Source organism: Solimonas aquatica (genome assembly GCF_900111015.1).
Taxonomy (GTDB): domain Bacteria; phylum Pseudomonadota; class Gammaproteobacteria; order Nevskiales; family Nevskiaceae; genus Solimonas; species Solimonas aquatica.
The window spans coordinates 113,735-168,600 of the sequence record NZ_FOFS01000010.1 but is presented as its reverse complement, the minus strand read 5'-3'; the positions used below and the strand labels follow the sequence as shown (position 1 = coordinate 168,600).

Below are 54,866 nucleotides of genomic sequence, written 5' to 3'. Positions count from 1 at the left end.
CAGTGGTGATGATGATGGCCGTGGCTCTGGCCCAGGCGCGGCGTGAGATCGGCCAGCCAGGCGCGGCTGCCCCGGCGCAGCATGGATCCCGCCAGCAGCGCGGTGATCAGCAGCGCCGCAGTGATCTGCCAGGCGCCCGGGGACTGCTCGCTCAGCTGCAGCGCCGCCGGCCATAGCAGCGGCAGACCGAAGCCCAGAATCAGCAGCAGCGCCAGCAGATGCGGCGCACCGCGGTCGGGCAGTTCCAGACCCGCCAGCTGCAGGCTGCGCTGCCAGAGCGGCGCCGCGCCGCGCTGCCGCAGCGCCAGCAACACCGCCAGCAGCAGATCCAGCAGCAGAATCCACGGCGCCGCGATCAGGCCCAGCTGCAGGCTCAGGTGAAAGCCGGCGGCGGCCGGCAGGGGTTCGGATTCCAGCAGCGCCAGCGCCACCAGTCCCAGCAGCGCGCAGAGATTGCCCAGGCCTTCGTAACGCGGCGGATAATGGCGGTGCTCGCCCGGATCGATATGCGGACGGCCGAACACCACATGCAGAATCGAGCCGGCCACCAGGGCCTGGAACCAGGCCCAGCCGCTGCTGCCCAGATGCGCGCCGAGTTCAGGGCCGAACAGGAAGCCGGCGATGGTGCCGCCGGCCATGCCCACGATCGCGGCCAGCGGCGGCACTGCGCCGAAGACCGGATACAGCAGCCACCACACGGCGAGGCCCACCGGCACGCTGTGCACCGCCACGGCCAGCGGCAGTGCCAGCATCGCGTGCGCGTCGCCGCCCTGCGAGAGCACCACGCCATCGCCCAGGCTGTGAATCATCAGGCCGAGAATCGCCAGCAGCAGGGCCAGCAGATGCGCTTTCTCACGGGCCCGCGTCAGGCCATGCTCCAGGGCGCTGGGACCCAGCAGGCCGAGCAGAATGAACAGCGCGCTCCAGGCGCCGCCGGCACTGAAGGTGCCCGGCACCGCTTCCAGCAGCACCAGCCCGGCGATGCTCACCAGCATGAAGCCGTCGAGAAACGCCAGCAGCGCCACGCGCGAGCGCGCGTACTGATACAGCAGCGGCCCGCAGGCCAGCGCGGCAAGTGTCAGCGTGAGCAGGATCAGGGGCATCACGGCATTATTGCATGCAGCTGGGACGAAACGAGTGACTCGGCCTGCTGCCGCGCGGCCTGCGGACGGCGACAAGAAACGGATCCATGATGAAGACGAGACGATGGCGTGTGCCGGCGGTGCTGGGCCTGTTGCTGGCGCTGCTGCTGGCGCTGGCCTGGTGGCGCAACTGGCTGCCGGATACCTACGACTATCAGGCTGCCTTCGAGACCCCGCCGCAGGGCGAGGCGCAGGGGGCGATCGATCTTGCCGCCATCGTCGGCAAGAGCCAGCAGGCGCTGCGTCAGCAGCTGGGCGAGCCCGTCGCCTGCGAGCGCGCCGAGTTCAGCACGCGCTGCCGTTATGCGCAGCACGGCCTGCAGATCACCTTCATCGACGACAAGGCCGACTGGCTGACGATCTCGCTGCGTGAGCGCGAGCTGCCGCTGCGTGCGGCGACGCTGGCGGTGCTGGGTCTGCCGGTACGCGAGCCGGATGAGGTCACCGAACACGAGAGCATCTGGCGCAATCACGCCGGTTATCGCGAGCTGCGACTGGTGGGCAATGCGGAGGGCGTCAGCTATGCGCGCATCAAACATGCGACGCCCTGAGGCCAGGCTGATGCCGTGCGGCGCGCTGCTGCTGGCGGCTGCACTCGGCGGCGTGGCACAGGCCGGGGAGCTGAAGCTCCTGCGCATCACGCCTTCCGGCGAGGACGTGCCGGTCGGCAATCAGCTGCTGCTGAGCTTCGACCGCGCCATGGTGCCGCTGGGCCGCATGGAGCGGCAGGCCAGCGAGATTCCGGTGCGCATCACGCCCGAGCTGCCCTGTCAGTGGCGCTGGCTGGATGTGCAGACCCTGGCCTGCAATCTCGCCGATGGCGCGCAGCTTGGTCTCGCCACGCGCTATCAGCTGCGGATCGACGCCGGCTTCACGGCCCTGGACGGCAGCCGGCTGGAACGCGGCATCGAGCATCGCTTCAGCACCGAGACGCCCACGCTGCAATGGGCCGAGGTCGCGCAGTGGACCAGCCCCGTGCGGCCGCAGCTGCGCGTGCGCTTCAGTCAGCCGGTGGCACGCGCGTCGGTGGAACAGGCCTTGAGTCTGGATGGCGCGGCGCTGCAGGCCAGCGGCGCGTATGAGGACGAGGACACGCCCTTCTACACGCCGCAGGGCGAGGCGCGTGAGCTCTGGCTGCTCACGCCGCGTCAGGCGCTGCGTGCCGATCAGGCTTATGCGCTGCGCCTGCGGCCCGGGCTGCGCTCGGCCTTCGGTGATGAGCCGGGCCGCGAGTCTCGCGAGGTGAGCAAGCTGCAGACCTACGCCGCGCCGCGCCTGCTGGGCCTGCAATGCTTCGATGGCAAGGCGCAGCGGCAGATCAAGGCCGGCGAACACTGCACGCCGCTGGAAGGCGCGGCCCTGCTGTTCAATGTGCCGATGCGCGAGGACGCCGCCGCCTTGCAGCTCAGTCCGCAGTCGCCGGCGCTTGCGCCCGCCGCGCAGGACGAAGGCGAGCTCACGCCGGCGACCCCCGTGAACGGTGAACACGAGGCGGGCCAGGTGTACGCGCTGCGTCTGCCGTATCGCCTGGCGGCCGAGACCGACTATCAGCTCAGGATCGCGGCCAGCCTGCAGGATCGTTTCGGTCGCACGCTGGGTAGCGAGCAGCACCTGCAGTTTCGCACCGGCGCGCGCCAGCCGCGCCTGGTGCTGGATCACTCGCCTGCGGTGCTGGAGTCCGGCGTGGACTCGCAGCTGCCGGTGTATGTGACCAATCTCGATCAGCTCGATACGCAGTTCCGTGCCCAGGATGCGCAGGGTCTGCACGAGCAGGGCCAGCAGCGCACGCTCGTGCCGCCGGTGCGCAATCTGTCCTTCGCCCTGCCGCTGGATGTGCGCAGCATGCTGGGCGCGCGCAGCGGCGCGCTGCAAGGCCAGCTGCGCAGCACGCCGGCCACGGACGACAAGCCCAAGGCTTTCTTCGCCGAGGTCACGCCCTGGCAGGTGCAGGCCAAGCTCGGCAACCACAATCTGCTGGTCTGGATCACCGGCATGGCCGATGGCAAGCCGGTGTCGGGCGCCGAGGTCGAGGTGCTGGACGGTTTCGCCGCCGCGCCGCGCGCGCAGGCGCGCAGTGATGCGCAAGGCCTGGCCCTGCTGCCGGGCAGTGCGGCGCTGGATGCCAGGCTGGAGCGGCAATACGTCTCGGTGAGTGATGACAAGCGCGAGCCTCTGTATCTGCGCGTGCGGCGCGGAACGGATCTCGCGCTGCTGCCGCTGAGCTATGAATTCCAGGTGGACACCTGGCGCGCCTCGCGCGAGCAGATTTCCGAATGGCGTCGCCAGCGCCACGGCCATCTGCGCGCCTGGGGCAGCACCGCGCAAGGCGTGTACCGCGCCGGTGATCGCCTGCAGTACAAGCTCTACGTGCGCGAGGACTCCGGGCGCACGCTGGAGCCGGCGCCGGCGGGTGCTTACACCCTGCGCCTGATCGATCCGGCCGGCAATCCGGTGGAGGAACGCGCACATCTCAAGCTCTCCGATTTCGGTGCACTGGATGGCAGCTATACGCTGCCGCGCAGCGCGGCGGTGGGCTGGTATCGCTTCGAGCTGCAGCCGGAGTTCGTGCAGGACCTGAGGCTGGAGCCGATGCGCGTGCTGGTGTCCGACTTCGTGCCGGCGCCGTTTCGCGTGCAGGCCGAGCTGCAGGCGCGCGAGGCGCAGCCGGCGCAGCGCATCCGCGCCGAGCTGCGCGCGCAGCTGCATGGCGGCGGACCGTTCGCCAATGCGCCGGCGCGCGTGGTGGCGCGGCTGGAGGCCGGCGCACTGGAGCCGCAGGACCCGCTGGCGCGCCGCTACCAGTTCGACAGCTGGCAGAGCGGCGGCCGCGCGCAGAGCGCGGTGCTGGATCAGCAGCTGCATCTGGATGCGCAGGGCCAGTGGCGTGGCGAGGTGGAGGTCAAGGAGGCGCCGGTGCTGGTCGGCAGCCTGCAGCTGGAAGGCAGCGTGCAGGATGATCAGGGCCGCATGATCGTGGCCAGTGCGCAGATTCCCTATCACGGTCGCGATCGCTACATCGGCATCGCGCAGCAGGGCTGGCTGCAGGCCGGCAAGCCCGGCGAGGTGCAGACCCTGGTGGTGGACGCCGCCGGCAAGCCGCTGTCGCGCGTGCCGTACTACGTGAAGATCGAGCGCAAGATCACCAAGGGTGCGCGCGTGAAGAGCGCCGGCAATGCCTATATCACGCGCAGCTTCAGCCAGTGGCAGCGCGTGGCCAGCTGCCAGGGCCGCAGCTCGGCGCAGGGCAATGTCTGCCGCTTCACGCCCGATGGCGGCGGCGAGCTGCGCGCCATCGCCCTGGTGCGCGACAGCCAGAACCGTCTGCACGAATCCAGCACCTGGATGTATGCGCAGGGCGCCAACGAGATTCTCTGGGAGGACAGCCCGGACTTCAGCCTGGATGTGCGCCCCGATGCCGCGCAGTACCAGGTCGGCGATACCGCGAAGCTGTTCGTGAAGAATCCCTATCCCGGCGCGCAGGCCCTGATCACCGTGGAGCGCTACGGCGTGCTGGAGCAGCGCGTGCAGGTTCTGCGCGGCGCCACGCCGGTGATCGAGCTGCCGATCAAGCCCGAGTATCTGCCCGGCGCGTATGTCTCGGTCACCGTCATGTCACCGCGCGTGCAGGCGCCGATCAAGGACGGCGTGGATCTGGGCAAGCCGGCGTTCCGCATGGGCTATACCACGCTCAAGGTGCAGGATCCGTATCGCGAGCTGCTGGTGCAGGTGACGCCGGATGCCAGCACGCTCAAGCCGCGCCAGAGCCTGCAGGTGGCCCTGCGCGCCACGGCGCGTCATGCCAGCGACGAGCCGGTGGAGTTCGCGGTGGCGGTGCTGGATGAAGCGGTGTTCGACCTGATTCGCGGTGGCGGCGATTACTTCGATCCGCTCAAGGGCTTCACCCAGCTCGATCCTCTGGATCTGGCCAATTACTCGCTGCTGACGCGTCTGGTGGGACGACAGAAGTTCGAGAAGAAGGGCGCCAGTGCCGGCGGTGATGGCGGCGCGGATCTGTCGCTGCGTTCGGTGGAGAAGTTCGTCGCCTACTGGAATCCGAGCCTGAAGGCCGATGCCCGGGGCAGCGCCCGCTTCAGCTTCATCACGCCGGACAATCTGTCCGGCTGGCGGGTGCTGGCGATGGCGGTCACGCCCTCGGATCGCATGGGGCTGGGTCAGGCGCAGATCGCGGTGAGCAAGCCCACCGAGCTGCGCGCGGCGCTGCCGGCGCAGCTGCAGCGCGGCGACCGTCTCGATGCCAGCTTCACGCTGATGAACCGCGAGCCGGGCACGCGCACGCTGAAGGTGAAGCTGCAGGCCAGCGGCGCGGCCAGCGCGCAGCGCGAGCAGAGTGTGAGCCTGAAGCCCTTCGAACGGCGCACGCTGACGCTGCCGCTGAGCATCGAGCGCAGCGGCAGTGTGCAGCTCACGGCGCGCGCGGGCGATGCGCAGGATGAAGACGCGCTGCGTGTGCAGATTCCGGTGCGCGAGCGCGCTGCCAATATCGTGGCGGCGGATTTTGCGAGCCTGACTGCGGGCGAGTCGTACTCGCTGGCGATCAAGCCCCCGCCGCAGGCCACGCAGCTGGCGCTGCAGCTGGATGTCGCCGGCAGCCTGCTCGGCAATCTCGGCGGCGCCTTCGAGCACATGGCGGCTTATCCCTATGACTGCTGGGAGCAGCGGCTGAGCAAGGCGCTGATGGCGGCCTATTACCTGAAGCTGCGCGCGCAGCTGCCGGCCACGCTGGCCTGGCCGCAGGCCGAGGCCTTGCCTGCGCAGCTGTTCGAAGACGCGGCGAGCTTCCAGGCGCCGGGCGGCGGCATGGGGTTCTATGTCGCCGAGGATCGTTACCAGAGCCCTTATCTTTCGGCCTACACGGCGCTGGTGTTCGCCTGGCTGCAGCAACTGGGCTACCCGCCGCCAGCGGCAGTCTGGGACAAGCTCGACGCCTATCTCAAAGTCCAGCTGCGCCAGGACATCGCCGCGCCGGGTTATGAGCACGCCGAGACGCGCGCGCAGCTGCGTGCCGTGGTGCTGGCGGCGCTGGCGCAGCACGGCCAGCTGGATGCCGCCGAACTGCGTCGCTATCTGCCGCTGCTGCCGCGCATGGGCTTGTTCGGTGAAACCATGCTGGCCGATGCCGCGGCACATACGAAGGGCGCCGAAGCGGTGAGCGAGGCCGCCTGGCAGCGACTGCTCGCGCGCGGCCAGCAGTCGGCGGCCAATCTGCTGCTGCGCGCGGACGAGCAGGACGACAACCCCTGGCTGCTGGGTTCGCCGCTGCGCGCCAATTGCGCGGCGCTCTCGGCGCTGGCGGCGCGCCATGCGCCCGGCGAGGACGAACTGGCGGCGAAGCTGGCACGGGCCATCACGCAGGCACGCGGTACGCGCCTGTGGTGGCGCAACACCCAGGAAGACTTGTACTGCACGCGCGCGATCGTGGATTACGCGCGGGTCTACGAGTCGGCGCCGCTGGCGCTGAGCGTGCGCGCGCAGCTGGGCGCGCAGACGCTGGGCACGGCGCAGCTCAGCGGCGGGCAGCCGCAGGCACGCTGGCAGCAGGCCATCGGCGAGCAGGCGCAGACGCTCAAGCTCGACACCCAGGGCAGCGGCCGCGCGTATGCGAGCAGCGCGCTGCGCTACGCCGCGCCGCCGCCCACGCAGCCGCTGCAGGCGGGGCTCGCGGTGCGTCGCCAGTACTACGTCTGGCGCGCGCAGCAGTGGCAGGCCTTGCAGGGCCCGCAGCTCGAGGTCAAGCAAGGTGAGCAGTTGAAGATCGAAATCAGCCTGGATGTGCCGGCCTTCATGACGCAGCTGCTCGTGGATGATCCGGTGCCGGCGGGACTGGAGCCGATCAATCCGGATCTGGCCACCGCCTCGGGCTTCGATGCCGAGGCCCTGGCGCAGGCCAGCCCGGCCTATCCCTATCCCTTCTACCACCGGCAGCTGCGCTTCGATGCCGTGCGTTTCTTCGCCGAGCAGGCCGATGCCGGTCATTACCGGCTCGCGTATCTGGCGCGTGCGGTGGCCAGCGGCGAGTTTGCGGTGAATGAGATTCACGCCGAGCGCCTGTACGAGCCGGATGTGCGCGCCGAAGGTGTGGCGCAGCGGCTCACGGTGCAGGCGCAGTAGAGCCGGGCATGAAGGCGCGTCTGCTGCGAGGAGTGAAGTGGGGCGCGCTGGCGGCCTTGTCGCTGCTGATGCTCGCCACCTTGCTCTCGCAGCGGGCGCTGCCCGAGCGCCTGCAGCCCAGCCTGCAGGGCGCGCCGCCGCAGATTCTCGACCGCGAGGGGCAGCCGCTGCACAGCGTCTACGACGGCGGCCTGAATCTCTACGAGCAGCGCGCGCTGGAGGCCATGCCGCTGGCGCTGCGCCAGGCCTTTGTCGAGGCCGAGGATCGGCGCTTCTGGCGGCACAGCGGCGTGGACTGGCGCGCACGCGCGATGGCCTTGCGGGTCAATCTGCGCGCCGGCCGCGCGCTGCGCGGCGCCAGCACCATCAGCGAACAGGTGGTGCGCATCCTGAACCCGCGTCCGCGCACGCTGTGGTCGCGCTGGGTGGAAGGCTTCGAGGCCTGGCGTCTGGAAGCGCGCTTCAACAAGAGCGAGATCCTGGAGTTCTATCTGAACCAGGTGCCGTACGGCGGCAACCGGCGCGGCGTGGTGCAGGCCGCCGATTACTACTTCGCACGCAGTCTGGACACGCTCAGCCAGGACGAGATGCTGGCGCTGGCAGTGCTGGTACGTGCGCCCAGCCGGCTGGCGCGCGAGCCGCAGGCGCTGCTCAAGCGCGTGCAGCAACTGGCGCAGCGTCTGCAGCTGCCACCGCCGCAGGATCTGCTGGCCCTGCAGCGCCGCAGTGCGCCGCTCGAAGCCGCTTACTTCCTGGCGCAGCTGGAGCGCGAGCTGGCCACGCAGGTGCCGCAGCGCGCGAGTCTGCGCAGCAGTCTGGACAGCGGCCTGCAGGCGGATACCGAACGTTATCTGGCTGAGCGCCTGCAGGAACTGTCGCGCGAGGGCGCGCAGCAGGCGGCGGCGCTGGTGGTGGACCTGGACGGCAATCGCGTGCGTGCCTACGCCGCCGCCGATGCCCGCGCGCCGCAGGCCATCGGCATCGATCCCCTGCAGGTGCCGCGCCAGCCCGGCTCCACGCTCAAGCCGCTGCTCTATGCCCTGAGCCTGGAGCAGGGCTGGCGGGCCGACACCGTGATCGAGGACGCCACGCTGCGCGAGCGCGTCAACGAAGGCCTGCATGAATACCGCAACTACAGCCGGCAGCATTACGGCGCGGTGACCCTGGCCGAGGCCCTGGGCAATTCGCTCAACATTCCGGCGGTGAAGGCGCTGCAGTTCGTGGGGCAGGAGCGCTTTCTCTCGCGCCTGCAGGATCTGGGTGTGCGCTCGCTGCGCCAGAGCGCCGCGTTCTACGGCGACGGTCTGGCCCTGGGCAATGGCGAGCTGAGCCTGTTCGAGCTGGTGCAGGCCTACACGGCGCTGGCGCGCGAAGGACTCTGGCAGCCCTTGAGCCTGCGCGAGGACGGCGAGGCACCGCTGCCGCGCCGGCTGATCCGGCCCGAGGCGGCGCGCGCCATCAGCGGCATCCTGGCCGACGCCGATTCGCGGCGCCTGGAGTTCGGGGATGGCTCGCTGCTGAGCTTCGCGCAGCGCACGGCGGTGAAGACCGGCACCTCCAGTGATTACCGCGATGCCTGGACCATCGCCTACAACGGCCGTTATCTGCTCGGCATCTGGGTGGGCAATCTCTCCGGCCGTGCCACGCAAGGCGTGACTGGTGCGCGCGGCCCGGCGCTGCTGGCGCGCAGCCTGCTGGCACGGCTGCCAGAGGCCGGCGCCCTGCGCGCCGCGCCGCCGCCCTCGGCGCTGGCCCGCGCCGCGCCGGCCGCAGAGCCCCAGGCCGAAGACCCGGTACTGCTGCAACCCTTCGAGGGCCTGCTGATGGCGCGTGATCCGCGCATTCCCGAAACCCTGCAGGCTTTCCGTTTCGAGCTGGGCTGGCGCCAGCCGCTGCGCTCGGTGCGCTGGGAGCTGGACGGTGAATTTCTGGCCCAGACTGCCGATAAGTTCCTGGACTGGCCGCTGAGCGCCGGCGTGCACCGCCTGCGCGCGGTGGCCACCGCCGCCAGCGGCGCCAGCGCCGCCACCCCGGAGGTATCTTTCCGGGTCCGCTAGCAAGGCTAAACCGCTGAGCGCCAAGAAAATCTCATGACTGGGGCGGCCGCGCGGCTTGATTCTTGCGGATTCGCCCGCAGCTTCTGGAATCAATCGGCATAATGGCCGTAAACGCACCGCCCGGAGATCACGTGGAAGACCTGACCGAACGTACCGCACCCGTCCTGCCCTTGCGCGACGTGGTGGTGTTCCCGCACATGGCGATTCCGCTCTTCGTCGGCCGCGAGAAATCCATCAAGGCGCTCACTGCCGCGATGCAGGACGACAAGCGCATCCTGCTGGTGGCGCAGCGCACCGCCGACACCGATCAGCCGCGCGCCGAAGACCTCTACAGCGTCGGCACCCTGGCCAGCATCCTGCAGATGCTCAAGCTGCCCGACGGCACCGTGAAGGTGCTGGTGGAAGGCGTGCGCCGCGCGCGCATCACGCGCTTCGACTTCGACGGCGCGTTTCTCTCCGCCGAGTGCCAGCAGCTGCCGGACGACAAGCTCTCGGTGACGGATGACAAGGAAGTGGACGCGGCCACGCGTTCCATCCTCACGCAGTTCGAGTCGTACGCCAAGCTCAACAAGAAGATTCCCGCCGAACTGCTGCCCTCGCTGGCGAGCATGGACGCGCCGGGTCGCCTGGCCGACACCATCGCCGCGCATCTGAATCTCAAGCTCGAAGACAAGCAGGAAGTGCTGGAGATCGACGATCCCAAGGCGCGCCTGGAACACGTCATGCGCCAGCTGGAGAGCGAGATCGACGTGCTGCAGATCGAAAAGAAGATCCGCACGCGCGTGAAGCAGCAGATGGAAAAGAACCAGCGCGAGTACTACCTGAATGAGCAGATGAAGGCCATTCAGAAGGAGCTGGGCGAAAACGAGGACGGCCCTTCCGAACAGGAAGAGCTGGCCAGCAAGATCGAAAAGTCCGGCATGCACAAGGAAGCCAAGGCCAAGGCCGTGGCGGAACTCAACAAGCTGAAGATGATGCCGCCGATGTCGGCGGAAGCCACGGTGGTGCGCAACTACCTGGACGTGCTCACCCAGGTGCCCTGGAAGAAGCGCACCAAGAGCGTCATCGATCTGGACCTGGCGCAGACCAAGCTCGACGAAGACCACTATGGCCTGGAGAAGGTCAAGGAACGCATCGTCGAGTATCTGGCTGTGCAGGCGCGCATCAAGAAGCTCAAGGGCCCGATCCTGTGCCTGGTCGGCCCTCCGGGCGTGGGCAAGACCTCGCTGGGCCGCTCCATTGCCGATGCCGTGAACCGCAAGTTCGTGCGCATGAGCCTGGGCGGCGTGCGTGACGAGGCCGAGATTCGCGGCCATCGCCGCACCTACATCGGCTCCATGCCCGGCAAGATCATCCAGAACATGAGCAAGGTCGGCGTGAAGAACCCGATGTTCCTGCTCGACGAGATCGACAAGATGGCCATGGATTTCCGTGGCGATCCTTCGGCCGCGCTGCTGGAAGTGCTGGACCCCGAGCAGAACAGCACCTTCCAGGATCACTACCTGGAAGTGGAGTACGACCTGTCGGACGTGATGTTCATCGCCACCGCCAACACGCTCAACATTCCGGGCCCGCTGCTGGACCGCATGGAAGTGATCCGTCTGCCGGGTTACACCGAAGACGAGAAGCTGGCCATCGCCAAGCAGTATCTGCTGCCCAAGCAGATGAAGAATAACGGCGTCAAGGACGGCGAGCTGAGCGTCAGTGACGAGGCCCTGCGCGAAACCATCCGCCTGTACACCCGCGAAGCCGGCGTGCGCAGCCTGGAGCGTCTGATCAGCAAGATCTGCCGCAAGGTGGTCAAGCAGCTGCTCACCGGCAAGGACGTGAAGCGCGTGGAAGTCACGCCGCAGAACCTGGACAAGTACCTGGGCGTGCCGCAGTTCCGCTACGGCCGCGCCGAGGAGCGCAATCAGGTGGGTCAGGTCACCGGCCTGGCCTGGACCGAGGTGGGCGGCGAGCTGCTGACCATCGAAGCCGCGCTGGCGCCCGGCAAGGGCAAGATGACGCAGACCGGCTCGCTGGGCAACGTCATGCAGGAGTCCATCCAGGCCGCGCTGACGGTGGTGCGTGCGCGCAGCAAGAAGCTGGGCATCGATCCCAAGTTCTACGAGAACAGCGACATCCACGTGCACGTGCCGGAAGGCGCGACGCCCAAGGACGGTCCGTCTGCGGGTATTGCCATGTGCACGGCGCTGGTCTCCGCGCTCACGGAAATTCCGGTGCGTGCCGATGTGGCGATGACGGGCGAAATCACTCTGCGCGGTGAAGTGCTGCCGATCGGAGGGCTCAAGGAAAAGATGCTCGCGGCCCAGCGCGGCGGCATCAAGACCGTGATCATCCCGCAGGAAAACGTCAAAGACCTCGCCGACATTCCCGAGACGGTGAAGTCCACGCTCAACATCGAGCCGGTACGCTGGGTGGACGATGTGCTGCGCATCGCCCTGGAACGCCAGCCCGAACCGCGCCCGGAACCGGAGCCGGCCGCGGTGGCCGCCGAAGACAGCGCCAAGGAAGCGGCGCGGGCGCATTGAGCGGCACAGCGCGCTTGAGCGAGTGAAGCGAAACGGGCAGCGAGAGCTGCCCGTTTCGTTTGTGCACGACTGCCAGCATCTGCCTTGATGATGGATGCCTGAGCAGCAAAAAGCAGGATGGCTTGGTGCGCAGTGTGTAAGCCTCCCTGCTTTGTCGCCCCGCTTATGTGCTGCGCGGGCGCCAAGCCATCATTACAGCAGCTTCAGCGGCATTCCCGGATCACCCTTGGCCATGGCGCGCTGATAGGCCGGACGTGCGGCGATGCGCTGCAGATAAGCGCGCGTGGCCGGCATCTGGCTCAGGTCCAGCGGCGAGAAATTCCGCATGGTGCTGAGCGGGAACATCATCATCACATCGGCGCCGGTGAGTTGCGGGCCTGCGAAGTAGTCGCTGCGCGCCAGGCGTTCTTCGATCAGTATCCGGGCCTGCGCCAGACGCTGCATGACAAAGCCCATGCGCGGATGATCGGGCGCAGCGGAGAGGCCCAGGCCCAGCATCTGCAGCATCAGCACCGGCATGAAGCTGCCGTTGGCGTAGTGGAACCAGTAGAGATAGTCGGCGTAGTTCGGGGCATCCGGTGCCACCGACATTCGGCCGCCGCCGTACTTGCGGCCGATGTATTCGATGATGGCTGCGGATTCCGGCAGCACCAGCTCGCCATCACTGATCACCGGCGCCGTGCCCTGCGGATGCAGGGCCTTGTACTCGGCCGGCGCGCGCCGCGTCTGCGGATCGCGCTCGTAGCGCTTGAGCGTGTACGGGATTTCCAGTTCCTCGCAGAGCCAGACGATGCGTTCCGACTGCGAGACACCGAGATGGTGGACGGTGAGCATGGGCAGAGTGCTCCTGATGATGGCCTGAGGCCGGCATTGTAGGAAGCCCGCGCGACACCAAGCCGAGTCTGCTGGCGATCTGCGTTCCCAGGCTGGAATGAATGCCACCGCCGATGTCTGCGCGGGCCTGTGGTTTAAATCCAGGCGGGCAGGCGCGGCAGGCGTTTGGTGATTTAGCTCTATTCTTCGCGGCGTACGTGGTTTCGGTAGGGCGGATGGATCACTTACAGTCCTGCAGACAAAAGAAGAAAGGGGAGCAGATAAATGAGCAATTTAATCCGGCTTTTTTGGGGAAAATATATCTGCCCCCTTTTTGGCTTGTGGCCTACTCGCAGTACGTCCAGTTCCCCGGCTCGTCCCACACCGCCGTGCTGTGAAACCCGGCCAGCGGCTGACCGTCGTTCTTGCGGATCGCGCTGCCGATCTGGATCTGCGCCTTGCCGCGCTCAAAGCCCAGCAGACGTCCGTGATAGCGCAGTGCCGCGTCGGCGGAATCGCGGCAGACGCTTTGGCCGGGGGCGTCGCCAGGCTTCAAGGTCTGCGCGGCTGTGGCAGGCGGCGCGTTCTGCGCAGTGCTCAGGCCGGGGGCGAGGCTCAGGCACAGCAAGAGGCTGATGCGGCGTAATCCATCCATGGCGTACTCCTGATCGTTGCGAATACGTGCCTGCAAAAACCTAGCCGCGAAAGACATCCTTCCAGCGGCGCAGGGCGGCGAACACGGCCACTTCATCGTCCAGGGCCTCGCCCGCCTGCGCGGTTGCGGCGGCGCGTACTGCCGGCACGGCGCTGCGCAGGAAGGGGTTGAACTGGCATTCGGCATCGATGCGACTGGGCAGGCTGGGCTGACCCGCCTCGCGCAGGCGCGCGACTTCGGCATTGCGGGCCTGCAGCGCGGCATTGTCGGGCTCCACGGCCAGGGCGAAGCGCAGATTGGATTGGGTGTACTCGTGCGTGCAGTACACGGCGGTGTCGCCGGGCAGGGCGCCCAGCCGCGACAGCGAGGCGTGCATCTGCTGCGGCGTGCCTTCAAACAAGCGTCCGCAGCCGGCGGAGAACAGGGTGTCACCGCAGAACAGGCGCCGGCCCTGCGCGCTGTAGTAGGCGATGTGGCCCAGGGTGTGGCCGGGCAGCGCCAGCACTTCGTAGCGCTCGCCCAGCACGTCGAGGCCGGCGCCATCCTCCAGCGTCTGGGTCAGCAGCTTGATCCGGGCGGCTTCGGCGGCGGGGCCGTAGACCGGCACCTCCCAGCGCTCACGCAGCAGCGACAAGCCGCCGATGTGATCGGGGTGATGATGGGTGATCAGAATGGCGCGCAGGCGCAGCTGCCGGGCATCGAGAAAGGCCTGCACCACGGCGCCGTCGCCGGGGTCGACCACCACCGCGTCCTGTCCGCGCGTGAGCGTCCACAGATAGTTGTCGCTGAAGGCGGGCAGGGCGTGGACCTGGATCGTGGCGGTGCTCATGGGGGTCTTGGACTCGGGCCGATTCGCAGTAAGATGGATCATCGGTTTTACAGAGTAGTGCCATGCTCCTCCCCCGTCATCCCCGTGGCAGCAAGCTCACCGAGCGCGAGCTGCTGGCGCAATGGACCGCCTCGCCGCGCGGCCAGGCGCTGCTGAATCTCGAAAGCAAGGAATTGCAGCGTCTGCTGCCGGATGTGTTCGGCCGTCATGTGCTGCAGATCGGCAGCTGGCTGGGCGGCACGCAGCTGCTCAGTCATGCCGAAACCCTGCATCGCGCGGTGCTGGGCACGGTGCAGGGCGAGGGCGTGGGCGCGGTGATCGAGCCCGGGCGGCTGCCGCTGCCGGAGAAGAGCGTGGATGCGGTGATCCTGCCGCACACCCTGGAATTCAACGACTCGCCGCATCAGGTGCTGCGCGAGGCGGCGCGCGTGCTCAATGATCGCGGCCGGCTGTTCCTGTTCGGCTTCAGCCCCTGGAGCCTGTGGGCGCTGCGCCGGCGGCTGGGTGGCGCGCGCAATTTCGCCACCGGTGCCCGGCTCTATGGCGCCGGCCGCGTCAGCGACTGGTTGCAGCTGCTGGATTTCGAGATCGCCGATCTGCGCCGCTTCGGTCTGGGCTTTCCCTATCTGTCGCCGCGTTCGGCCGGGCATCCCTGGAGTCTGGCCAATCTGCTGCTGCCCTTCACCGAAAGCTATCTGCTGGTGGCGCGCAAGCGCGTGTTGCCGGTGAACCTGCTGGGCCGCACGCAGCGCGCGCAGATCCGCAGCCTGGTGGGCGTGGCGGTGCCGGCGGCACAGCGGCAGGGTCTGGACGGCGGTTCGGAGTCCGGATCTTGAGCGAGTTTTCCGCCGCGGGTCTGGACGCGGCCAAGCAGGTGATCATCCATACCGACGGCGCCTGCAAGGGCAATCCCGGCCCCGGCGGCTGGGGCGCGCTGCTGCAATACGGCGGACATTTCCGGCGCCTCAAGGGCGGCGAGCGGCAGACCACCAACAACCGCATGGAGCTGACTGCCGCCATCGAGGCGCTCAAGGCGCTGCGCGAGCCCTGTCAGGTCACCCTGCATACCGATTCGGTGTACGTGATGCAGGGCCTCACGCAGTGGCTGCCGGGCTGGAAGGCGCGCGGCTGGCGCACGGCGGACAAGAAGCCGGTGAAGAATCAGGATCTCTGGCAGCTGCTGGATGCCGAGGCCGGCCGGCACCGCATCGACTGGCGCTGGGTCAAGGGCCATAACGGCGATCCCGGCAACGAGGAAGCGGATCGTCTGGCCAACGAGGGCGTGCTGCTGGCCACGCGCGACTAGCGGCCTGGCCGTGATGCCCGTGCCAGCGTGCACCCGCTGCGCCGCTGCACGCAGCGCAAAGGCTCTGGATTCCCGCCTGCGCGGGAATGACCAGCAGGGGTGGGCCTGTGCAGGAATGAGCCGCAGATGAGAGGCGGCTGGCGGAGCCCGGAGCCGGCCAGAGACTGATGGCATCGCCCGGTCGGCGCTGCGGCGGACTTTACGCGGCGCGCGCCTTGGGCTGCGGCGGCCAGATGCGCGCGGCCTTGATCGCGTTGGCGCGCGCTTCGGTGATTTCCACGGTATAGCCGGCGATGTCCACGCGCGTGCCGGTCTGCGGCAGGGTCTCCAGCTGCTCCAGCACCAGACCGTTGATGGTCTTGGGGCCCTTGATCGGCAGCTTCCAGTTGAGATTGCGGTTCAGGCTGCGCACGGTCACCGAGCCGGTGACGCGATAACTGCCGTCGGCATCGGCGTAGACGTTCTTGATGCGCGTGGCGGGGTCGGAGGTGAACTCGCCCACCACTTCTTCCAGGATGTCTTCCAGGGTCACCAGGCCCTGGATGTCGCCGTACTCGTCCACCACGAAACCCACGCGCCGCTTCTGGTTCTGGAAATTGAGCAGCTGCTGGTTCAGCGGCGTGCCCTCGGGCACGTAGTAAGGCTCCACGGCCAGGGCCAGCAGGCTGTCGATGTCCAGCTTGTCCTCGGCGGCCAGGCGCACCGCGCGGCGCAGGTGCACCACGCCCTTGAGGTTGTCGATGGAGCCTTCGTAGATCGGCAGGCGGGTGTGCTGGCTGTCGATGATGGTGGCGATGATGTTGTCGCGCGGGTCGGCGAGATCGATGCCGATGATCTCGTTGCGCGGCACCATGATGTCTTCGACCGTGGTTTTCTCCAGGTCCAGAATCGCCATCAGCATCTTCTGGTGGCGCTGCGGAATCATCGCCCCGGCCTCGGCCACCACGGTGCGCAGTTCCTCGGAACTCAGGCTGTGCTGGGCGGCGTCCTCCGGCGACACGCCGACGATGCGCAGCAGGCCGTTGCTGATCAGGTTCACCAGCCAGACGAAGGGGAACAGCGGCCAGCGCAGGATCCAGTAGACATAGGCCGAGGGCAGACCGACACGCTCGGGATGCAGGGCCGCCAGGGTCTTGGGCGTGACCTCGCTGACGATCAGCATCACGATGGTCATCAGGCCGGTGCTGACCAGCACTGCGGTGTCGTGCGAGAACATGCGCGCGGTGATGATGGCAACGATGGCCGCCGCCAGATTGTTGGCGAAGGTGTTGCCCAGCAGGATGGTGCCGATCAGGCGGTCCGGACGCTTGAGCAGTTCCCAGGCGTAACGGGCGCCGCGCTCGCCCTTGCGGGCGCGGGTCTGCAGGCGGTAACGGTTGAGCGTCATCAAGCCGGTTTCGGAACCGGAGAAAAACGCCGAGACGATCAGCAGCACAGCGAGTGCTGAAAACAGGATGACTAGCGGTATGTCGTCCAAGAGCGCGGTCGTTACGGCCGGGGAGGAGAAACCCCTAGTTATCGGAGCAAGGCGCCCACTGTCAACGGCGCCACTTTAAATGTAAGTGCTAACCCCAGTGCTTGCCTAGGATTTCCTCCAAAATCATTTTGCTGCCGAAGTAGGCCAGGAAGAGCACGGCGTAACCGGCCAGCGCCCAGCGGATGGCGGTGCGGCCGCGCCAGCCGTGCCGCGCGCGGCCCCAGAGCAGGATGCCGAAGATCAGCCAGGCGGTGATCGAGAGGATGGTCTTGTGCGCCAGATGCTGGGCCATCCAGTCGCGCACGAACCACAGGCCGCTGAGCAGGGTGGCCGAGAGCAGCGCAAAGCCGATGCCGATCAGGCGGAACAGCACATCCTCCATGGTCTGCAGGGGCGGCAGGGCGCGGGCAAAGCGGGGGAAGTGCAGACGGTGCAGCCAGCGGTCCTGGATGGCCAGCAGCACGGCATTGACCGCCGCCAGGGTCAGCAGGCCCGCCGACATCAGCGACAGCACCACATGCAGGCGCGTCTTCCAGTCCAGGGGATCGCTCATCACCGGTGGCGTCGGGTCCAGGGCGGCGATCAGTGCGCCGAGCGCCGCCGCCGGATAGATGCCGATGCCCAGGGCCTGCAGCTTGTCGCGCCAGCACAGCGCCCAGAGCAGCAGCGCGGACTGCCACATGAACAGCGACAGTGCCTCGCTCAGACCCAGGGTGATGCTGCCGTGGTGGAGAATCATCATGCCCAGCACCACGCCGTGGGCGATCAGCGCCGGCAGCGGCAGCCAGCGCGAAGGGCTGGGTGTATCCGGATAACGCCAGATGAAGACGGCAGTCAGGAGATACAGCAGAGCGGCGACGAGCAGTGCGGTCATCCAAAGAGGATAACACTCACGGTGCGGCCCTCGTGCTGCGTGTTAGCATCCGCGGCGCCTGAGGAGATGCGGGACAAGCATGCGGATCAAAGTGCTCGGATGCAGTGGTGGCGTCGGTCCCGGTTTGCGGACCACCGGCCTGCTGCTCGACGAGGAAATCCTGATCGACGCCGGCACCGGCGTGGGGGATCTGACCCTGGCGCAGCAGACGCGGATCCGCGAGGTGTTTCTCACCCACTGTCATCTGGATCATGTCTGCGGTCTGGCCTTTCTGGCCGACAATCTCTTCGACCACATCGAGCAGCCGATCCTGGTGCACGCCACCCGCGAGACCCTGCAGGTGCTGCGCGAGCATCTGTTCAACTGGCATCTGTGGCCGGACTTCTCGCAGCTGCCCGATGCGCAGCGACCGCTGCTGCGCTGGCAGGAGCTGGCGGCCGAGGAAGTGATCGAGCTGGGCGAGGAGCGCCGCATCACCGCGTTTCGCGTGCGGCACACGGTGCCGGCGGTGGGCTATGCCATCCAGACCGCGCGCAGCTGCCTGGCCTTCACCGGCGACACCTACGCCGACGACGGCCTGTGGACCTTCCTGAACCGCCTGCCGCGCCTGGATTCGCTGATCATCGAAGTGTCCTTCCCGGACCAGGAAGCCGCCCTGGGCTACGCCTCCAAGCACCTCACGCCCGAACTCCTGGGCCGCGAGCTGCGCAAGCTGGAGCACCGCCCGCGCCTGTATCTCACCCACGCCAAGCCGGGCAGCGAGAGCCAGATCGAACGGCAGTGCAGGCAGGCCCTGAAAGGCTGGCAGTTCGAGTTGCTCAAGCGGGGCGACACCCTGAGCCTGGCCTGAGGCCAGCCGGCGCCCGCATATCGCTACAATGCACGCCTTTGCCGCTGCGCCCTGAACCCGACCATGTTTGAAAATCTCACTTCGCGCCTGTCGCGCGTGCTCGACTCGATCCGCGGCCAGGGCCGCCTGACCGAAGAGCAGATCAACGCCGCCAGCCGCGAGCTGCGCATGGCGCTGCTGGAAGCCGACGTCGCGCTGCCGGTCATCAAGGACTTCATCGACAAGGTCAAGGCGCGCGCCCTGGGCGTGGAGATCACGCAGTCGCTGACCCCGGGCCAGGAATTCCTGCGCGTGGTGCAGCAGGAGCTGACCGCCACCCTCGGCGGCACGGCCGAGCCCCTGAACCTGCGCACGCAGCCGCCGGCCATCATTCTCATGGCCGGCCTGCAGGGCTCCGGCAAGACCACCAGCACCGGCAAGCTGGCGTTGTGGCTCAAGGAGCGCGAGAAGAAGAAAGTGCTGGTGGTGTCCTGCGACGTCTACCGTCCGGCCGCCATCGAGCAGCTGCGCATCGTCGCCGGCAATGTCGGCGTGGACTGGTTCCCCTCGCAGGTGGGCCAGGACCCGGTGGCCATCGCCCAGGACGCGCTGGCGCAGGCGCGCAAGCAGTACGCCGATGTGCTGATCGTGGACACCGCCGGCCGCACCACGGTCGACGAGGACATGATGAAGGAGATCGCCGCCCTGAATGCGGCGCTCACGCCCATCGAGACCCTGTTCGTGGTGGACAGCATGACCGGCCAGGACGCGGCCAAGACCGCGCGCGCCTTTGCCGATGTGCTGCCGCTGACCGGCGTGATTCTGACCAAGGTCGATGGCGACGCCCGTGGCGGCGCGGCGCTGTCGGTGCGTCAGGTCACCGGCCGGCCCATCAAGTTCCTGGGCGTGGGCGAAAAGTCCGACCGCCTGGAAGTGTTCCACCCCGAGCGCATCGCCAACCGCATCCTCGGCCAGGGTGACGTGCTGAGCCTGATCGAGGAGACCGCGCGCAAGGTCGATCAGGAAAAGGCCCAGAAGCTCGCCGACAAGCTCAAGAAGAACAAGCGCTTCGATCTGGAGGATTTCCGCGAGCAGATGCTGCAGGTGCAGAACATGGGCAGCATGCAGTCGCTGATCGAAAAACTGCCCGGCGCGCAGCAGATCCAGGCGCAGCTGAAGAACGTCGATACCGAAAAGCAGATGCGCCGCACGGTGGCGATCATCAACTCCATGACCCGCCAGGAGCGGCACTTCCCGGATCTGATCAAGGCCGCGCGCAAGCGCCGCATCGCCGCCGGCGCCGGCGTGGAAGTGCAGCAGGTCAATCAGCTGCTGCGCCAGTTCGAGATGACGCGCGACATGATGAAGAAGGTCGCCAGCGGCGGCATGGCCAAGCTGATGCGCGGCCTGGCCGGTAAGCTGCCGCCGGGCATGATGCCGCGCCGCTGAGGCGATGCCGGCTTGGACGGCGAGCGAACATAAACAGGCGGCCAGGGACGGCTGCTGTGGCACTTGGGGCGGGGGCCCCGAGGCCACGATCAAGGGGGAGAAGCACAGGCAGCAGGAGGCCGCCATGCTCAGGGATGACCTTACAAGACGACCGCCGGGCATGCGCCCGCGACCGTCAGCACGGTGCGCGGGCGACGGCCTGCACGGCGCTGGCTAGGGTGCGCGCATGAGATACGCAAGACTTCTGCATGGGTTGCTGCTCGCGCTGACGCTGTTCGGCGCGCGTCCGGCATTCGCGATCATGGCCGGACAGCAGGCCCCGGAAGCCGCCGGCATCGTGCTGCAAGGTGCGGACGGCATCAAGCTCAGCCGCCTGCGCGGCAAGGTGGTGGTGCTGGACTTCTGGGCCTCCTGGTGCGGCCCCTGTCTGGAAACCATGCCGCAGCTGGATGCCCTGCAGGCGCGACTCAAGGCCCAGGGTTACGGCGAGCGCTTCACGGTGCTGTCGGTGAGCATCGATGAAGACGCGGACCGCGCCCGCCGCTTCCTGCAGAAGACCCCGGTGAGCTATCCCGTACTGGTGGACGTGATCGGCTTTGCCACGCGCAACTTCCAGCTCTGGCGTCTGCCCGCGACCTTCATCGTCACGCCCACGGGCCATGTCGATCAGATCTACTACGGTGCCGGCGCGGGTTTTGTCGCGGATATCGAAGGTCGCGTGCTGAACCTGCTCAAGCCACGGCGCTGAGCGTGGCCGCCTGCCGGCGGACGGCGGGATCGTTTGTCGCAAACCTGCCAAATGCGCCGCGCTGTCAGCTTGGCGACCAGCGTACTTTTTCACGCGAAATGCGCAGCGCCTTGAAAGCGCAGGAAAAACCGCTCTGGCATTGATTCTGCTCTAGCACTGGCAAGACCAGCGCATCGGAGCGCGCAATGTCGGCCACGCTCAAGCAGAAGATCGCCGCGGTATTCGAAGAGCCCGGTTGCGAGAAGAACCAGGCGAAGTCGGAGAAGGACCGCAAGAAGGGGTGCAGCAAGCAGCTCACGCCCGGTGCGGCCGCCGGCGGCTGCGCTTTCGACGGCGCCAAGATCGCGCTGCAGCCCATCGTCGACGTCGTGCATCTGGTGCACGGCCCCATCGCCTGTGAAGGCAACTCCTGGGACAACCGCCACAGCGCGTCCTCGGGGCCGATGATCTACCGCACCGGCTTCACCACCGACATCAACGAACTCGATGTGGTGTACGGCGGCGAGAAGCGCCTGTTCAAGGCGATCCGCGAAGCCATCGAGAAATACGATCCGCCGGCGGTGTTCGTCTACCAGACCTGCGTCACCGCGATGATCGGCGACGACATCGAGGCGGTGTGCAAGCGCGCCACGGAGCGTTTCGGCAAACCCGTGATACCGGTCAACGCGCCGGGCTTCGCAGGACCGAAGAACCTGGGCAACAAGCTCGGCGCCGAGGCGCTGCTGGATTACGTGATCGGCACGCAGGAGCCGGAAACCACCACGCCCTGCGACATCAACATCATCGGCGAGTACAACCTCTCCGGCGAACTCTGGCAGGTCAAGCCGCTGCTCGATGCCCTGGGCATCCGCATTCTCTCCTGCATCTCCGGCGACGGTCGCTATCGCGACGTGGCCAGCAGCCATCGCGCGCGCGTGAACATGATGGTCTGCTCCAAGAGCATGATCAATGTCGCCACGCGCATGCAGGAGCGCTACGGCATTCCGTATTTCGAAGGCTCCTTCTACGGCATCAGCGATATGTCCGACACCCTGCGCCAGATGGCGCGGCTGCTGGTGCAGCAGGGCGCGGGCGAGGACTTGCTGATCCGCACCGAGAAGCTGATCCGCGTCGAGGAAGCGCGCGCCTGGCAGCGCATCCAGGCCTATCGCCAGCGCCTGTCCGGCAAGCGCGTGCTGCTGATCACCGGCGGCGTGAAGAGCTGGTCGGTGGTGTCCGCGCTGCAGGAGGCCGGCATGATCGTCGCCGGCACCAGCGTCAAGAAATCCACCAGGGAGGACAAGGCGCGCATCAAGGAGATCATGGGCGACGACGCGCACATGATCGACGACATGACCCCGCGCGAGATGTACAAGATGCTGCGCGAGGCGCGCGCCGACATCATGCTCTCCGGCGGTCGCTCGCAGTTCGTGGCGCTCAAGGCGCGCATGCCCTGGCTGGACATCAATCAGGAACGCCACTACGCCTATGCCGGTTACGAAGGCATGGTGAGTCTGGTCAACGAGATCGACAAGGCCGTGTACAACCCGGTGTGGCTGCAGGTGAGAACACCGGCGCCCTGGGGTGAGGATTCGCGCTTTGCGCGCGCAGCGCGCAGCGAATCCGAACGCCCGGCCAGGGATGGCCGGGCCGTGGTTCAATCAAGCGATGCAGTCTCGCCACGGATGGCGGAAGAAGTTTTAGGCAGCGAATCCGAACGCCCGGCCAGGGATGGCCGGGCCGGGGTTCAATCAAGCGATGCGGTCTCGCCAAGGATGGCGGAAGAGGTCTCAGTCCCAAAGTCCGAACGCGCGCAGACGCAGGCCATGACCCTGCTTGCCGGCGCCCAACTCTGAGTCCGCCCATGGCCCGCGTCATCGAATCCCGCAAGGCCTGCGCGGTCAATCCGCTGAAGATGAGCCAGCCCCTGGGCGCGGCCTATGCCTTCATGGGCCTGGCGCAGTGCATGCCGCTGATGCATGGCTCGCAGGGCTGCACCTCGTTCGGACTGGTGCTGCTGGTGCGGCACTTCAAGGAAGCCATCCCCCTGCAGACCTCGGCGATGAACGAGGTCACCACCATTCTCGGCGGGCTGGAGAATCTGGAATCGGCCCTGCTCAACATCCGCAAGCGTGCCGCGCCGAAGCTGATTGCGATCTGCTCCACGGGCCTCACCGAAACCAAGGGCGATGATGTGGACGGCTATCTGCGCCTGATCCGTCAGCGTCATCCGGAGCTGGCCGATACCGAGCTGGTCTACGTGTCCACGCCGGATTACATCGGTGCCTTCGAGGACGGCTGGAGCAAGGCGGTGAGTGCGCTGGTGCGCAGCCTGGCGCGCGAGCAGGTGGCCAAGGTGGACGGGCGCGTCAATCTGCTGCCTGGTTCGCATCTGACGCCGGCCGATATCGACGAGCTGCGCGAGATCATCGAGAGCTTCGGTCTGGAAGTGGTGGTGGCGCCGGACATGTCCGGCTCGCTGGACGGGCACATCCCCGAGGAATGGCTGGGCACCACCATCGGCGGCACCGCGCTGGAAGACCTGCAGAATCTCGGCAGTGCCATGGCCAGCATCGCGGTGGGCGAGCAGATGCGCTCGGCGGCGATGGAGCTGGAGATGCGCTGCGGCGTGCCCTTTGAAGTGTTCGATCGCCTCACCGGCCTGCTGCCCAATGACCGCTTCCTGCAGCATCTCTCGCAGCTCTCCGGTCGCCCGGTGCCGGCCAAGTACCGGCGCAGCCGCAGCCAGCTGCTCGACGCCATGCTCGACGGCCATTTCCATTTCGGGCAGGTGAAGCTGGCCATCGGTGCCGAGCCGGATCTGCTCTGGGCCGTGGGCTCGCTGCTGCAGGAAATGGGCGCGCAGCTCGCGGTCTGCGTCACCACCACGCAGTCCATGCTGCTGCAGCAGCTGCCCTGCGAGGAAGTGCTGATCGGCGATCTGGAAGACATGGAAAGACTCGCCGCCGAGCGCGGCTGCGAGCTGCTGCTCACGCACTCGCACGGCCGGCAGATGGCCGAACGCCTGGGCCTGCCCTTGTATCGCATCGGCATGCCGCTGTTCGACCGCATCGGCAATGCGCACCGGCTCAGTGTCGGCTATCGCGGCACGCGCAATCTGATTTTCGACATCGCCAACCTGCTCGCCGATCAGACGCATCAGGCCACGCCCGAGAGCTGGCCGCTGCCGGAAGCATCACGGCGCGCGGCCAGCGTCAGCCCCGAATCCCACGCAGAGGTTTCATCATGAAAGTTGCGTTTTCCACGCAGGACCAGGAACTGGTCAATGCCCACTTCGGCTGGGCCAAGCACATCGCCGTCTACGAGGTGAGCGCCGAAGGCTCGCGCTTCGTCGAATCCTTCGACTTCGCCGGCGAACTCAACGAGGACGGCAACGAGGACAAGCTCACGCCCAAGCTCGCCGCCATCGGCGACTGCGCGATCATGTATTGCGCGGCCATTGGCGGTTCGGCGGCGGCGCGCGTGGTGGCGCAGAAGATTCATCCGATCAAGGTGCCGCAGCCCGAGTCCATCGCCGAGATTCTGCTCAAGCTGCAGGACGTGCTGAAAGGCACGCCGCCGCCCTGGCTGCGCAAGGCCCTGCTCAAGGGTCAGGAACAGAAGGCCAGCTTCGAGGAAGACGAGGTGGCCCATGTCTGAAGACAGCGCCGTCATCGAAGCCCCCAGCGAGGCCGGGCTGCTGGAACGCCCTTTCCTGCGCGAGCTGGTCAAGCAGCTGCGCGCACAGGACACGCATGGCGCCTGGGACGGCAAGAGCGATCTGAATCTGCTGGCGCCCTACATCCTCACGCCCGAGCAGCGCCGCGCGCTGCCGATGATGGGCGATCCCGATCCCGACACGCTCTGGCGTCTGGAGCTGTTCTACAACGCCATCGGCCTGTCCATCGAACGCATCACCAAGATCATAGCCAGCCCCATGCTCAAGATGCATCACGAGGGCTTCGGCCGCATGGTGCTGATCGCCGGGCGGCTGGTGGTGGTCAACAAGCACTTGCGCGATGTGCACCGCTTCGGCTTCGGCAGCCTGGCCAAGCTCTGCGAAGCCGGCGAGAAGCTGGTGAGCGAGGCGGTGAACATGATCGAACGCTTCCCCGAGGCCGCGCGCTACTGAGCAAGGGACCCGCCATGCAATCCGCAGAAGAACTCAAAGCCAAGGTCAAGAAACTCAATGCCCAGGCCACGCAGGCCAAGATGGATCTGCACGATCTGTCGGAGGAACTGCCCGTGAACTGGGAACGCATCCCCGAAGTGGCGGCGCGTGCGCACGAAGCCTACCGCGAGCTGCTCGCGGCGCGTGCCGCACTGAGCGCCGCCGGCGCATAGGAAAACGCATATGGGCACTTTCACCATCACCCTGCCGTCCGGCGAGAGCTGGACCCCCAACTACGTTCAGAGCCTCAACAAGGACGCCTGCATCGGCTGCGGCCGCTGCTACAAGGTCTGTCCGCGCGGCGTGCTGGAACTGGTGGGCATGGACGATGAGGGCAATACCATCGCCATCGATCCGGATGGCGACGAGGACGAAGAGTACGAAAAGAAGATCATGACCATCGCCCATCAGGAGCTGTGCATCGGCTGCACCGCCTGTGCACGCATCTGCCCGAAGAAGTGCTACACGCACGCGGCGCTGGAAGTCTGAGTATCGGCGAGCCGTCCGCTCATGCAGCCGCCCATTTATCTGGACAATGCCGCCGGCACGCGCCTGGATCCGCGCGTGCTGGATGCCATGCTGCCGTATCTGGGCGAGTGCTACGGCAACGCTGCTTCACACACGCATGTCTACGGCTGGCGTGCGGAAGAGGCGGTGGCCAGGTCGCGCGCGCAGGTCGCGCAACTGCTGAACTGCGCCGGCGAGGAGTTGATCTGGACCTCCGGCGCCACCGAAAGCAATAACCTCGCGCTGCGCGGCCTGATCGCGGGTCTTGCCGCGCGTGGCCGGCGGGTGCTCAGCCCGCGCACCGAGCATGCCTCGGTGCTGGCGCCGCTGCGCGACCTGGCCGCGCGCGGCCAGATCGAACTCGGCCTGCTGGACGTGCAGCGCGACGGCAGCCTCGATCTGCAGGCTTTTGCCGAGGCGCTCAGGCCCGGTACCGTGCTGGCCTCGGTGATGTGGGTCAACAATGAAACCGGCGTGGTGCAGGACATCGCCGCCATCAGCGCGATCTGCCGCGCGCGCGGCGTGCTGCTGCATGTCGATGCCACGCAGGCCGTGGGCAAGCTGGCCATCGATCTGTCGGCGCTGGACATCGCCGCGCTGTCCTTCTCCGCGCACAAGCTGCATGGCCCGCAAGGTATCGGCGCGCTGTATCTGCGCCGCGAAGTGCGCGCGCATCTGCAGCCGCAGCAACTCGGCGGCAGCCAGGAGCAGGGTCTGCGCGCCGGTACGCTGCCGGTGCATCAGATCGTCGGTTGTGCCGAGGCCTGCCGTCTTGCGCAGCTGGCACTGCCGCAGGAGCGCGAGCGTCTGCGCCGGTTGCGTGATCGTCTCTGGCAGGGCTTGTCGCAGCTGCCCGGCGTGTTCCTCAACGGCCATGCCAGCGCACACGCGCCGCAGATTCTCAATGTCGGCTTCGAGCAATTGCCGCCCCTGGCGCTGCTGGAAAAGCTCTCGCCGGCGCTGGCGATCTCCGGCGGCGCCGCCTGCTCCTCGGCGCAGGCCCAGGCTTCGCCGGTGCTGCTGGCCCTGGGGCGCAGCCGTGAGCAGGCGCTGTCCTCGCTGCGTTTCTCGCTGGGTCGCTACAGCAGTGAGCAGGACGTGGACGTTGCCATCGAGCTGGTGGCGCAGGCGCTGCGGCAGCTGCGCAGCGCGACGGCCGCGGCGCCGGCGGCCGGCGAAGAAAAGGACTGTCCCATGAAGCGCATGCGCAGGCGCGCACAGCAGCGCGCCGCGCAAACACTAGGAGTCGGAGCATGAGTGAAGTGGCACAAGAGGCCTCGCTGATTTTCTGCGAGGCGGCGGCGAACAAGGTGGCGGAACTGATCCGCGAGAGCGAGAGCCCCGGCATGATGCTGCGTGTCTACGTGACGGGCGGCGGCTGCTCGGGCTTTCAGTACGGCTTTGCCTTCGAGGAAAGCATCAAGCCGGACGATGTGCAGGTGGAGCGCGGCGGCGTGGTGCTGCTGGTCGATCCCATGAGCCTGCAATATCTCGGCGGTGCCGAGATCGACTTCGAGGACGGGCTGGAAGGCGCGCGCTTCATCATCCGCAATCCCAACGCGACCAGCACCTGCGGCTGCGGCAGCTCTTTCTCCGTGGCCGGCAGCGAGCCGGTGGCAAAGGAACAGGGGAACTGCAATGGCCGTTCTTGTCACTGAGGCCGCGGCGCGGCAGATCCGGCGGACCATCGAGAAGCGCGGCAAGGGTGTGGGCTTGCGTCTGGCGGTGAAGGCTTCGGGCTGCTCCGGCCTTTCTTACGTGATGGCGGTGGCCGACGAGATCGGCGCCGAGGATCAGTGTTTCGACAGCGCGGGCGTGAAGCTGGTGGTCGATGCGCGCAGTCTGCCGCTGCTCGACGGCATCGAAATCGACTTCGTGCGCGAGGGCCTGAACGAGGGCTTCAAGTTCCTCAATCCCAATGCCAAGGGCACCTGCGGCTGCGGCAGCAGCTTTGCGGTCTGAGCGCCGGCTTCGATGGCGCATCTGGTGTTCTACGAAAAGCCCGGCTGCGGCGGCAATGCGCGGCAGAAGGCTTTGCTGAGTGCGGCCGGGCACACGCTGGAAGTACGGGATCTGCTCAGCTGGCCCTGGACGTCGGAATCGCTGCTGGCGTTTCTGCAGCCGCTGCCGGTGGCGCAGTGGTTCAATCGCGCGGCGCCGCGCATCAAGAGCGGCGAGCTGGATCCCGAGGCTGTGGATCGCGACACGGCGTTGCAGCTCCTGCTGGCCGAACCGCTGCTGATCCGCAGGCCTCTGCTGGAGTACGCCGGCGAGCGCCGCGTCGGCTTCGACGGCGCGGACATCGATGCCTGGATCGGACTTGGCGCGGATGCCCCGAAGAAGTCGCTGGAGGGCTGTGCGGCGATGCATGAGCCGGGCAGCTGCAAGGCCCACGCTGACCGGTGATGCTTTGACCTCGACTGTGATTGTCCTGTCGCAGACGCCAAGCCGTAGCCCACATGGCTTTGTTGCTTCTTGCTGCGTGTGGTGCTCGATCTGGCCTTGGTTTCGTGCGCCCTTCGGCGCCCGAGGTACTTCTCTTTGCTCGTGCAAAGAGAAGTACCCAAGAGAAAGCACGCCCTACGCCTCGCATCCGGCGCCGCTATCGCGGCGCCGGAACCCTGCGCTGCTCGCGTGCTCGGGGCCGTTGCAGACGCGCCATCCATGGCGCGGCTGCAACTGAATCGAACTTCCTGTTCGATTCTCCCACTGCGCTCGCTGCGCTGCTCGGTGCGAGGCAAAGGGGGCAAGTCAAAAGCAACAGCGCAGCGACGCTCATCGCTCGAAGCTGCTGTGGCTTTTGACTTTGGGGTCCCCGTCTCTGGCGCTGAGCTGTGCGGCGAGCGCAGGGGAGAGCCGCCCACGAAGGGCGGCTCAGTTGCGGCCACGCCAGGGATGGCGTGTCCGCAACGGCCCCGAGCACGTTGCACAGCGAAGGCACCCGCGCAGCGGGCGCCAGAGCCGGGGTGTGCTTTCTCTTGCTTACTTCTCTTTGCACAAGCAAAGAGAAGTGAGTCGTCCGCCGAAGGGCGGACGAACGAGGCAATAGATCAAGAGATAAACCGGGCTGCAGAAAAGCCCTGGCGGGTTACGGCGCTATCGCGCCTAAGCCGCCCTGTGGTTTAAGTTGGGCAGCTCGCACGCTTCTTGATCTTGCACTGCGCCGCCGCTTGAAGCAGCACGCGGCACAGCGCTAGGCTGCCAGTTCCCCCACATGATTCGCGAGCACCGATGCTTCTGCCCGAAACCTCGGCAGCGCGGATGCGGCAAAGGCGGTTTTGACGATGAACTCCGAACTTCAGGCGCTGGCCGTGCCGGCCCAGCAGATTCCCGTGCCGCGCTCCATCAGCCCGCAGGCGCAGGCCTTTCTCAGTCTCGCGGCAAAACGCATCGCCACAGTGCTCGCCGCCGGCGAGCAGCGGCCCAATCTGGTTGCCACCGGCGTCGAGGCCGCGCTGAAATTCATCCGGCCGCTCGCGGAAAAATTCAAAGGCACCGTGGAAACCCTGCCGCTGGCCGGCGGCGCACAGCTCTATCGCGTCACCCCGGCGCAGCGCACGACACCGCAGGCGAACGTGACGTATCTGGACATCCACGGCGGCGGCTTCATCTCCGGCGGCGGTGAGATGTGCCGGCTGCTGGCCATGGTGCGCGCCGCCGATTACGGCGCGCAGGTGCATGCCCTGGATTACCGCCTGATGCCCGAGCATCTGTATCCGGCGGCGCTGGACGACTGCATGGCGGCCTACCGCCTGCTGCTGGCGCAGCATCAGGCCAGGCAGATCGTGATCGGCGGTTCCTCCGCCGGCAGCAATCTGGCTGCCGCGCTGTGTCTGCGTGCCCGCGATGAAGGTCTGCCCCTGCCGGCGGGCCTGCTGCTGCTCACGCCGGTGCTGGATCTGAGCCTCAGCGGTGACAGTCATCAGACCAACCGCTATCTCGATGTGAACCTCTACGGCGGTTTCCAGAACATCACCCGTTACGCTGGCACGGCCGACAAGACGCTGCCCTATGTCTCGCCCTTGTTCGGTGATTTCAGCAAGGGCTGGCCGCCCACGTTCCTATCCAGCGGCACGCGCGATCTGCTGCTCTCCGACACGGTACGTATGCACCGCGCGCTGCGCCGCGCCGCTGTGCCGGCCGAGCTGTACCTCACCGAAGCCGGACCCCATGCCGGTTTTCTCGGCGCCTTCGCGCCGGAGGATCTGGAGCTGCTGGCGGAGTGCAAGCGCTTCGTCAAGGCGGCCTGGGCTGCGGCATCGTAGCCGCGATGCGCGTACCAGACCGCTGCTTGTGCATGCAGCGCCTTCGCGTGCGCCTTTGGATGCTGCGCTGATGCCGCGCGTCGCGAGTGGGCTGTTACAAACCCGACAATCTCAACAGCTGGCGCGCGGCAAGTCCGAGCCTCTTGCGCAAAGCCCAATAAAAACAAGCGTCAATCTTCTGGCACGCGGCTTGCGCTTACGGTTCCATGGACCGCATCGCCCGCTACCATCAGACGCTGATCAACGACACCACGCTGCGTGATGGCGAGCAGGCCGCAGGCGTTGCCTTCACGCCGCTGGAGAAGTGCGAGATCGCTAAGGCGCTGGCGCAGGCCGGAGTGCCGGAGATGGAGATCGGCATTCCCGGCATGGGCGAGGCGGAGCTGGCACAGATCGAGCTGATCACCGATCTGCGTTTGCCGGTGCGCCTGATGGTCTGGGCGCGCATGTGCGAGCACGATCTGCGCGCGGCGCTGTGCTGCGCGGTGGATCTGCTCAATCTCTCCATTCCGGTTTCCGATCTGCAGATCACGCGCAAGCTGGGCCGCAGCCGCGCCTGGGTGCTGCAGCAGGTCGCGCGCTATGTGACGGCAGGTCGCGAAGCCGGTTACGCGGTGAGTGTCGGCATGGAAGACGCTTCGCGCGCCGATCCGGCATTCCTGCGCCAGGTGGCACAGGCCGCCGAGCGTGCCGGTGCCGAGCGCGTGCGCTTCGCCGACACTCTGGGCGTGCTCGATCCCTTCAGCACCTATGAGCGCATCGCGCAGCTGCGCAGCGCGGTGGACATCGATATCGAAATCCACGCGCACGATGATCTGGGCCTGGCCACCGCCAACACGCTGGCCGCGCTGCGCGCCGGCGCCACGCATGCCAACACCACGGTGAACGGCATCGGCGAACGTGCCGGCAATGCCGCGCTGGAGGAAATCGTCATGGGTCTGCGCCATCTGCACGGCGCGGATATCGGCGTGGACACGCGCCAGCTGCCGGCGATCTCGGCGCTGGTGGCACGCGCTTCGGGGCGGCGCGTGGCGCCGGGCAAGAGCATCGTCGGCGAGGCGGTGTTCACGCATGAGTCCGGACTGCATGTGGACGGCATCCTCAAGGACCCGCGCAATTACCAGCCCTTCGATCCGGCTGAACTGGGCCGCGCGCACCGCACGGTGCTGGGCAAGCATTCCGGCTCGCACGCCGTGCGCAGTGCCTTCGCGCAGCTGGGCCTGAGCGTGGACGAGCAGCAGGCGGGCGCGGTCCTGCTGCGTGTGCGCGCGCATGCCACGCATCACAAGCGCGCGCCCAGCGATGAAGAGCTGCGCGGCTTTTTCCTGGAAGTGGCCGAGAGCAGCGGGGTGCTGTCATGAACCCCTTGCTGAGCGTGCCGGCACGGCCCGCCCCGCCGCCCTCGCTGCTCAAGAGCATGCGCGAGGATCTGCGCTGCGTGCAGGGCCGCGATCCGGCGGCGCGCAGCCTGTTCGAGGTCATGACCATCTATCCCGGCGTGCAGGCGGTGCTGCTGTACCGGCTCGCGCACAGCCTGTGGCGGCGCGGATGGCTGTACACGGCGCGCTGGCTGTCGTTCATCGCGCGCCTCATCACCAATGTCGACATCCATCCGGCGGCGCGCATCGGCCAGCGCTTCTTCATCGATCACGGTGCCGGCGTGGTGATCGGCGAGACCGCCGAGATCGGTGATGAGGTGACCCTGTATCACGGCGTGACCCTGGGCGGCACCACCTGGAATCCCGGCAAGCGTCATCCGACGCTGGGCGACGGCGTGGTGGTGGGCGCGGGCGCCAAGATTCTGGGGGCGATCACCGTGGGTGCCGGCGCGCGCGTGGCAGCCAACTCGGTGGTGATCGAAGACGTGCTGCCGGGCATGACCGTGGTCGGCATTCCCGGGCGCATGGTGCTGCCGCGCGAGCATCGCCGGCTCGCCGCGCCGGGCATCGATCTGGATCATCACCTGATGCCCGATCCGGTAGGCAAGGCCATTGCCTGTCTGCTGGAGCGCATCGGCGAACTGGAACACGAGGTGCTGCGCCTGAGCGGCAGCGTGGTGCCCAGTCAGCGGCACAGTGAAGTCAGCCAGTGCGCGGATTGCACGGATGCTTGCGCGGAAGGTGCGAGCAGCGCTGCGCCCTGGGCCAACCGCAGCGCCTGCAAGGGAAATCACCATGTCTGATCTGGACCAGCATCTGGCGCATCTCTCGGCGGCGGAGGAGTTCTTCAACTTCTTCGGCCTGCCGTTCGAGCAGTCGGTGCTCAACGTCAACCGCCTGCACATCCTCAAGCGCTTCAATCAGTACCTGCGCCAGCAAGGGCGTGGCGAGGCGCTGGACAGCGAGGCACGCGTCGAGCACTACCGCCAGCTGCTGCAGCGCGCCTACGCGGATTTCCTGCGCTCCACGCCGGCGCAGGAGAAGGTGTTCAAGGTGTTCCAGGATGCCGAGGGCAAGAGCATTTCCCTGGACACGCTCAAGGCCAGTCTGCGCGAGGCCAAGGACAAGCAGCCATGTCTCTGAGCCGCTGCACGCAAACCTTGCCCGCCGTCATTTACGCGTCCGCGGAAATGACCGGGAAGGCCGCGCGGATTTCATCTAAAAGATTGCTGGAGAGCTGAAGCGATGCACATCGTCGTCTGTATCAAGCAGGTTCCGGACTCGGCGCAGATCCGCGTGCATCCGGTCACCAATACCATCATGCGTCAGGGCGTGCCGGCCATCGTCAATCCTTATGACCTGTTCGCGCTGGAAGAGGCGCTGCGGCTCAAGGACAAGTTCGGCGGCCGCGTCACCGTGCTGTGCATGGGCCCGCCGCAGGCCGAGGATTCGCTGCGCAAGTGCGTGTCCTTCGGGGCCGACGATGCGATTCTGGTCACCGACCGCGCCTTCGCCGGTGCCGACACCCTGGCCACCTCCTACGCGCTGGCCTCGGCGGTGAAGCAGATCGGCAAGGAGCAGGCGGTGGACATGGTGTTCACCGGCAAGCAGACCGTGGACGGCGATACCGCGCAGGTGGGCCCTGGCATCGCCAAGCGTCTCGGCCTGCAGCTGCTCACCTATGTCTCGCGCATCGTCGAAGTGGATCTGGAAGGACGCAGCATCACCATCGAGCGCCGCGCCGAAGGCGGCGTGCAGGTCCTGAAGACCGCGCTGCCCTGCCTGATCACCATGCTGGAAAACACCAACACCATGCGCTTTGCGTCCATGCCGGCGATGATCCATGCCGCGCGTACCCAGGTCCGCAAGTGGAACAAGGACCAGGCCGGCATCGAAGACGTGGAGAAGATCGGCCTCAAGGGCTCGCCCACGGTGGTGAGCAAGGTCTTCGGTCCCACGCCGCGCAACGAGAAGGCCGAGATGCTGCTGGTGGAGGAGTCCTCGCTGCGCGATGTCTCGCTGAACCTGATCCAGCGCCTGTTCACCCGCCATCCCATCATCGAGCAGGAACTGCTCGAACGTCAGTCTGCCTAACGCACAAGGACGCCGCCATGAGTGAAACGCCGGCCCAGAAAGCCCCCGCCGCCCGCAGCGGGCGCAAGACCGAACTGCCCGAACACCTGAAGGCCTACAAGGGTGTCTGGGTGTTCCTCGAGCACGATCGCGGCCATGTGCATCAGGTGTCCTGGGAGCTGCTGGGTTCCGCCCGCAAGCTCGCCGACACGCTCGGCGCCGAAGTCGCCGGCGTGCTGATGGGCGGTCCGGACGAGCCGCTGGCGCAGTACGCGCAGGAAGCCTTCGGCTACGGCGCGGACCTCTGCTATGTGGTGCATGACCCGGTGCTCAAGGGCTATCGCAACGAGCCCTTCACCAAGGGCCTCACCGATCTGGTCAACCGCTTCCAGCCCGAGATCATGCTGCTGGGCGCCACCACCATGGGCCGCGATCTCGCCGGCTCGGTGGCCACCACGCTGCAGACCGGTCTCACCGCCGACTGCACGGAGCTGAACATCGATCCGGTCTCGCGCGCCCTGGCCGCGACGCGTCCCACCTTCGGCGGCTCGCTGCTGTGCACGATCATGACCCTGGCCTATCGCCCGCAGATGGCCACGGTGCGGCCGCGCGTGATGTCGATGCCGAAGAAGGAGGCGACGCGCAGCGGCCGCATCGTCGAGGTCGAGATCGGTTTCGAGGAATCCAGCATCGTCACCAAGCTGCTGGACTTCATTCCCGACGCCAGCAGCAACAAGATCAATCTCGCCTACGCCGACATCATCGTCTCCGGCGGCAAGGGCATGAAGAACGCCGACAACTTCCAGCTGATCTGGAATCTGGCGCGCGTGCTCGGCGCCGAAGTCGGCGCCAGCCGTCCGGTGGTGCAGGCGGGCTGGGTGGAAGCCGAGCGCCAGGTGGGCCAGACCGGCAAGACCGTGCGGCCCAAGCTCTACATCGCCTGCGGCATCTCGGGCGCGATCCAGCATCGCGTCGGCATGGAGAGCGCCGATGCCATCGTCGCCATCAACAACGACCCCAATGCGCCGATCTTCGATTTTGCGCATTACGGCATCGTCGGCAATGCCATGACCGTGCTGCCGGCGCTGACCGAAGCGTTCCGCTCCCATCTGGCCGTGCGCAGCCGCGCCGGCGCCGCCGCAGCCTGAAGGATCATCGCGATGAAAGAAAAATTTGACGTGATCGTGGTGGGCGCCGGCCCTGCCGGCAATGCCGCCGCCTATGTCGCCGCCAAGGGCGGCCTGTCCGTGCTGCAGATCGAGCGCGGCGAGTATCCGGGTTCCAAGAACGTGCAGGGCGCGATCCTGTACTCGGATGCCCTGGAGAAAATCATTCCGGATTTCCGCGATGAGGCGCCGCTGGAGCGGCACATCATCGAGCAGCGCCAGTGGGTGCTGAACGACGACTCCTTCATCGGCGCGCACTTCCGCTCCGATGCCTTCAACAAGGGGCCGGCCAACCGCTACACCATCATCCGCGCGCAGTTCGACAAATGGTTCGCCTCCAAGGTGCGCGAGGCCGGCGCCCTGCAGATCTGCGAAACCACCGTGCAGCATCTGATCAAGGATGGCGAGCAGGTGGTGGGCGTGCAGTGCGACCGCGAGCACGGCGATGTCTATGCCGACGTGGTGATTCTGGCCGACGGCGTGAACTCGGTGCTGGCGCGCAAGGCCGGCTTTCACGGCGAGATCGAGGCGCAGAACGTGGCGCTGGCGGTCAAGGAAATCCTGTTCATGCCGGAAGAGGTGATCCAGGAACGTTTCAACATCGGCGAGAACGAAGGCGTGGTGATCGAGATGCTCGGCACCATCACCGACGGCCTGATGGGCACCGGCTTTCTCTACACCAACAAGGAATCGCTGACCATCGGCGTGGGCTGCATGCTCTCCGACTTCAAGGCCAGCGAGAAGCGCACCTCGCCCTATGTGATGCTGGAGAAGATGAAGCAGCATCCGTCCATCGCGCCGCTGATTGCCGGCGGCGAGATGAAGGAATACTGCGCGCATCTGATTCCCGAAGGCGGTTATCGCGCCGTGCCCAAGGTGGCCGGCAACGGCTGGATGATCGTCGGCGACTCCGGCGGTTTCGTGAACGCCATGCATCGCGAAGGCTCGAACCTGGCGATGACCACCGGCCGCATGGCGGCCGAGTTGGTGATCGAAGCCAAGGCCGCGGGCCGGCAGATGACCGAGGCCACGCTCAAGGAATACACGCGCCGGCTCAAGGACAGCTTCGTGATGAAGGACCTGCACAAGTACCGCAACATGCCGGGCATCTTCCATCACAACAAGCAGTTCTTCACCGAGTATCCCGATCTGCTCACCGGTGCCGCGCGCCACATGCTGACCGTGGACGGCGTGGACAAGAAGACCAAGGAAAAGCAGGTCATGTCCAGTTTCCGCAAGACCCGCACACTGCCGGGTCTGTTCGGTGATGCATTCAAGGTCTGGAGGTCCGTGCGATGAACGCGCCTGTCGTCAATGTCGAAGAAAAGCTTTATCAGAACCGCTACCGCGTCGATCACGGCCGGCCGCACATCCAGATCAAGAACCCGCAGCACTGCCAGACCGAGTGCAAGTCGCAGGCCTGCACCTTCGTCTGCCCGGCCTCCTGCTACAAGGCCGAAGGCAATGGCGCGGTGACGCTGATCACCGACGGCTGCCTGGAATGCGGCAGCTGCCGCATCATCTGCACGGACAATGTGCAGTGGGAATATCCGCGCGGCGGACACGGAATTCTGTTCAAGTTTGGGTGAGACGTTTTGCGAGCGAAGCTCGCAAAACGTCGAACGCCACGCCATGGATGGCGTGGCCGGGGGTCAATCGAGAAGTGATGTCCCGCCATGGATGGCAGCGCAGGTGATCGTCAGATTTGCATTGCGAGCGAAGCTCGCAAAACGTCGAACGCCCGGCTTCTTGTCTCCCTCTCCCCCAGCTTGCTGGGGGAGAGGGTTGGGGTGAGGGGGTGGGCACTGGCAAAGAGCAGCATCGCTTGATCTGGCTGCGCGCCCTCTCACCCTCACCCTCTCCCCCATCGCGCTGCGATGGGGGAGAGGGAATTGTTCCGTATCAGTCACCAATCACCAGTCACCAATAACCGCCTTCAAAAAGCATGAACAACCTCCAGCTATTCCTCGCCCACGCCATCGAACTCGAACGCGAGGCCGCGCGTCGCTATGAGGACCTGGCCGAGGCCATGCGCAGTGCCGGCAATCGCGAGGTGCAGCGCTTCTTTGCGCAGATGGCGCAGTTCTCGCGCCGTCATCTGAAGGAAGCCATGCAGCGCGGTGGCTTTCATCAGCTGCCGCAGCTGGCGGCGGACGAGTGGCAGTGGCCCGAGGACTGCAGCCCGGAAACCGTGAAGTGGGAAGGCATGGATGCGCAGATCGACGCCGTGCAGGCGATGAATCTGGCGCTGGAGGCGGAGCGTCTGGGCTATGCCTATTACAAGGCCCTGGGCCTGAGCAGCAGCGATCCCGAGGTGCGGCGCATGGCGCAGGAGTTCGCCAGCGAGGAAGCCGATCACGTCGATCAGCTCGAAGCCTGGCAGGCGCGGCTGGCGGTGAGCTGAGATGTCGCGGATGACGGCCAGGCCGGCTGACCGCCGCCGCGCGGTGACATGAACCTGCTCACCGGCGAAGTCTCGCGCATGCTGTTCGGCGAGGGACGCCTGCCGGCCGTGGTGCGGCGCCTGCTGGAAGAGGCGCAGGCCGCGCCGCCCGCTCAGCGCGAGGCGCTGCTGTGGACGGCGCGGGCTTCGGCGCCGGACTCGCTGGCGGTCTACTACCTGCTCTACAAGCACTACGCCACGCAGGGCGAGGTGCTGGAAGCCGAGCGCGCGGCGCGCAAGGGACTGGCCGAGGCGGCGCGGCAGGCTGGCCTGGCGGCGGACTGGAAACGCGTGCTGATCACACAGGCGGATTTTGCGCAGCCCGGGCCGGCGCGCTTCTGGCTGTTCACGCTCAAGGCCCTGGCCTTTCTGCGCCTGCGTGCTGGCGGCGTGCACGAGGCGCGCGAGCTGCTGGCCAAGCTCAAGGAGCTGGATCCGCAGGACAGCGTGGGCGGTGATGTGGTGAAGGCGCTGGCCGAGGCCACGGCGCCGAAACGCCGACGCAAGATCTAGAGCGTCTTGCGCCTGGTCCCGGTCTTGCGGATGGCCGGTTTCGCGCTGCGCGGCTTTGCAGACTTCACTGCCGCGCTCGCCAGCGGGCTCACCATGCTGGTGGCTTCCTGACACCAGCGCACCACGCTTTCCTCGAACAGCACGCCCAGGCGCAGGCCCAGGTAATGCCCGCGTTTGCGGGCACTGAGTTTTTCAGGCACCGGATAGTGCGCCTGCATCACCTGCTGATAATGCGCCAGGCGTTGTTCGTGAAAATGCAGGCGCTTGCCGATCTCGTTCAGCAGCACGGCGGGGTCGGCGGTGCCGAGCGCGAACAGCTTGACCAGCAGTTCTTCCTTGTAGCTCGGCGGCTCCGTGGGCTCTTCGATCCAGGAGTGCAGGGCGTCTTCGCCCAGGGCCGTGAGCTGGTAGACGATGCGGTTGGGGCGCACGTCCTGCACCACGCGCTCGGCGCTGATCAGCCCGCTTTCGGCCAGTTTGTGCAGCTCCAGGTAGATCTGCTGATGGCTGGCTTTCCAGAAGTAGCCGACGGTCTGGTCGAAGCGCTTGGCGAGATCGTAGCCGGAGTGCGGCCGGTCGAGCAGTGACACCAGAATCGCATGTGCCAGCGCCACCGGCCGCTCCGTTTCAGGCCGCCGGACGCAGCAGGCGCTCGCGGGCCTGCTGGTATTCGCGCTGCAGGCGCGCCACCAGTTCAGCGGCGGAGAGCACCGACTTCACCGCGCCGATGCCCTGGCCGCAGCCCCAGATGTCCTTCCAGGCCTTGGCGTCGGTGTTGCCGCCGGAGCCGAAGTCCATCTTGCTGGGATCGGATTCCGGCAGATTGTCGGGGTCCATGCCGGCGGCGACGATGGAGGGCCGCAGATAATTGCCGTGCACGCCGGTGAAGAGATTGGAGTAGACGATGTCGTCGGCGCCGCAATCGACGATGCACTGCTTGTAGCGCTCGCTGGCATTGGCCTCGTGCGTGGCGATGAAGGCCGAGCCGATGTAGGCGAGGTCGGCGCCCATGGCCTGCGCGGCGAGAATCGAGCTGCCGTTGGCGATGGCGCCGGACAGCAGCAGCGGACCCTCAAACCATTCACGGATTTCCTGAATCAGCGGGAAGGGCGAGAGCCGCCCGGCATGACCACCGGCACCGGTGGCCACCGCGATCAGGCCGTCGGCGCCCTTCTCGACGGCCTTCTTCGCAAACTTGTTGTTGATGACGTCGTGCAGGGTGATGCCGCCGTAGGAATGCACGGCCTGGTTGACGTCCTCGCGCGCGCCCAGCGAGGTGATCACCACCGGCACCTTGTACTTCACGCACATCTCCAGATCGTGCTGCAGGCGATTGTTGGACTTGTGCACGATCTGGTTGACCGCGTAAGGCGCGGCCGGCGTGTCCGGATGCGCCTGGTTGTGACGGTCCAGCTCCTCGTTGATGCGCTGCAGCCAGGCTGCCAGCTGCTCGGCCGGGCGGGCATTGAGCGCCGGGAAGGAGCCCACCACGCCGGCCTTGCACTGGGCGATGACCAGATCCGGATTGGAGATGATGAACAGCGGCGAACCCACCACCGGCAGGCGCAGCTTGCCGCGCAGCACTTCAGGAAGAGCCATGACGATACTCGAATGAAAAAAGGTAGTGCGCAGCACTATAGGTGAAAGTTTTTCAATATGCAAAATATTGCATAGCCACAAGGCCGGGAACGCCCGGCCCCGAGCGGGCTGGCCGGGCTTTCGGCGGTCAGCCGCCTTCCTCGCTGCCGAAGCAGAGCGCGTAGTCGTCGCAGGCACCGCAGGAGGGCGCGCGGCAGACCTGGCCGGCGCGTTCGCAGAGCTGTTTGTAGAAGAAGGCCTTCCAGCGCATGTTGCCGGTATTGCGCCGCGCCAGGTTCGGGAAGTGCTGGTTCAGCAGTTGTGAAAGCACCGTGCGGTTGGGCAGCTGCAGGTCCTGCCAGAGGTGGTTGTCGAACAGGGAGGCGCTGGCGATGGCGCAGGCCAGATAGCGGCGGACGTCATCGGCCGGCGCCGCGGCTTCCAGCAGCAGGCGCAGCAGATCGTCGAATTCGGCCTGCAGTTCTTCGTCGTCCACCTGCGAAGGACTGATTGGTGCGAGATCGGGCGCAGCCCCTGGAAACAGAGTTTCCATCAAGCCTTGTCCATCGGCAGCTTGCAGGCCGCGCAGCCATTGCGTGCGCGGCAGGCCGTGAGCGATTGCAGTCGCAATGGTGCCGGCAATCGCCAGGCAGACGGAATTGTCGCGCTCGAACGCACCATCCAGCAGCGTGGCGGCGGTGCTGATGAGCGCGGCATGGGGGTTGGCGGACATGATGGGCACTCCTATGAAGCAAGGCGGCACTGGCATGGTGCCGCAACGAACATGCCGGAGCCGCGCGGATACGTGATTGCCGCAGTCCTGACTGATCCCGGCATCCGATAGCGGCTTTTGGAATGTTGATTGCTTGAAAGGACATATGAACCCAGCAACGAGCAAGGTGGCGACGAGGCGTAAATGCTTCGCGCAATTGACGCAGGTCAAGGTGCGCGTCAGCACGGTGACATGCGCAGTCCAGAACCGGAGCCAGGCATGAGCAGCTCGGCGCAGGTGGTGAGCCGTGATCACGTCGAACTGGTCACGGTCTATGAAATCGGCAAGCTGCTCAGTTCTTCGCTCGACATCGATCGCACCTTTCGGGTGGCGCTGAATGTCTTGTCGGTGCACATGGGCTTCAACCGCACCATGATCGTGCTTGCCCAGGAAGACGGCCTGCTGCGTCTGCATAGCGCATTGGGCATGACGCAGGAACAGATCCGCCGCGCGCAATGGGCGAGCGGCGAGGGTGTCACCGGACGCGTGTACGCGCGCGGTGTGCCCATCGTGGTGCCCGATATCTCGACGGAGCCGGCGTTTCTCGACCGCACCGGCGCCTTCGGCGGCGAAAGCGGCGGACGCAATGCCTTCATCGCAGTGCCGATCAAGACGCATGACGAAACCCTCGGCGTGCTGGTGGGTCAGCGCGTGGTGGGTGCCAATCTGCGTCTGAACGATGATCTGCGTCTGCTGACCATGGTGGCCGGCCTGATGGCGCAGGCCCTGGTGCTCAATCGCAACGTCACCGAGGAGCATGCGCGGCTGCGCGACGAGACGCGCCGTCTGCAGAAAGAGGTGCGGCGCCGTTACACCATCGACAATGTGGTGGGCGTGTCCAAGCCGATGCAGGAAGTCTTCGCCGAGGTCCACATGGTGGCGCCCTCGCGCTCCACGGTGCTGATCCGTGGCGAGAGCGGCACCGGCAAGGAGGCCATCGCCCGCGCCCTGCATTATCTCTCGCCGCGCAAGAGCGCCCCGTTCGTGACCGTGAACTGCGCGGCGCTGTCGGAGTCGCTGCTCGAATCCGAGCTCTTCGGCCACGAGAAGGGCGCCTTCACCGGCGCCAGCAGCGAGCGCAAGGGCCGCTTCGAGATGGCCAATGGCGGCACGCTGTTTCTCGATGAGATCGGCGATATCTCGCCGGCCTTCCAGGCCAAGCTGCTGCGCATCCTGCAGGAGCGCGAGTTCGAGCGCGTGGGTGGCAGCCGCCCGATCAAGGTCGATGTGCGCCTGGTCTGCGCCACCAATCGCAATCTGGAGGGCATGATCCGTCGCGGCGAATTCCGCGCCGACCTCTATTACCGCATCAACGTGGTCTCGATCTTCCTGCCGCCGCTGCGTGAGCGACGCGAGGACATTCCGCCCTTGGTGCAGCACTTCATCACCCGCTTCAATCGCGAGAACCGTCGCGAGCTGAAGATCAGCAAGGAAGCCATTGCCGTGCTGATGAACTGCTACTGGCCCGGCAATGTCCGCGAGCTGGAAAACTGCATCGAGCGCACGGCGACCATGACCCGTGGCGAGCTGATCGACGCGCCGAGCTTTCCCTGCCAGAACAGCCGCTGCCTGACGCAGATGCTGCACCATGTGGACAAGGAGGATGCGGTGGCGGCGGTCGCCGAGCGCGCGGTGCCCAGCATCAGCGTGCCGATTCCGCCGGTGCCCAAGCGCGTGAGCAGCGAGCCGCCGCCGGAGAACGAGGAGCCTTTGCAGGTCGGTCCCACGGCCCATCTGCCGAACGTGCCGGAACGTCAGTTCGGCAACGAGGCGCCGCCGCAGGATCAGCGCGAACGCCTGATCTGGGCGCTGGAACAGTGCGGCTGGGTACAGGCCAAGGCCGCGCGCCTGCTGCGCGTGACGCCGCGGCAGCTGGCCTATGCGCTGCAGAAATACAACATCGAGGTGCGCAAGTTTTAAAGGCTGTGCGCGCCATGAAAAATCCGGATGGATATGAGCGACGATCTTTTTTCGCTGTCGCTGGCGCGACGCACGCAGCGTGAGGAGCTGGGCAATCACCAGCGGCTGCGCTGGCTGCAGCGCGCCACGCAGGTGGACGTGCTGCCGGTGCGGCGCGAAGACACCGAGTCGGCGCAGCGCGCGGTGCGCGAACTCAACAATCTGGGCAGCGAGCCGCTGGCGGAATGGATCGCCGGGGATATCGGCGGCGGCATCCGCCTGACGCCGCGCGGCCGGCGTCTGTCGGTGGCCTTGCTGGTGATGCAGCAGGCCGAGGCCCGTCTGCTCAAGCAGCTGGGCGGCAGTTTTGCCGATGATCTGCGTCTGCTGGACCGCGTCACGGTGCGCACCAGCGCGCGCAATCAGTTCTTCGCGCGCGTGGAGGCCATCGGCGGCGAGGCCTTGCAGGAGGAGATCGTGCTGCGTCTGCGCGGCGAGCTGCGCCTGCACGCGATGCTGACGCGCAGCAGCGTGGAAGCGCTGGAGCTGAAGCCCGGCAGCGAGGTGGTGGCGCTGGTCAAGGCGCCGGCGCTACGCGTGCTGCAACCCGGGGAATCCGATCCGCGAGGGCGTGATGCGGCGCTGATTCTGAACCGGCTTGAAGGCGTGGTCCGGGCCCTGTGCAGCGATGAGCACTACGTGGAGCTCATGGTGGATCTCGGACACGGTCTCACGGCGGTCGCGGCCTCGCCGCTGGCGGTGTCGCGGGGGCTGGCCTGTGGTGAGCGTGTGATTCTGAGTTTTTCGGCGTCCGATGTGATTCTCGGCGTGCCTGGTTAGAAGCAGGTGGGCTTAGTGTGATGCTCGATCTATTGGCTTCTTCCACCGCCCTTCGGCGGCGGAGTCCGCGAAGCCTCCCCCGTAGGTCGCTTCGCTCTTTGCTTGTGCAAAGAAAAGGAACCAAAAGAAAGCACACCCCGGCTCCGGCGCCCGCTACGCGGGTCCCTGAGCTGTGCAACGTGCTCGGGGCCGTTGCGGACACGCCATCCATGGCGTGGCCGCAACTGAGCCGCCCTTCCTGGGCGGCTCTCCCCTGCGCTCGCCGCACAGCTCAGCGCCAGAGACGGGGACCCCGAAGTCAAAAGCCACAGCAGCTTCGAGCGATGAGCGTCGCTTTGCTGTTGCTTTGGCTTTGCTTTTAAACCCCCTTTGCCTCGCACCGAGCAGCGCAGCGAGCGCAGTGGGAGAGCCGGACACGAAGTCCGGCTCAGTTGCAGTCGCGCCAGGGATGGCGCGTCTGCAACGGCCCCGAGCACGCGAGCAGCGCAGGCTGCCGGCGCCGCGTCAGCGGCGACGGATGCGAGGCGTAGGGCGTGCTTTCTCTTGGGTACTTCTCTTTGCACGAGCAAAGAGAAGTACCTCGGGCGCCGAAGGCGCACGAAACGAGGGCCAGATCGAGCAAAAAACCCAGAAGCAACAGCAAAACCATGGCGGCTTACGGCGCTCACGCGCCTAAGCAACAACAGCAGGGCCAGACAGCTTACAGCACTGGTGCGCGCAAGCCGCCAGACGAGCTACAGCATGAATAAAAAGCGCCGCTTGCTTTACTTGCCGACGATGACGTCGGAAGACTTGATGATCGCCGTGACCTCATCGCCCACCTTCAGCGCCAGATCATCGGCGGCATCGTTGGTGATGGAGGAGGTGAGGTGAATGCCGTTGCCGACGTCGATGCGGACTGTGGTGGTCACGGCGCCGCGGTTGAGCTTTTCGACTTTGCCCTTGAGGGCGTTTCGCGCGCTGAGCTTCATGGTGAAAAGGCTCCCGTTGTTGTTACGACTGGAATGCAAAACCCTAAGCCGAAATCCGCCGCGCAGCCATGATATGGATCAAGAAGCCAAGGCGGCATTGTTATTGCACCCGGCGTTCCCGTGCTTCGTCAATGGAAGGAAATCCACCAATGCCGCTTTACGATTATCACTGCCCGAGCTGTGAGCAGAATTGCGAACTCCTGATCAGCGGCGATGCCAAACCGGTGTGTCCGAATTGCGGTGGCCGCAAGCTGCAGAAACTGCTCTCTGCGCCGGCGGCGCCCGGACGCGCCAAGGCCATCGTCCAGCGTGCGCGCAAGCAGGCCGCGCGCGAAGGGCATTTCAGTCATTACTCGAAGAAGGAACGTTCGCGCATCTAACAGGGTGATGCAAAACTCGTTTTGTATCGCCCTGTACTTGGCACAGGGATGTGCCAACGACAATCAGGCGTTGCAAGCGATTGATTGTCGGGAGCGGAGAAAAGTCACGCCTTTTCGAAGCGACATGCAAAAGTGCAGGAATGCACTTTTGCATCAACTTGCTAATCCGTTCGCGATGTCGCGATTGTCCGGAAGCCGACACAGGTGCCATGGAAACAAAATGAAATAAAACAAGAACAAGGACGCTGGCACGGCCTTCGCAAAGCAAGCCCTGAAGGGCCGCGAGACGGCCGGAATCAAGCCAGGGGATTGTGCCGATGTCTGCCAGTGCCAAGAGTTCGTCCACCTACATCTCGCTGGACTCGCTGCTCAAGAGCGGCCGTGCACAGAGCGAGCCCAGCAGCAGTGGCTGCTCCAGCAGCGGTGGCTCCGGAAAATCCAGTTGCGGTTCGGCGGCGGGTCCGGACGATATGCCGGCGCATATCTGGGAGAAGGTCAAGAACCATCCCTGCTATTCCGAGGAAGCGCATCACCATTACGCGCGCATGCATGTGGCGGTGGCGCCGGCCTGCAACATCCAGTGCAATTACTGCAATCGCAAGTACGACTGCAGCAATGAGTCGCGCCCCGGCGTGGTCTCGCAGAAGCTCACGCCCGAGCAGGCGGTGAAGAAGGTGTTGGCGGTGGCCAGCGCGATTCCGCAGATGACGGTGCTGGGCATCGCCGGCCCTGGCGATGCGCTGGCCAATCCGGCCAAGACCTTCAAGACGTTCCAGTTGCTGCAGGAACAGGCGCCGGACATCAAGCTCTGCCTGTCCACCAATGGTCTGGCGCTGCCGGAGATGGTGGACGAGATCGCCAAGTACAACGTCGATCATGTGACCATCACCATCAACATGATCGATCCGGAAGTGGGCGAGCGCATCTATCCCTGGATCTTCTATCAGCACAAGCGTTGGACCGGCCGTGACGCGGCGAAGATTCTCACCGAACGGCAGCTCGAAGGTCTGGAAAAGCTCAGTGCCAAGGGCATTCTCACCAAGATCAACTCGGTGCTGATTCCCGGCGTCAACGACGAGCACCTGCTCGAAGTCAATCGCGCGGTGAAGGCGCGCGGCGCCTTCCTGCACAACATCATGCCGCTGATTTCGGAAGCCGAGCACGGCACCTACTTTGGTTTGAACGGTCAGCGCGGCCCCAGCGCGCAGGAGCTCAAGGCCGTGCAGGACGCCTGCGCCGGCGGCGCCAATCTGATGCGCCACTGCCGCCAGTGCCGCGCCGACGCCGTGGGTTTGCTCGGCGAGGATCGCAGCGACGAGTTCACGCTCGACAAGATCGAGCAGATGGAAGTGGTCTACGACCTGGACAAGCGTCGCGAGTATCAGCAGAGCGTGGAGCGTGAGCGCCAGGCGCAGCACGCCGCCAAGCTCGAAGCCGTGGCTGCGGCGCCGGCCGACGAGGACATCAAGCTGCTGCTGGCCGTGGCCACGCAGGGCCAGGGCCGCGTCAACCAGCACTTCGGGCATGCCACGGAATTCCAGATCTACGAAGTCAGCGGCCGCGAGGCGGTGTTCGTGGGCCATCGCCGCGTGGATCTGTACTGCCAGGGCGGCTACGGCGAGGACGAGCAGCTGCCGTCCATCGTCAACGCGATCAATGACTGCCATGCGGTGCTGGTGGCCAAGATCGGCGCCTGCCCGCGTGACGAACTGCTCGCCGCCGGCATCGAGCCGGTGGATGCCTATGCGCATGAGTTCATCGAGAAGGCCGCGCTGTCCTGGTTTGCCGACTACCGCGCGCGCATCGCGCGCGGCGAGATCAGCCATCAGCCGCGCGGCGACGCCCGCATCCGTCAGGGCGCTTACACCGCCGCCGCCTGATTGTTCCCTCACCCCCATAACGCCACCAGGAGAAACCCATGGCCCTGAAAATCGTCTCTTCCATGTGCACCGCCTGCTCCGCCTGCGAGGCGGAGTGCCCCAATGTCGCGATCCGCGAGAAGGGCGGCACCTACATCATCGATCCGAAGAAGTGCACCGAGTGCGAAGGTCATTTCGACGCGCCGCAGTGCATCGCGGTCTGCCCGGTGCCGGGCTGCATCAAGAAGGCCTGAGCGCGCCATGACGCAATTCACCGTGACCCCGGCGGCGGCGCGCTTCATCGCTCGCATGATCCGCTTTGGTGGCCAGGGCGCCCAGGCGGGTTTCCGCCTCTGCGTCTCGGCCGGCGGCTGCTCGGGCTTCAATTCCGAGTTCAGCGTCGAGGCCGCGCCCAGGCCCGGCGATCAGGCTTTCGAGCAGGCCGGTGTGCGCCTGTTCCTGCCGGCGGAAAGCCGCCTGCTGCTGGAAGGCGTGACCATCGACTTCTCCGAGTCGGCCACGCACAGCGGCCTGAGCTTCTTCGATCCCAAGGCCAGCGGCTGTGGCTGCTCCAGCAGTGCGGCCAAGCATGAAGACTCGGGTCTGACGCAGATCCAGGTCTGAAGAGCGATGAGCGCCGCTACGATGGATTTCGAAGACGCACTGCTGGCCGGCGAACTGCCGACGGCGGTCAGCGACTGTCTGGAAGAAGCCGGCCGCCTGCGCTCGGCGCAGCCGGAGCGTGCGCATCGTCTGCTGCTCAAGGCGCAGCGCATGGCACCGCGTCATCCCGCGCCGCTGATCGCCCTGTACCGCTTCTACTTCTACGGGCATCAGCTGGAGCGCGCGCGCTTCGTGGCCGAGGATGCGCTGCGTCTGGGCGCGCAGTGGCTGGGTCTGCCGGAATACTGGCAGGACGTGCCGGCGCGCGCCTTTGCCGACACCCGCTTCGATCCGGTGGCGCGCTTCTATCTGTTCGCGCTCAAGGGCTATGCCTATCTGAGTCTGCGTCTGGATGAGATCGAGACCGCCGAGCCGGCGCTGCAGCTGCTGGCGGCGCTGGACCCGCAGGATGGCGTCGGCGCGGGTCTGCTGCGGCAGGTGCTGGCGCGCCGCGGCAGCGAGCAGGATGAAGAGGCGGCGGAGCTGCCGGCGTGAAGGCGCAAGCGCCCAGCGATCCCGAGGCGCCCGAGGCCCTGGACTGGCAGGGGCGGGTGCTGGACTGCGCGGCCTGCCGCGACGGTGTCGCGCAGGGCCTGCGTTGCCAGGCGGGACATGCCTGCGTGCATGATCGCTATGCGCGGCGCGTGGATCGTTACTTCCAGTTCAATCCCGAGCAGGCCAACCGTCTGCTCCGGCATCCGTATTTCGAGGTGCGCGCGATTGCCGCGCGCCATGCCAGTGTCTTTCGCCTGAGCGAGCTGATGCACGATGCCGACGAGACCGTGCGTCTGTCGGTGGCGCTGCGCCTGCCGCAGGCGCAGCTGAGGAAGCTGATGAACGATCCGCATCGCGAGGTGCGCATTCGGGTGGCGATGCGTCTGTCGCCCGCCGAGCTGCCGCTGATGTGCAGTGATCCGGATTACTACGTGCGCCTGCTGGTGGCGCGGCGTCTGCCGCCGGCGCTGCTGATCCGCATGCTGCGTGATCCGGATCGCGAGGTGCGCTGCGCGGTGGCGGACCGGCTCGATGCCGCCGAGCTGCATCTGCTCGCCGACGATGTCGAGATCGCGGTGCGCCAGCGGGTCGCCGAGCGCGCCGGCGCCGCGCTGCTGGAATCTCTGGCGCAAGACGGCGCCTGGGAAGTGCGGCGCCTGGTGGCGCTGCGTGCCGATGCGGCGCTGGCCGGCCGTCTGCTCGAAGACGAGGAGGCCGAGGTGGTGGCCGCTGCGCGCGAGCGGCTGCAGGAACTGGGCCGCGAACAGACGGAGCGCTGCTATGGCTGATATCCGTCGCGATGATGATGTGGTGGAACTCTCGCTGCCGCCGCGCTACGAGTACGGCGAGCGCGTGGTCAGCCGCAATGTCATCCGCAACGATGGCACTTTTCCCGGCCGCGAGGTCGGCGACCTGCTGGTGAGTCGCGGCGAGATCGGCTATGTGCGCTCCATCGGCACCTTCCTGCAGCAGTACTACATCTACGAAGTGGAATTCATCGCCAGCGGCCATCGCGTGGGCATGCGCGCCAAGGAGCTGATGAGCCTGGACGATCTGCCCGAGGAAGTGTTGGCGACCCTCAGCGAACAGCAGCGTGCGCAGCTGCGCGGCATCGGCCGTGGTGGCGTGGAGAGCCTGACATGATTGGACCGCGTGAACCGCGTTATCAATGGGGTCAGCGTGTCGCCGCGCTGGTGGATCTGTACAACGATGGTGGTTTTCCCGAGCGTGAACCCGAAGCGCTGCTGGTCAGCATCGGCGAGGCCGGCGAGATCGTGCAGATCGGCCAGCATGAGCAGAGCCAGACGCCGATCTATCTGGTCGAGTTTGCCGCCGGCGTGATCGGCTGCCTGGAAGAGGAGATCGCACCGCTGGCGATGCGCGAGACGGCGGTGCCGCGCGGATGAATGCCGTCGCCGCCAGCGTGCCCTTCGAACCGCCAACGGTCGATCTCACGCAGCGGCGTATCGAGCGGGCGCTGCGCAAGCGCGAGCGCTATCGCTATGTGCAGCCCGAGGTGCAGGTTCTGGACGGCGGCTGGTGCGTGCGCAGTCCCTGCTGCTCGCGGCGCGTGGATGCGCAGGGCGGGGTGATTGATATCGCCTGGCTGTTGCCGCTGAGCGCCGCCTGCTGGCGCCTGCACGCCCGCGAGCATGAGCAGGCGCGCTGGCGTGCGGTGGCCGAGGGATCGCTCGATCAGCTGCTGGCGCATCTGGTGAACGATCCCCTGCACGAGTTCTGGATTTAGGTGCCGGCCATGATCTATTTGGACAACAACGCCAGCACCCGACCCGCACCGGAAGTGCTGGCGGCGATGACGCAGTGCCAACAGAACCACTGGGCCAACCCGGCCGCCAGGCACGCCGCCGGTCAGGCCGCGAGCCGGCTGCTGGAGCAGGCGCGTGCGCAGCTCGCGCAGCTGCTGAATGGGAAACCACGGCAAGTGGTGTTCACCAGCGGTGCCACCGAGGCCAATGTGCAGGTCCTGCACGGCCTGACGCCGCGCGACGCCGGGGGCGAGCCGCCGCTGCTGCTGATGAGCGGCATCGAACACGCGGCGTTTTTGAAAGCCGCGCAGCTGCGCGAGGCGCAGGGTCTGCTGCGTCTGCAGCTGCTGCCGGTCGATGCGCAAGGTCGGGTCTCGCTGGACGCCGCGCAGGCGCTGATCCGGCCCGGCGTGCAGCTGGTCTCGGTGATGGCGGCCAACAATGAGACCGGCGTGCTGCAGCCCATCGCCGAGATCGCGGCGCTGTGCCGCGCCGCCGGCGCCTTGCTGCATGTGGATGCCACGCAGATCGTCGGCCGCCTGCCGTTTGATTTCACCGGCAGCGGTGCCGATCTGGCCTCGCTGTCGGCGCACAAGCTGCATGGGCCCAAGGGCATCGGCGCGCTGCTGCTGCGCGAGAACCTGGCCTGGCCGGCGCTGCTGCCGGGCGCGCAGGAACGCGGCCGGCGCGGCGGCACCGCGAACCTGCCGGCCATCGTCGGCTTCGGCGTCGCCGCGCAGCTGGCCGGGCAGAACCTGTCCGAAGCGGCGCTGCGGCAGGCGCATCTGCGTGATGCCTTCGAGGCGCAGCTGGCGGCGCGCCTGCCGCTGCGCGTGTTCGGCGCCGACGTGCCGCGCCTGCCCAATACCAGCTGTCTGCGCATCGGCGCGCTGCATGCCGACGCCGTGCTCGGCCGCCTGGAGCGCGGCGGTCTGATCGCCGCCAGCGGCGCCGCCTGCAGCAGCGGCGGCCAGCAGGCCTCGCATGTGCTGCGCGCGATGAACGTGGCGGAAGCCGAAGCACAGGGCGCGCTGCGCTTTTCGCTGTCGCGCGACACCAGCGCGGAGGACATTGCCGCCGCGCTGCAGATCATGGGCGAGGCGCTGGCGCCGCTGGCGCAGGCCGCCTGACTTGACTGCCTCTCCTACAGATTTTTCACGAACCCCGGTAAGCCCCGCATGAAAGTGATGATCCGCAAATCCGCCGACGGCAGTCTCTCGGCCTATGTCCCGAAGAAGGATCTGGAGGAGCCCATTGTCGCCATGCAGAACCCCGGGATCTGGGGCGGCACGGTGACCCTGGCCAACGGCTGGCAGCTGGAGCTGCCGGCGCTGGCCGCCGACACGCGCCTGCCGATCACGGTGGAAGCACGCAAGCTGAGCGGCGAATGAGCCTCAGCGCGCCGAAGTTGCAGCGCATCGCCGCGCTGGTGGATGAGGCCCTCGATCTGCGTGGCGCCGCCGCCGCGGTGCGCGGCGAATTTCCCGAGCTACGGGCCCAGGTGGTGGACGCGCTGGACGTGCGCGACGAGCAGCCGGCCTTCACCGTGGGCACGCGTCGCGTGTACCTGGTGGCCTGTGATGGGCATTGCTGGCAGCTGACGCGCGATCCGCAGCGCGCCGGCGGCGTGCTGCTGGCACAGGCCTGAGGACGATTGCGCATGGATCAGGAATTCCTCTCGCTGTCGCAGCCGGACATCAGCGAGCGCGAGCTGGCGCTGGTGGGCGCGGCCCTGCAGTCGGGCGAGCTGTCCTCGGCGGGTCTGGTGGAAGCTTTCGAGACGCGCTTCGCCGCCTGGTGCGGCCGCAAGCAGGCGGTGGCGATGTCCAGCGGCACGCAGGCCCTGCTGGCGGCGCTGCGCGCGCTGCCGCTGCAGCCGGGCGATGAGCTGATCGTGCCGTCCTACTCCTGGCATCAGCTCGCGCACGCGGTGACGCTCTGCGGGCTCACGCCGGTGCCGGCCGATATCGACTACTGGTGCGGCTGTCTGGCGCCGGCGCGCGTGGCCGAGCGCATCACGCCGCGCACCCGTGCGCTGCTGGTCACCAACGTCAACGGCCATCCGGCCGACTGGCCGGCGCTGCGCGCGCTGGCCGATGCGCATCAGCTGATTCTGATCGAGGACTGCAGCGAGTCGCTGGGCTCGCGCGCTTATGGCGCCGCCGTCGGCAGCTTCGGGGATTTTGCGATCTTCGATTTCTCGCAGCCAGGTGCGCTGTGCTGTGGCGAGGGCGCGATGCTGGTCTGTGACGATGCGCATCTGGCCACCGAGGTCCGCTATCGTCGTGCACGGCGGCTGGCCGAGCGCCAGTCGGTCTCGGTGGGTTCCCGCGTGCCGCAGCAGTGCGGCATCAGCGAACTCACTGCGGCCCTGGGGCTGGCGCAGCTGGAGCGCATCGACACGATCCTGGCGCGGCGCCGGCAGGTGGAGCTCTGGTATTACCAGGAGATGCAGAGCTTCGAGGGCGTGAAGCCGCCGTATCGGGCGCCGGAGGTGGAGTCCTTGAACTGGATGCTGTACGTGGTGCATCTGGGCAAGCGTTTCACCGCCAGCGCGCGCACGCAGATCATCGAGGATCTGCAGGCGGCGGGCATCGAGTGCGCGGCTTATTCGCAGCCGCTGACCGCCGAGTTTCATTATCAGCAGCTGGGCTTCAAGCGCGGCCTGCTGATCAACACCGACCGCATCGCAGACCGCGCCCTGGCCTTGCCGTTTCATGGCGGCATGGATGAGGACGTGGTGAAGTTTGTGGTGAAGTCCTTGAAGGATGCGTGCACCAATGTCGGGGCCGGTGCCGCCATTTATCTCTGAGCTGCCGGCCGGCACGGCAGCCCACCACCCAGCCCCAATCGTAGGGCGGGTCAGGCGCGTGAGCGCCGTAACCCGCCGGGCTTTGCTGTTGGTTGCTTCGTGTTGTTCTCGATCTGACCTTGGTTTCGTGCGCCCTTCGGCGCCCGAGGTACTTCTCTTTGCTCGTGCAAAGAGAAGTACCCAAGAGAAAACACGCCCTACGCCTCGCATCCGGCGCCGCTGTCGCGGCACCGGCAGCCTGCGCTGCTCGCGTGCTCGGGGCCGTTGCAGACGCGCCATCCCTGGCGCGGCTGCAACTGAGCCGGACTTCCTGTCCGGCTCTCCCACTGCGCTCGCTGCGCTGCTCGGTGCGAGGCAAAGGGGGGTAGGTCACAAGCCACAGCAAAGCACAGCGCAGCGACGCTTCGTGCTCGAAGCTGCTGTTGCTTTTGATGTTGGGGTCCCCGTCTCTGGCGCTGAGCTGTGCGGCGAGCGCAGGGGAGAGCTGCCCAGGATGGGCAGCTCAGTTGCAGCCACGCCAGGGATGGCGTGTCTGCAACGGCCCCGAGCACGTTGCACAGCTCAGGCACCGGCGAAGCCGGCGCCAGAGCCGGGGTGTGCTTTCTCTTGCTTACTTCTCTTTGCACAAGCAAAGAGAAGTGAGTCGTCCGCCGAAGGGCGGACGAATGAGGCAATGAATCGAGAGACAAATCCGGCAACAAACAGCACAAGCAAAGCGGCGGGTTACGGCGCTCACGCGCCTAACCCGCCCTACGGGTCAACAGACTTGGCGCCGTACCTTTCACTTTCGGAGATCATCGATATGAACCCCTTCACCGAGCTCGCTGCCGCACTCGCCGCCAAGCGCCTCATCCCCTACCTCGGCCCTGGCCTGCTCGAACTCTGCCCCGACTACGCCGTGCCCGCCACGCCACAGGCGCTGGTGCAGAAGCTCACGGCGAAAAGTCCGGTGCCGGGCAAGATCCGCAACAACCTCACGCGCAGCGCGCAGTTCATCGAGAACTTCAAGCATCGCAAGACGCTGGTGGCGCTGATGAACGAGGCCTTCGCCGCCGCACCCGCCTGCTCGCCGCTGCATGAGGCCCTGGCGAAGCTGCAGCTGCCCTTGATCGTCGATGCCTGGTACGACGATGCCAGCCTCACGGCGTTTACGCGTCTCGCGGGCGAAAGCTGGATTCAGATTCAGGGACTGTCGCAGTCCGAACACTTCGGACAGTGGTGCGGTGCTTATGACGCACGAGGCACTGGCATCGCAATGCCGGCGCAGGGCCAGAGCCTGCTCTACAAGCCCCTGGGTGGCCACGCGCCGGCCGGCAATTATCTGGTCTCGGATACCGACTTCGTGGAAGTGCTCACCGAGATCGACATCCAGACGCCGATTCCCGCGCCGGTGCAGCAGCTGCGCGCCGGCCGCAGCTTCCTGTTTCTCGGCTGCCGCTTCGACGATCAGCTGTACCGCGCCTTCGCGCGGCAGATCATGAAGCGCTCCTCGCAGCGCCACTGGGCGGTACTGCCAGAGGCACCGACGCGCATGGAAGCGCGCTTTCTGGCCGAGCAGAACATCGAACGCATCGCCATGCCGCTGGCCGAATTCGCCGAACGCTTCATGGCACTGAGCGCGCCCTCGGCGGCGGCGGCCTGACAAATACGCTGTAAGAAACGCGACATTCGTCCGGCAGGCACATGGCGAGTCAATAAATCTCTTTGCAATCAACGCCTGCTGCGCTGGCACAGGCGTTGCGTGAGCTCTCTCATTCGGGACAGCAGACAGGCAAGGAGATCAGCGCCATGTGGGAGTACTCGGAGAAGGTCAAGGACTATTTCTTCAACCCCAAGAACGCCGGTGTGTTGGAAAACGCCGACGGGGTGGGGGATGTGGGCGCCATCGCCTGCGGCGATGCACTGCGCCTGGCGATCAAGGTCGATCCGGCCACTGAGGTCATCACCGATGCACGCTTCCAGACCTTCGGCTGCGGCTCGGCCATCGCCTCGTCATCGGCGCTCACCGAGCTGATCATCGGCAAGACCATCGCCGAGGCGATGAGCATCACCAACCAGGACATCGCCGATTTTCTCGGCGGCCTGCCGCCGGAGAAGATGCACTGCTCGGTGATGGGTTACGAGGCCTTGCGCGCGGCCGTGGCCAATTACAAGGGCGAGGCCTGGGTGGATGATCACGAGGACGGCGCGCTGATCTGCAAATGCTTCGGCATCGACGAGGGCTATATCGAGCGCACGGTGCGCGCCAACAAGCTCACCAGCGTCGAACAGATCACGCATTACACCAAGGCCGCCGGCAGTTGCGGCACCTGCACCGAAGGCATCGAGGAAGTGCTGCACAAGGTCAATGCCGCGATGGTGAGCGAAGGCCTGCTCAGCGCCGATGAAGCCTTCGATCCCGCCACCGCGATCCGCCCGGTGCGCAAGAACAAGACCAAGACCTCGCCGCTGGCGCCGCAGGGCGCGCCGGCACCCAAGGCGCCGCTGACCACCTTGCAGAAGATCCGGCTGATCGAGAAAGCCATCGCCGATCTGCGTCCGTATCTGCAGCAGGATGGCGGCGACTGCGAGCTGGTGGATGTGGAAGACAACAAGGTCTACGTGCGGCTCTCCGGCGCCTGCGTGAGCTGCCAGATGTCCAGCGTCACCATCAGCGGCGTGCAGGAGCGCCTGATCGAAGCGCTGGGCTTCCCGCTGCGCGTGATTCCGGTGCCCGCCGGCGCCACGGCCTGCGCCTGAGGCTCCCGCCCATGTCCGCCGCGCCGATTTACTTCGACAACAACGCCACCACCCGCGTCGATCCACGCGTGCTGGAGGCGATGCTTCCCTTCTTCAGCGAGCAGTTCGGCAATGCCTCGTCCATGCACGCCTTCGGCGCGCAGGTGGGCGGCGCGCTCAAGCGCGCGCGCGAGCAGGTGCAGGAACTGCTCGGTGCCGAGTTCGATCACGAGATCGTGTTCACCGGGGGTGGCACCGAATCCGACAACACCGCGATTCTCTCGGCTCTGGAAACCCAGACCGGCCGCAACGAGATCATCACCTCGGCGGTCGAGCATCCGGCGGTGCTGGCGCTCTGCGACTGGCTGCAGAAGACGCGCGGCGTGAAGGTGCATCGCATCGGCGTGGATGCCAAGGGCCGGCTCGATCTCGATGCCTATCGCAAGGCCCTGGGGCCGAAGACCGCCATCGCCTCGATCATGTGGGCGAACAACGAGACCGGCACCCTCTTCCCCGTGGAGCAGCTGGCCGAACTCGCCCATGAGGCCGGCGTGCTGTTCCACACCGACGCGGTGCAGGCGGTGGGCAAGATCCCGCTGGACCTGAAGAACAGCGAGATCGATTTTCTCTCGCTCTCCGCGCACAAGCTGCACGGTCCCAAGGGCATCGGCGCGCTGTACGTGCGCCGTGGCGTGCGCCTGCGGCCGCTGATCCGGGGCGGTCATCAGGAGCGCGGCCGTCGCGCCGGCACCGAGAATGCGCCGGCCATCGTCGG

At 66.5% G+C, this 54,866-nt stretch carries 57 protein-coding genes (2 of these 57 running past the window's edge); 47 read left to right on the top strand and 10 right to left on the bottom strand.

All coding sequences use genetic code 11. From position 1 onward, the window contains the following. On the bottom strand, window positions 1-1,106 hold the 5' portion of the coding sequence (locus BMY12_RS13570; protein WP_177188995.1) for a ZIP family metal transporter. It extends 1 nt beyond the left edge of the window; the window shows 1,106 of its 1,107 coding nt (coding positions 1-1,106); its start codon is at window positions 1,104-1,106; the stop codon is cut by the window's left edge — 2 of its three bases fall inside, at window positions 1-2. Window positions 1,107-1,192: 86 nt separating this feature from the next. Here BMY12_RS13570 and BMY12_RS20020 point away from each other — a divergent pair, with 86 nt between their 5' ends. The 4 genes from BMY12_RS20020 to lon all read left to right on the top strand — a co-directional run bounded on the left by BMY12_RS20020 (window position 1,193) and on the right by lon (window position 11,862). Continuing rightward, window positions 1,193-1,693, top strand: coding sequence for a hypothetical protein (locus BMY12_RS20020; RefSeq protein WP_143068957.1), 501 nt, complete (start codon window positions 1,193-1,195; stop codon window positions 1,691-1,693). Beyond that, the gene (locus BMY12_RS13565; protein ID WP_177188994.1) at window positions 1,680-7,271 is read left to right on the top strand and encodes an alpha-2-macroglobulin family protein; all 5,592 of its coding nucleotides are present in this window, start codon (window positions 1,680-1,682) and stop codon (window positions 7,269-7,271) included. The genes BMY12_RS20020 and BMY12_RS13565 overlap by 14 nt, the downstream gene beginning before the upstream one ends. Before the next feature lie 8 nt (window positions 7,272-7,279). After that, window positions 7,280-9,328, top strand: a complete 2,049-nt coding sequence (locus BMY12_RS13560) for a transglycosylase domain-containing protein (RefSeq protein ID WP_093287208.1) — start codon at window positions 7,280-7,282, stop codon at window positions 9,326-9,328. Between the two features lie 197 nt (window positions 9,329-9,525). Further along, window positions 9,526-11,862 carry an endopeptidase La gene (gene lon / locus BMY12_RS13555; protein WP_218140201.1) on the top strand — a complete coding sequence of 779 codons (2,337 nt, stop codon included), beginning with the start codon at window positions 9,526-9,528 and terminating at the stop codon, window positions 11,860-11,862. A 192-nt stretch (window positions 11,863-12,054) separates the two neighbouring features. On the opposite strand, the gene BMY12_RS13550 is transcribed toward lon, so the two are convergent. The 3 genes from BMY12_RS13550 to gloB all read right to left on the bottom strand — a co-directional run bounded on the left by BMY12_RS13550 (window position 12,055) and on the right by gloB (window position 14,159). Continuing rightward, window positions 12,055-12,696: a glutathione S-transferase family protein gene (locus BMY12_RS13550; RefSeq protein WP_093287202.1), complete on the bottom strand. Its 642-nt coding sequence runs from the start codon at window positions 12,694-12,696 to the stop codon at window positions 12,055-12,057. A gap of 325 nt (window positions 12,697-13,021) precedes the next feature. Further along, a complete protein-coding gene (locus BMY12_RS13545) occupies window positions 13,022-13,330 on the bottom strand; it encodes a hypothetical protein (RefSeq protein ID WP_143068956.1) in 309 nt (102 codons plus the stop codon). Window positions 13,331-13,370: 40 nt separating this feature from the next. Then, on the bottom strand, window positions 13,371-14,159 hold the full coding sequence (gene gloB / locus BMY12_RS13540) for a hydroxyacylglutathione hydrolase (protein ID WP_093287197.1): 789 nt from the start codon (window positions 14,157-14,159) through the stop codon (window positions 13,371-13,373). Between the two features lie 62 nt (window positions 14,160-14,221). On the opposite strand from gloB, the gene BMY12_RS13535 reads away from it, so the two are divergent. Beyond that, window positions 14,222-14,995, top strand: coding sequence for a class I SAM-dependent methyltransferase (locus BMY12_RS13535; protein ID WP_093287194.1), 774 nt, complete (start codon window positions 14,222-14,224; stop codon window positions 14,993-14,995). Beyond that, on the top strand, window positions 14,992-15,465 hold the full coding sequence (gene rnhA, locus BMY12_RS13530; RefSeq protein ID WP_245732506.1) for a ribonuclease HI: 474 nt from the start codon (window positions 14,992-14,994) through the stop codon (window positions 15,463-15,465). Before BMY12_RS13535 ends, rnhA begins: the two co-directional genes overlap by 4 nt. A 199-nt stretch (window positions 15,466-15,664) precedes the next feature. Here rnhA and BMY12_RS13525 read toward each other — a convergent pair whose 3' ends face one another. Continuing rightward, window positions 15,665-16,942, bottom strand: coding sequence for an HlyC/CorC family transporter (locus tag BMY12_RS13525; protein ID WP_093287191.1), 1,278 nt, complete (start codon window positions 16,940-16,942; stop codon window positions 15,665-15,667). A gap of 88 nt (window positions 16,943-17,030) precedes the next feature. Further along, window positions 17,031-17,816, bottom strand: a complete 786-nt coding sequence (locus BMY12_RS13520; RefSeq protein WP_093287189.1) for a cytochrome C assembly family protein — start codon at window positions 17,814-17,816, stop codon at window positions 17,031-17,033. A 79-nt stretch (window positions 17,817-17,895) separates the two neighbouring features. Between BMY12_RS13520 and BMY12_RS13515 the strand changes: the two genes are divergently transcribed. From BMY12_RS13515 to BMY12_RS13405, 23 genes are all read left to right on the top strand, one after another. Further along, the gene (locus tag BMY12_RS13515) at window positions 17,896-18,666 is read left to right on the top strand and encodes an MBL fold metallo-hydrolase (RefSeq protein ID WP_093287186.1); all 771 of its coding nucleotides are present in this window, start codon (window positions 17,896-17,898) and stop codon (window positions 18,664-18,666) included. Window positions 18,667-18,729: 63 nt separating this feature from the next. Continuing rightward, on the top strand, window positions 18,730-20,094 hold the full coding sequence (gene ffh / locus BMY12_RS13510) for a signal recognition particle protein (RefSeq protein ID WP_093287184.1): 1,365 nt from the start codon (window positions 18,730-18,732) through the stop codon (window positions 20,092-20,094). Between the two features lie 226 nt (window positions 20,095-20,320). After that, on the top strand, window positions 20,321-20,842 hold the full coding sequence (locus BMY12_RS13505; protein ID WP_093287181.1) for a TlpA family protein disulfide reductase: 522 nt from the start codon (window positions 20,321-20,323) through the stop codon (window positions 20,840-20,842). A 185-nt stretch (window positions 20,843-21,027) separates the two neighbouring features. Beyond that, complete coding sequence (gene nifE / locus BMY12_RS13500) at window positions 21,028-22,677, top strand: nitrogenase iron-molybdenum cofactor biosynthesis protein NifE (protein ID WP_093287179.1); 1,650 nt, start codon at window positions 21,028-21,030, stop codon at window positions 22,675-22,677. Window positions 22,678-22,685: 8 nt separating this feature from the next. Then, window positions 22,686-24,071, top strand: coding sequence for a nitrogenase iron-molybdenum cofactor biosynthesis protein NifN (nifN, locus tag BMY12_RS13495; RefSeq protein WP_093287176.1), 1,386 nt, complete (start codon window positions 22,686-22,688; stop codon window positions 24,069-24,071). Continuing rightward, window positions 24,068-24,481: a nitrogen fixation protein NifX gene (gene nifX, locus BMY12_RS13490; protein ID WP_093287173.1), complete on the top strand. Its 414-nt coding sequence runs from the start codon at window positions 24,068-24,070 to the stop codon at window positions 24,479-24,481. Before nifN ends, nifX begins: the two co-directional genes overlap by 4 nt. Further along, entirely contained in the window at window positions 24,474-24,953 is a 480-nt protein-coding gene (locus tag BMY12_RS13485) for a NifX-associated nitrogen fixation protein (RefSeq protein ID WP_093287170.1), read from the top strand. The genes nifX and BMY12_RS13485 overlap by 8 nt, the downstream gene beginning before the upstream one ends. Before the next feature lie 14 nt (window positions 24,954-24,967). Further along, window positions 24,968-25,165: a CCE_0567 family metalloprotein gene (locus BMY12_RS13480; RefSeq protein ID WP_093287168.1), complete on the top strand. Its 198-nt coding sequence runs from the start codon at window positions 24,968-24,970 to the stop codon at window positions 25,163-25,165. A 10-nt stretch (window positions 25,166-25,175) separates the two neighbouring features. Beyond that, the gene (gene fdxB / locus BMY12_RS13475; protein ID WP_093287165.1) at window positions 25,176-25,481 is read left to right on the top strand and encodes a ferredoxin III, nif-specific; all 306 of its coding nucleotides are present in this window, start codon (window positions 25,176-25,178) and stop codon (window positions 25,479-25,481) included. Window positions 25,482-25,502: 21 nt separating this feature from the next. Further along, a complete protein-coding gene (locus tag BMY12_RS13470; protein WP_093287162.1) occupies window positions 25,503-26,756 on the top strand; it encodes a cysteine desulfurase family protein in 1,254 nt (417 codons plus the stop codon). After that, the gene (gene erpA, locus BMY12_RS13465) at window positions 26,753-27,157 is read left to right on the top strand and encodes an iron-sulfur cluster insertion protein ErpA (protein WP_093287159.1); all 405 of its coding nucleotides are present in this window, start codon (window positions 26,753-26,755) and stop codon (window positions 27,155-27,157) included. The genes BMY12_RS13470 and erpA overlap by 4 nt, the downstream gene beginning before the upstream one ends. Further along, a complete protein-coding gene (locus tag BMY12_RS13460) occupies window positions 27,138-27,461 on the top strand; it encodes a HesB/IscA family protein (RefSeq protein ID WP_093287157.1) in 324 nt (107 codons plus the stop codon). Before erpA ends, BMY12_RS13460 begins: the two co-directional genes overlap by 20 nt. 12 nt (window positions 27,462-27,473) lie before the next feature. Next, window positions 27,474-27,905, top strand: coding sequence for an ArsC/Spx/MgsR family protein (locus BMY12_RS13455; protein ID WP_093287154.1), 432 nt, complete (start codon window positions 27,474-27,476; stop codon window positions 27,903-27,905). 878 nt (window positions 27,906-28,783) lie between these two features. Then, entirely contained in the window at window positions 28,784-29,764 is a 981-nt protein-coding gene (locus BMY12_RS13450) for an alpha/beta hydrolase (protein WP_093287152.1), read from the top strand. 206 nt (window positions 29,765-29,970) lie between these two features. Further along, on the top strand, window positions 29,971-31,125 hold the full coding sequence (gene nifV / locus BMY12_RS13445; RefSeq protein ID WP_093287149.1) for a homocitrate synthase: 1,155 nt from the start codon (window positions 29,971-29,973) through the stop codon (window positions 31,123-31,125). Window positions 31,126-31,181: 56 nt separating this feature from the next. Next, on the top strand, window positions 31,182-31,946 hold the full coding sequence (gene cysE / locus BMY12_RS13440) for a serine O-acetyltransferase (RefSeq protein WP_436278865.1): 765 nt from the start codon (window positions 31,182-31,184) through the stop codon (window positions 31,944-31,946). Continuing rightward, entirely contained in the window at window positions 31,939-32,286 is a 348-nt protein-coding gene (gene nifW / locus BMY12_RS13435; RefSeq protein ID WP_093287144.1) for a nitrogenase-stabilizing/protective protein NifW, read from the top strand. The genes cysE and nifW overlap by 8 nt, the downstream gene beginning before the upstream one ends. A gap of 102 nt (window positions 32,287-32,388) precedes the next feature. Next, on the top strand, window positions 32,389-33,237 hold the full coding sequence (locus tag BMY12_RS13430) for an electron transfer flavoprotein subunit beta/FixA family protein (protein WP_093287141.1): 849 nt from the start codon (window positions 32,389-32,391) through the stop codon (window positions 33,235-33,237). A gap of 17 nt (window positions 33,238-33,254) precedes the next feature. Further along, a complete protein-coding gene (locus BMY12_RS13425; RefSeq protein ID WP_093287138.1) occupies window positions 33,255-34,364 on the top strand; it encodes an electron transfer flavoprotein subunit alpha/FixB family protein in 1,110 nt (369 codons plus the stop codon). Between the two features lie 12 nt (window positions 34,365-34,376). Continuing rightward, window positions 34,377-35,681 (top strand): FAD-dependent oxidoreductase, encoded by a 1,305-nt coding sequence (locus BMY12_RS13420; protein ID WP_093287135.1) that lies wholly within the window; start codon window positions 34,377-34,379, stop codon window positions 35,679-35,681. Then, complete coding sequence (locus BMY12_RS13415) at window positions 35,678-35,971, top strand: ferredoxin family protein (RefSeq protein WP_093287132.1); 294 nt, start codon at window positions 35,678-35,680, stop codon at window positions 35,969-35,971. The genes BMY12_RS13420 and BMY12_RS13415 overlap by 4 nt, the downstream gene beginning before the upstream one ends. Before the next feature lie 356 nt (window positions 35,972-36,327). Next, the gene (locus BMY12_RS13410; RefSeq protein WP_093287130.1) at window positions 36,328-36,786 is read left to right on the top strand and encodes a ferritin-like domain-containing protein; all 459 of its coding nucleotides are present in this window, start codon (window positions 36,328-36,330) and stop codon (window positions 36,784-36,786) included. A 48-nt stretch (window positions 36,787-36,834) separates the two neighbouring features. Continuing rightward, window positions 36,835-37,338 carry a hypothetical protein gene (locus tag BMY12_RS13405; RefSeq protein WP_093287127.1) on the top strand — a complete coding sequence of 168 codons (504 nt, stop codon included), beginning with the start codon at window positions 36,835-36,837 and terminating at the stop codon, window positions 37,336-37,338. Here the strand turns inward: BMY12_RS13405 and BMY12_RS13400 are convergent. The 3 genes from BMY12_RS13400 to BMY12_RS13390 all read right to left on the bottom strand — a co-directional run bounded on the left by BMY12_RS13400 (window position 37,335) and on the right by BMY12_RS13390 (window position 39,649). Next, on the bottom strand, window positions 37,335-37,952 hold the full coding sequence (locus BMY12_RS13400; protein WP_093287124.1) for a PadR family transcriptional regulator: 618 nt from the start codon (window positions 37,950-37,952) through the stop codon (window positions 37,335-37,337). The two genes, BMY12_RS13405 and BMY12_RS13400, sit on opposite strands and share 4 nt — an antisense overlap. 13 nt (window positions 37,953-37,965) lie before the next feature. After that, a complete protein-coding gene (locus tag BMY12_RS13395; RefSeq protein ID WP_093287121.1) occupies window positions 37,966-38,937 on the bottom strand; it encodes an NAD(P)H-dependent flavin oxidoreductase in 972 nt (323 codons plus the stop codon). 127 nt (window positions 38,938-39,064) lie between these two features. Then, window positions 39,065-39,649 carry a nitrogen fixation protein NifQ gene (locus BMY12_RS13390; protein ID WP_093287119.1) on the bottom strand — a complete coding sequence of 195 codons (585 nt, stop codon included), beginning with the start codon at window positions 39,647-39,649 and terminating at the stop codon, window positions 39,065-39,067. 258 nt (window positions 39,650-39,907) lie between these two features. Between BMY12_RS13390 and nifA the strand changes: the two genes are divergently transcribed. Next, window positions 39,908-41,608, top strand: a complete 1,701-nt coding sequence (gene nifA, locus BMY12_RS13385) for a nif-specific transcriptional activator NifA (protein WP_093287116.1) — start codon at window positions 39,908-39,910, stop codon at window positions 41,606-41,608. Between the two features lie 33 nt (window positions 41,609-41,641). Next, window positions 41,642-42,427: a TOBE domain-containing protein gene (locus BMY12_RS13380; RefSeq protein ID WP_177188993.1), complete on the top strand. Its 786-nt coding sequence runs from the start codon at window positions 41,642-41,644 to the stop codon at window positions 42,425-42,427. A 764-nt stretch (window positions 42,428-43,191) separates the two neighbouring features. On the opposite strand, the gene BMY12_RS13375 is transcribed toward BMY12_RS13380, so the two are convergent. Then, a complete protein-coding gene (locus BMY12_RS13375) occupies window positions 43,192-43,398 on the bottom strand; it encodes a TOBE domain-containing protein (RefSeq protein WP_093287112.1) in 207 nt (68 codons plus the stop codon). Window positions 43,399-43,547: 149 nt separating this feature from the next. Here BMY12_RS13375 and BMY12_RS13370 point away from each other — a divergent pair, with 149 nt between their 5' ends. The 16 genes from BMY12_RS13370 to nifS form a co-directional block, all read left to right on the top strand. After that, window positions 43,548-43,778, top strand: a complete 231-nt coding sequence (locus BMY12_RS13370) for an FmdB family zinc ribbon protein (protein ID WP_093287110.1) — start codon at window positions 43,548-43,550, stop codon at window positions 43,776-43,778. Window positions 43,779-44,095: 317 nt separating this feature from the next. Continuing rightward, complete coding sequence (nifB, locus tag BMY12_RS13365) at window positions 44,096-45,658, top strand: nitrogenase cofactor biosynthesis protein NifB (RefSeq protein WP_093287107.1); 1,563 nt, start codon at window positions 44,096-44,098, stop codon at window positions 45,656-45,658. 38 nt (window positions 45,659-45,696) lie between these two features. Next, window positions 45,697-45,891, top strand: a complete 195-nt coding sequence (locus BMY12_RS13360; protein WP_093287105.1) for a 4Fe-4S binding protein — start codon at window positions 45,697-45,699, stop codon at window positions 45,889-45,891. A gap of 7 nt (window positions 45,892-45,898) precedes the next feature. After that, window positions 45,899-46,261, top strand: a complete 363-nt coding sequence (locus BMY12_RS13355; protein ID WP_093287102.1) for a HesB/IscA family protein — start codon at window positions 45,899-45,901, stop codon at window positions 46,259-46,261. A gap of 6 nt (window positions 46,262-46,267) precedes the next feature. Then, window positions 46,268-46,795: a hypothetical protein gene (locus BMY12_RS13350; RefSeq protein WP_093287098.1), complete on the top strand. Its 528-nt coding sequence runs from the start codon at window positions 46,268-46,270 to the stop codon at window positions 46,793-46,795. Beyond that, window positions 46,792-47,583, top strand: coding sequence for a 4Fe4S-binding leucine-rich repeat protein (locus tag BMY12_RS13345; RefSeq protein WP_093287096.1), 792 nt, complete (start codon window positions 46,792-46,794; stop codon window positions 47,581-47,583). Before BMY12_RS13350 ends, BMY12_RS13345 begins: the two co-directional genes overlap by 4 nt. Continuing rightward, entirely contained in the window at window positions 47,576-47,938 is a 363-nt protein-coding gene (locus tag BMY12_RS13340; protein WP_093287093.1) for a nitrogen fixation protein NifZ, read from the top strand. The genes BMY12_RS13345 and BMY12_RS13340 overlap by 8 nt, the downstream gene beginning before the upstream one ends. Then, window positions 47,935-48,201, top strand: coding sequence for a nitrogen fixation protein NifZ (locus BMY12_RS13335; protein WP_093287090.1), 267 nt, complete (start codon window positions 47,935-47,937; stop codon window positions 48,199-48,201). The genes BMY12_RS13340 and BMY12_RS13335 overlap by 4 nt, the downstream gene beginning before the upstream one ends. Further along, window positions 48,198-48,542 carry a DUF3024 domain-containing protein gene (locus BMY12_RS13330; protein ID WP_093287088.1) on the top strand — a complete coding sequence of 115 codons (345 nt, stop codon included), beginning with the start codon at window positions 48,198-48,200 and terminating at the stop codon, window positions 48,540-48,542. Before BMY12_RS13335 ends, BMY12_RS13330 begins: the two co-directional genes overlap by 4 nt. 9 nt (window positions 48,543-48,551) lie before the next feature. Continuing rightward, entirely contained in the window at window positions 48,552-49,691 is a 1,140-nt protein-coding gene (locus BMY12_RS13325; RefSeq protein WP_093287085.1) for a cysteine desulfurase family protein, read from the top strand. Between the two features lie 48 nt (window positions 49,692-49,739). Then, the gene (gene nifT, locus BMY12_RS13320) at window positions 49,740-49,952 is read left to right on the top strand and encodes a putative nitrogen fixation protein NifT (protein WP_093287083.1); all 213 of its coding nucleotides are present in this window, start codon (window positions 49,740-49,742) and stop codon (window positions 49,950-49,952) included. Then, complete coding sequence (locus tag BMY12_RS13315; protein ID WP_093287080.1) at window positions 49,949-50,209, top strand: DUF6129 family protein; 261 nt, start codon at window positions 49,949-49,951, stop codon at window positions 50,207-50,209. Before nifT ends, BMY12_RS13315 begins: the two co-directional genes overlap by 4 nt. 12 nt (window positions 50,210-50,221) lie before the next feature. After that, entirely contained in the window at window positions 50,222-51,373 is a 1,152-nt protein-coding gene (locus BMY12_RS13310; RefSeq protein WP_093287076.1) for a DegT/DnrJ/EryC1/StrS family aminotransferase, read from the top strand. A gap of 802 nt (window positions 51,374-52,175) precedes the next feature. Next, window positions 52,176-53,015, top strand: coding sequence for an SIR2 family protein (locus BMY12_RS13305; protein WP_093287073.1), 840 nt, complete (start codon window positions 52,176-52,178; stop codon window positions 53,013-53,015). A gap of 146 nt (window positions 53,016-53,161) precedes the next feature. Then, complete coding sequence (nifU, locus tag BMY12_RS13300; RefSeq protein WP_093287070.1) at window positions 53,162-54,112, top strand: Fe-S cluster assembly protein NifU; 951 nt, start codon at window positions 53,162-53,164, stop codon at window positions 54,110-54,112. 11 nt (window positions 54,113-54,123) lie between these two features. Next, window positions 54,124-54,866, top strand: the 5' portion of a protein-coding gene (gene nifS, locus BMY12_RS13295) for a cysteine desulfurase NifS (protein ID WP_093287068.1). The gene runs 466 nt beyond the window's last position; 743 of the gene's 1,209 nt are visible here — the first part of the coding sequence; it begins with the start codon at window positions 54,124-54,126; the stop codon falls past the right edge of the window.

What these genes read in the sequence shown, in the direction of transcription:
- BMY12_RS20020 (WP_143068957.1), top strand. Translation starts at nt 1,193, where the DNA reads ATGAAGACGAGACGATGGCGTGTGCCGGCGGTGCTGGGCCTGTTGCTG.
- BMY12_RS13565 (WP_177188994.1), top strand. Translation starts at nt 1,680, where the DNA reads ATGCGACGCCCTGAGGCCAGGCTGATGCCGTGCGGCGCGCTGCTGCTG.
- BMY12_RS13560 (WP_093287208.1), top strand. Translation starts at nt 7,280, where the DNA reads ATGAAGGCGCGTCTGCTGCGAGGAGTGAAGTGGGGCGCGCTGGCGGCC.
- lon (WP_218140201.1), top strand. Translation starts at nt 9,526, where the DNA reads ATGGCGATTCCGCTCTTCGTCGGCCGCGAGAAATCCATCAAGGCGCTC.
- BMY12_RS13550 (WP_093287202.1), bottom strand. Translation starts at nt 12,696, where the DNA reads ATGCTCACCGTCCACCATCTCGGTGTCTCGCAGTCGGAACGCATCGTC.
- BMY12_RS13545 (WP_143068956.1), bottom strand. Translation starts at nt 13,330, where the DNA reads ATGGATGGATTACGCCGCATCAGCCTCTTGCTGTGCCTGAGCCTCGCC.
- gloB (WP_093287197.1), bottom strand. Translation starts at nt 14,159, where the DNA reads ATGAGCACCGCCACGATCCAGGTCCACGCCCTGCCCGCCTTCAGCGAC.
- BMY12_RS13535 (WP_093287194.1), top strand. Translation starts at nt 14,222, where the DNA reads ATGCTCCTCCCCCGTCATCCCCGTGGCAGCAAGCTCACCGAGCGCGAG.
- BMY12_RS13520 (WP_093287189.1), bottom strand. Translation starts at nt 17,816, where the DNA reads ATGACCGCACTGCTCGTCGCCGCTCTGCTGTATCTCCTGACTGCCGTC.
- BMY12_RS13515 (WP_093287186.1), top strand. Translation starts at nt 17,896, where the DNA reads ATGCGGATCAAAGTGCTCGGATGCAGTGGTGGCGTCGGTCCCGGTTTG.
- ffh (WP_093287184.1), top strand. Translation starts at nt 18,730, where the DNA reads ATGTTTGAAAATCTCACTTCGCGCCTGTCGCGCGTGCTCGACTCGATC.
- BMY12_RS13505 (WP_093287181.1), top strand. Translation starts at nt 20,321, where the DNA reads ATGAGATACGCAAGACTTCTGCATGGGTTGCTGCTCGCGCTGACGCTG.
- nifE (WP_093287179.1), top strand. Translation starts at nt 21,028, where the DNA reads ATGTCGGCCACGCTCAAGCAGAAGATCGCCGCGGTATTCGAAGAGCCC.
- nifN (WP_093287176.1), top strand. Translation starts at nt 22,686, where the DNA reads ATGGCCCGCGTCATCGAATCCCGCAAGGCCTGCGCGGTCAATCCGCTG.
- nifX (WP_093287173.1), top strand. Translation starts at nt 24,068, where the DNA reads ATGAAAGTTGCGTTTTCCACGCAGGACCAGGAACTGGTCAATGCCCAC.
- BMY12_RS13485 (WP_093287170.1), top strand. Translation starts at nt 24,474, where the DNA reads ATGTCTGAAGACAGCGCCGTCATCGAAGCCCCCAGCGAGGCCGGGCTG.
- BMY12_RS13480 (WP_093287168.1), top strand. Translation starts at nt 24,968, where the DNA reads ATGCAATCCGCAGAAGAACTCAAAGCCAAGGTCAAGAAACTCAATGCC.
- fdxB (WP_093287165.1), top strand. Translation starts at nt 25,176, where the DNA reads ATGGGCACTTTCACCATCACCCTGCCGTCCGGCGAGAGCTGGACCCCC.
- BMY12_RS13470 (WP_093287162.1), top strand. Translation starts at nt 25,503, where the DNA reads ATGCAGCCGCCCATTTATCTGGACAATGCCGCCGGCACGCGCCTGGAT.
- erpA (WP_093287159.1), top strand. Translation starts at nt 26,753, where the DNA reads ATGAGTGAAGTGGCACAAGAGGCCTCGCTGATTTTCTGCGAGGCGGCG.
- BMY12_RS13460 (WP_093287157.1), top strand. Translation starts at nt 27,138, where the DNA reads ATGGCCGTTCTTGTCACTGAGGCCGCGGCGCGGCAGATCCGGCGGACC.
- BMY12_RS13455 (WP_093287154.1), top strand. Translation starts at nt 27,474, where the DNA reads ATGGCGCATCTGGTGTTCTACGAAAAGCCCGGCTGCGGCGGCAATGCG.
- BMY12_RS13450 (WP_093287152.1), top strand. Translation starts at nt 28,784, where the DNA reads ATGAACTCCGAACTTCAGGCGCTGGCCGTGCCGGCCCAGCAGATTCCC.
- nifV (WP_093287149.1), top strand. Translation starts at nt 29,971, where the DNA reads ATGGACCGCATCGCCCGCTACCATCAGACGCTGATCAACGACACCACG.
- cysE (WP_436278865.1), top strand. Translation starts at nt 31,182, where the DNA reads ATGCGCGAGGATCTGCGCTGCGTGCAGGGCCGCGATCCGGCGGCGCGC.
- nifW (WP_093287144.1), top strand. Translation starts at nt 31,939, where the DNA reads ATGTCTGATCTGGACCAGCATCTGGCGCATCTCTCGGCGGCGGAGGAG.
- BMY12_RS13430 (WP_093287141.1), top strand. Translation starts at nt 32,389, where the DNA reads ATGCACATCGTCGTCTGTATCAAGCAGGTTCCGGACTCGGCGCAGATC.
- BMY12_RS13425 (WP_093287138.1), top strand. Translation starts at nt 33,255, where the DNA reads ATGAGTGAAACGCCGGCCCAGAAAGCCCCCGCCGCCCGCAGCGGGCGC.
- BMY12_RS13420 (WP_093287135.1), top strand. Translation starts at nt 34,377, where the DNA reads ATGAAAGAAAAATTTGACGTGATCGTGGTGGGCGCCGGCCCTGCCGGC.
- BMY12_RS13415 (WP_093287132.1), top strand. Translation starts at nt 35,678, where the DNA reads ATGAACGCGCCTGTCGTCAATGTCGAAGAAAAGCTTTATCAGAACCGC.
- BMY12_RS13410 (WP_093287130.1), top strand. Translation starts at nt 36,328, where the DNA reads ATGAACAACCTCCAGCTATTCCTCGCCCACGCCATCGAACTCGAACGC.
- BMY12_RS13405 (WP_093287127.1), top strand. Translation starts at nt 36,835, where the DNA reads ATGAACCTGCTCACCGGCGAAGTCTCGCGCATGCTGTTCGGCGAGGGA.
- BMY12_RS13395 (WP_093287121.1), bottom strand. Translation starts at nt 38,937, where the DNA reads ATGGCTCTTCCTGAAGTGCTGCGCGGCAAGCTGCGCCTGCCGGTGGTG.
- BMY12_RS13390 (WP_093287119.1), bottom strand. Translation starts at nt 39,649, where the DNA reads ATGTCCGCCAACCCCCATGCCGCGCTCATCAGCACCGCCGCCACGCTG.
- nifA (WP_093287116.1), top strand. Translation starts at nt 39,908, where the DNA reads ATGAGCAGCTCGGCGCAGGTGGTGAGCCGTGATCACGTCGAACTGGTC.
- BMY12_RS13380 (WP_177188993.1), top strand. Translation starts at nt 41,642, where the DNA reads ATGAGCGACGATCTTTTTTCGCTGTCGCTGGCGCGACGCACGCAGCGT.
- BMY12_RS13375 (WP_093287112.1), bottom strand. Translation starts at nt 43,398, where the DNA reads ATGAAGCTCAGCGCGCGAAACGCCCTCAAGGGCAAAGTCGAAAAGCTC.
- BMY12_RS13370 (WP_093287110.1), top strand. Translation starts at nt 43,548, where the DNA reads ATGCCGCTTTACGATTATCACTGCCCGAGCTGTGAGCAGAATTGCGAA.
- nifB (WP_093287107.1), top strand. Translation starts at nt 44,096, where the DNA reads ATGTCTGCCAGTGCCAAGAGTTCGTCCACCTACATCTCGCTGGACTCG.
- BMY12_RS13360 (WP_093287105.1), top strand. Translation starts at nt 45,697, where the DNA reads ATGGCCCTGAAAATCGTCTCTTCCATGTGCACCGCCTGCTCCGCCTGC.
- BMY12_RS13355 (WP_093287102.1), top strand. Translation starts at nt 45,899, where the DNA reads ATGACGCAATTCACCGTGACCCCGGCGGCGGCGCGCTTCATCGCTCGC.
- BMY12_RS13350 (WP_093287098.1), top strand. Translation starts at nt 46,268, where the DNA reads ATGAGCGCCGCTACGATGGATTTCGAAGACGCACTGCTGGCCGGCGAA.
- BMY12_RS13340 (WP_093287093.1), top strand. Translation starts at nt 47,576, where the DNA reads ATGGCTGATATCCGTCGCGATGATGATGTGGTGGAACTCTCGCTGCCG.
- BMY12_RS13335 (WP_093287090.1), top strand. Translation starts at nt 47,935, where the DNA reads ATGATTGGACCGCGTGAACCGCGTTATCAATGGGGTCAGCGTGTCGCC.
- BMY12_RS13330 (WP_093287088.1), top strand. Translation starts at nt 48,198, where the DNA reads ATGAATGCCGTCGCCGCCAGCGTGCCCTTCGAACCGCCAACGGTCGAT.
- BMY12_RS13325 (WP_093287085.1), top strand. Translation starts at nt 48,552, where the DNA reads ATGATCTATTTGGACAACAACGCCAGCACCCGACCCGCACCGGAAGTG.
- nifT (WP_093287083.1), top strand. Translation starts at nt 49,740, where the DNA reads ATGAAAGTGATGATCCGCAAATCCGCCGACGGCAGTCTCTCGGCCTAT.
- BMY12_RS13315 (WP_093287080.1), top strand. Translation starts at nt 49,949, where the DNA reads ATGAGCCTCAGCGCGCCGAAGTTGCAGCGCATCGCCGCGCTGGTGGAT.
- BMY12_RS13310 (WP_093287076.1), top strand. Translation starts at nt 50,222, where the DNA reads ATGGATCAGGAATTCCTCTCGCTGTCGCAGCCGGACATCAGCGAGCGC.
- BMY12_RS13305 (WP_093287073.1), top strand. Translation starts at nt 52,176, where the DNA reads ATGAACCCCTTCACCGAGCTCGCTGCCGCACTCGCCGCCAAGCGCCTC.
- nifU (WP_093287070.1), top strand. Translation starts at nt 53,162, where the DNA reads ATGTGGGAGTACTCGGAGAAGGTCAAGGACTATTTCTTCAACCCCAAG.